Raw genomic sequence first — 57,671 nt, forward strand, 5'->3', positions numbered from 1 at the left:
TTTGGTTACGTATTATGAAAGAGCATGCTTTGTTTCTTGGTGAGGGATTTAACCGTAACGATAAAAATTTAATTCAGCAGGTAGAACAATTTTATAATCAGTTTGATAGGCAGCTGCAAAAAGCATTTACTATTCCACAAACTGTTCAAGCGGTAAGGCAATTAAATGAAGAAAGCATTCAGTTAGTGTATGCTTTTCGTAATTATAAAAGAAATTTACTTATTTTAATCATCAATTGTAAAGTGAAAGGGTTTAATTTCCCACTTTTAGTGGATCATGTTGCACGAGAAGCAGAATATTTTATGCGGACACTTCAAAAGTTTAACGAAGGGAAAATGGATCCTATTCAAGATGCGATTATTAGTGAGAATGTTTTCTGGCTGCGTATTATGATGGAACACTCACGTTTTATTGGATCATTACTGGATCAATCGGAAAGAAATCTTGTTCATACAGCGTTGAAATTCGGTGATGATTTCGAAATTCTGCTTAACCAAGCTAGAGATGTTGAATCAATGTTATATCAAAAAGAACCGACATATCCAATTATAGGGAAAATGAATAAAGATAGTGAAAACGCCACTGTTGAGTTAAGGAATTTCAAAAAAGCAGGATTAGAGTTAATTCAAACATGCCAAATTCGAAGTGTTATTAATCCATTGCTTGCTGATCATGTTACAAGAGAGGCAGAGCATTTCCTCTTCATGATTCATGTATTGGAGCAAAGGCTAAAGCAAAAGCAAGTGGAACAATCTCCGCAATAATAAATAAACAAGAAAAGCATGACAAACTAATGTCATGCTTTTCTTGTTTATCCCGCTATTTGTGGGCAGTAAAACTCCCACCTCAAAATTCGGCTGGAGCAAAGAAGTTAGGTGGGAGATAAACTGCCCGCCCGTAAACGCCAGATTGGTGAAGGCTAATAATCAGCGGGGGATGAACAAAACCCCCACTGATTAAAGTTTCACTTTATAAATTGTGATTTGATTGTTTCGGTTGTAATAAAAATGATGCTAATCCAATGAAAATAAGTAGAATTCCTATTCCTTGCTGTAAAGAAATTGTTTCATCTAAAATGAAATAGGCTAGCATACAAGTTCCAATTGTTTCTCCTAAAATACTCATCGAGATAACAGTAGCGCTCATCCATTTTAATAACCAATTGAAAATTGTTTGTCCTAAAATCGTTGCAATGAATGCCAGACCTATAAAGGACCACCATGTTTGTGCAGTGTAATTGAAGAAAGGTGACTGCTGTGTGTAAGCAAATATACCGAGAAAGAGTGAACTACTGCCATAACTAATTACCGAGTACGGTATTAGGGATAGGTCTTTACGAACATGTTGACTAATGAAAAAGTAAGCTGTTATGACGCCAGCAGCAATAAAAGCTAAAATATCGCCGTATAAAGCTTCTCCACTAATTTGAAAATCCTGCCACCCAATCACGATACTTCCTGAAATTGCAATAAGGCAGCCTATAATCGCACCTTTCGTAAACCGTTCCTTAAATAAAAAATAACCACCGACCATTGAAAATAAAGGTTGCAACGTTACGATAACTGTAGAACTTGCTACAGAAGTATACTGTAATGATTCAAACCATAGGACATAATGAGCTGCTAGAAATAATCCAGATAAGAGTCCAAATCCCCATTGCTTTTTTGATAATGAGCGAAGTTCGCTTCGATTGTTTGTATTAAATATTAGAAACGGTAAAAGAATTACCGTAGCAAACAATAATCGATAAAAAGCAGTGATTGCTGCAGGGGCATCTGCTATTTTTACGAAGATTGCTGAAGTTGATAAGGCGAACACGCCGAAAAATAAGATGAAATATGAAAGAATAGGTGATTTCAAAGTTTGTCCCTCCGTTTTGTTGTTTATTATAATGAACTGTATATAATATAATGTACAAAAGTTAGTATATAAGCCTAAGCTGAAATAAGGAAGGATTAATTGCCACTGTTTAGTATGTCAGCACAAAAGGGATGAAAGATGTATTATGATGGACGAAAGGAAGTTTTAAAAATGATTCATTATCGACTAGGTCAAACTGTTTTAAGTTATCGTAAGAAAAATAATATGACAATTCGTGAATTTGCTGATTATGCAGGAATCAGTACTTCACTTATTAGTCAAATTGAAAGAGGACATGCCAATCCTTCTTTAAATGTATTGGAATTAATAGCGAAAGCATTAAATGTACCGCTATTTACTCTTTTTATTAATGATATTGATACAGACTCGCTTATTTCTAAGAAGAAAGATCGGAAAAAAGTATATCGAGAAAATAATGATCATATTGTTTATGATGTATTAACACCAGATTTTATGAAAGCTCGTATTGAAATGTTAATGATGGATTTAAATGGATATGCAAATACAACAGAAAGTCACTATTCCCACGAAGATAAGGAAGAAATTGCAGTTGTAATGAAAGGGGAAGTGTATGTGGAATTGGAAGGGAATGAATATTTTTTAGAAGAAGGAGATGTTGTCCGTATTCCACCGAACGTGAAGCATAGATTTTTGAATAAGAGTGATGAGATGAATCATATCTTATTTGTGTTAACACCTTCCTTAAGCTAAGGTAGAAATGTTTCGAGAGTTTTTACCTGGCTTTTTGGCAACTTTGTAGATGCTAAAAAGCCATTTTTATTAGGATTTAGAGGGGATAATAGAGATGGAAAATATAAATGTATTAAAAGATGGGCTTTCAATTATATCTCAGTGTAAAAAAGAAACAAATGATATTTGGCATGCACATTTTGGAGCAGCTGCAATTGCTAGTTATTTTTTTACTAAAAACAATAACATTGATGAAAAAACTGCCTGTAACATTTATTCTCAAGCGAAAATGATGCTCCATAAGCAAAGGTTAGGCGAAACAATTGATAATAAACAAGGTGTCAATTATCAAAGTGCTGAAGAAACGATAATCAAATCTTTGGAACAAACGATTGATGAACTCCATTGGGTTGGTCATAATGTAATTTACGTTTCTTTAAGTTTACTAGCCATTAAGGAGTTAAGTCATTGGGGGAGTGAGCAAGATATTAATAATATAGCAAACCTTATATTATCGTTTCAAAAAACAATTCCCGGTAGGTCTTGGATTGGTTTTACAACTAAAGAAGTAAAGCAATTAAGTATAAGTAATGATGAGATTCAAAGTGAAATTAAAAACCCAAAGCAATTATCAAAATTTATTTTAAATGAGTTATCAAAATTTCATGTTATATATAAGGCGGAATCACATCACGATTTAATTGGCCATATGCTTACCTTTTCACATGCGATTAATGTATTATATGACTTAGGGCATATAGAATTATTTCAACGAGGAATAAAACCACTATTAAAGCTAGTTTATGTACTTAGAAAAAGTCGCAATTTAATGCCGAATGCCCAAATAATATTGAATTCTCCTGTAGATCGTTTACCGCTCACAAAAGCAAAACAAGTTGATACACTTCCGCTAGATAATGCATTCTGGCTTAAAGACTACAGTGAATTTAATTGGGATTTTGGGCACATATTTAAATTTTCATATAGTTATTTTGATCACTTAACAAGGGTTCCAGAATATAAAGATAAAACATTTGAGAAATTCTGTTGTATATTAATGAGTAAAAGTCTCTAACTAATAGTAATTGGCACGTATTCATAAGCTTAAGTAACATATTTATAAAAATACGAAAGTTTTTTGTAATAACTTATAATATTTTACGTGAGAGGATGTAGAATATGTTTATTTCTGTTACTAGAATGCGTCTAAAAGGAAAAAGGATGTTACCGTTCTTTTTTATATATACAACGAGAGCTGGATTACAGGCGAATAAAGCGAATGGCTTAATACATTCTTCATTTGCAAAAGAAGGATGGCATACGTTTTGGACGTTAACGGTTTGGGAGAATAAGGAATGTATGAAAGAGTATCGTAGTAATGGAAGCCATTTACAAGCCATGAAAATAGCAAGAAAGATAGCGAATGAATTAGAATTTACAAATTGGGAAAGTGATACGATTCCAAAGTGGGCTGATTGTAAGGACGTGTTACATAATAAATATGGTAGAAAATTATAATGATCTGTAATAAGGGACTTAGTTTAAGTCTCTTTTTTTGTTAGTAATATATTATTTTTTCAAATATGTAAGATTTTACATTAGTATGAGACTTTTACTTATTATGTAAGTAGGCTATACTAAAGTACATATATTTTAAAATTGGAGCGAATAAAGACGACATGGAGTTAGTAAAGTTAGAAAAAATAATTGAATTGAAAAAAGAAGAATTATTGAATCTAGTCTCAAATTATGGACTTCAACATGAAAAAGTAATAGCACTCAGCCAAGAAATTGACAAATTAATAAACTGGTTTATGTTTTTAAAATAGAAAGAACTATGACGTGAGTTGAATATGTTATAGTTCTTTTTTATTCATATATATTGTCTAATTTCTTACAGAATGCGCAAGCTGCTAGTCGAATATGAGGAATTTTGGGTATAATATAATAGGATTTATTAAATGTATCGGTTAGGAGCGCAGCAAATATGAAAACAGTCGTTGTCATCGGTGGAGGTATTACTGGACTTTCTACTATGTTTTACTTAGAAAAATTAAAGAAGGATTATAATATAGATTTAAATTTAATCCTTATTGAGAAAGAAGAGTATTTAGGTGGTAAAATCCACAGTGTGGAAGAAGATGATTTTATTATGGAATCTGGAGCGGATTCTATCGTAGCTCGTAATGAACATGTTTTGCCGCTTGTAAAAGATTTAAATTTAGAAAATGAAATGGTATATAACGAAACAGGCATTTCTTACATATACTCTGATAATATATTACAACCAATTCCTGCTGACACTATATTTGGGATTCCTATGAGTGTTGAATCATTATTTAGCAGTACGCTAGTCTCAAAAAAAGGGAAAATCGTTGCTTTAAAAGATTTTATTACGAAAAATAAAGAGTTTACAAAGGATACATCACTTGCTGTATTTTTAGAAAGCTTTTTAGGGAAAGAGTTAGTGGAAAGACAAATTGCGCCTGTGCTTTCAGGTGTATATTCCGGTAAATTGAATGAGCTTACAATGGCATCTACGTTACCATATTTACTTGAGTATAAAAATAAATACGGAAGTATTATTAAAGGTTTTGAAGAGAATAAAAAACAATTTCAATCAGCAGGAAATAAAAAATTTGTATCATTTAAAAGTGGACTATCTACGATTATTAATCGCTTAGAAGAAGTGCTGGCGGAGACTGTAATTAAAAAAGGTGCTGTAACAACATCGATAAGTAAAAAAGGGGATCGGTATGAGGTTTCTTTTGCAAATCATGAGACAATACAAGCTGACTATGTCGTTTTAGCAGCTCCACATGATATCGCACAAGCTTTATTACAGTCTAATGAGTTAAATGAGCAGTTTAATAAGTTTAAAAACTCATCTCTTATTAGTATTTACTTAGGTTTTGACATACTAGATGAACAACTACCGGCTGACGGCACAGGTTTTATCGTAACGGAAAACAGTGATTTACATTGTGATGCTTGCACATGGACAAGCAGGAAGTGGAAACATACATCGGGTAAACAAAAGTTATTAGTAAGAATGTTTTATAAGAGTACTAATCCAGTATATGAAACGATCAAAAGTTATAGTGAAGAGGAATTAGTACGAGTAGCTTTATATGATATTGAAAAGAGTCTTGGAATTCAAGGTGAACCAGAAGTAATTGAAGTTACAAATTGGAAAGATTTAATGCCGAAATATCATTTAGAACATAATCAAGCTGTTCAATCATTACAAGAAAAATTGGCCGCTCTTTATCCTAATGTATACTTAGCTGGAGCTTCATATTACGGTGTAGGAATTGGTGCTTGTATTGGAAACGGAAAGAATACTGCCAATGAAATAATTGCGACATTGAATGAACAGTCAAAATAATAATATTAAATACATATGTAAATAAAATGTCCCTCCATTATGTTGGAGGGACATTTTATTTGTAATTATTTCACATTAATTGCAATCTTTTTATGAGATGTTTTATTTTCTTTAATAGTTAATATTATTTTTCCAGATTCTTCAAAGGAATACGGTGAGAGTTGATAAAGTTCTTTAATATTATGTTCTTCTTGTAATTTATTTGTAGGTATTATTGTTATATTAGGCTTCCATGTTTTCTGTTTGCCTGAAGGGTAGTCTACTATTATTTCTGGATTATTTAATTGTATTGTTTCCCAAGAGACAAAATACAGTTCAACTTCTGTATCTTTTTTTAGTAATTCTTCTGAGAAATAACCAAACTCACCAACATTACCGAAAACAGTAAAATTTTGATTTTGTAATTTAATATCTAAATATCTAGGTTGATATGTTGCAGCGTGATACATTCCGTATGAAAGAGAGAGTGTGGCAGCGATTAATATACCAACTGAAAATGTCGTAAAGCTATTTCCTTTAAAACTAGTCATCATGAATGAGTTTGGTGTGAATTTTTTTGCGAATAAAAAAATGAGTAAAATGAGCAAGAGGGATAAGCCGATGAAAATATACATAGGAATTTTACACCTCCATAATAAAAAACTTATTTTCTATATTTTAACATGAATGTATGAATTAGGTTGTCGTTTTAGAAGGGAAAGGAGGATATGGTATCGAAATTATAAAATAGCTTAGTACGAGCGGAGTGATAGAAATGAAAAGAATAAAATATATTTTTAAGTGAAGATGAGAAAAGAGTAACAGGAGGGGTGTAATTGTTACAGCCCTTTCCGAACGAGAAAGCCCATTGCCTTTAGGCATGGGATGAAAGTGAGGTTGGATACGGAGTACCACTAAAAATCGCAAGGTTCGTGGTACTTTAAGTATCCAAAGTATAGGTAGTTTCTCTAGGTCTTTTTGTTGTGATTTTCTGAGAATAAAAGATATATTGTAACGAGAATAAATGATTATAGAAGAACGGTTCAAAGTGTTTGAGAGAAAAATCTTCTCGTCTCATGCAGTTGCAAAGTTTATGGACACGTTCTCATTTTGTTTCTATTGCAGAAATGTATTAAATGAATGATGTTGAAAATCAAAAAACAAGGGGATGAAACGTATGTCACAGACCCTAACAGTGAAAGTGAAATTGATTCCAACAAAAGAACAAATCCGTTTATTAGAACAAAGTAGTCACGAATATATCAAAGTTATAAATACACTTGTATCGGAAATGGTTAAAGCAAAGAAAAGTACGAAAAAAAGCACAAAAGATATTGAAGCAAATATCCCAAGTGCGGTGAAGAATCAAGCGATTAAAGACGCAAAAAGTTTGTTTGCTACAAAAGTAAAGAAAAGCCATTATAAAATCATTCCGATTCTAAAGAGACCTGTTTGTGTATGGAACAATCAGAATTATTCATTTGACTCTACTCATATTTCAATCCCGTTTAAGAGAAATGGAAAATCGACTCGTGTAAAAATCCGAGCTTTATTAAGCGATAAAAACAATCGCAATCTGAATCTGTTAAAACATAAATTAGGTACACTTCGCATCACAATGAAATCGAATAAGTGGATGGCCCAAATATCTGTCACGCTTCCTACAAATGAAAGGGTAGGAACGAAAATTTTAGGAGTAGACTTAGGTCTCAAGGTCCCCGCGGTAGCAATCACAGATGATGATAAGATTCGTTTTTTTGGAAATGGTAGGCAAAACAAATGTAAGAAGCGTAAGTTTCGGTGTATTCGTAAGAAATTAGGAAAAGCCAAAAAAGTGAATGCGATTCGGCGATTGGATGATAAAGAACAAAGATGGATGCAAGATAAAGATCATAAAATAAGTCGTGAAATCATTAATTTTGCGATTGCAAATCATATTTCTGTCATTCGATTAGAACAATTAACGAATATAAGACAGACGGCAAGAACAAGCCGTAAAAACGAAAAAAACCTACACACTTGGTCATTCTATCGTTTGTCAAAATTTATTGAATATAAAGCGATATTAGCTGATATTCAGGTTGAATATGTGAATCCAGCTTATACAAGTCAAAGCTGTCCGAAATGCGCTGAAAAGAACAGGGCACAAGACAGAAAGTACAAGTGTCAATGTGGGTTTGAGACACACCGTGATATCGTTGGGGCGATGAATATTCGCTACGCAACTGTGATTGATGGTAACAGTCAATCAGCCTAAGCACCTATATGGTCTGGTTTAGGAGGGGCAATGAGATGCCCTCATCTTGAAGGCTGTTCAAAACAGAAATGGACTGCGAACGCTTAGTCATTCAAGAATCCCACCCGTAATTCCGTAAGGATTCGGGCTTGCGACTTTAGTCGTGGGAGTCTCAAGTACTCTTGAAGCGAAAGAAATGATTCAATTAAATAAGAGGCAAAAGATTATTGATATTGGAATTGGAACGGGTGCATTTGCTTCATTAGTAAGTGAAAATGAGGAAAAGCGTCGCTAGAAATGTTTGATTTGTGGGACATTGAGGACTTTCCTAATTATAAATACTTTTTCTGCTATAATAAATTAGTAGAGAGAAAGGAGTGATCCTATGGTTATGGCATTTCCTATATTAGAAACGGAACGCTTGCGCTTAGTTGAAATAGAACAATCTTATTGTCAAAAAATATATGAAATATTCTCATTGGATGAGGTAACGTGTTATTACGGTATGAATTCTTTTACTGAGTTTGGACAAGCTTCACGTATGATTGAATCTTTTTCGAAAAATTACTTTGAGAAAAAGGCAATGCGTTGGGGGATTGTATTAAAAGACACAAATACTTTAGTAGGAACAATTGGATTAAATAATTTACAACTTTGGAGTAAACGCTCAGAGATTGGATATGATTTGCATCCTCGTTATTGGGGGAATGGTTATGCTTTTGAAGCTGCTCGAGAAATTATTACGTATGGATTTCGAGATTTAGGTTTATTTAGAATTGGAGCTATTACATATCCTGAAAATATAACTTCGTGTAATATGTTATCTAAATTAGGTTTTCAACAAGAAGGGCTGTTACGCGGATACATTCATCAAGGAAATAAACAACACGATGCATTAATGTATTCTATTGTACGAACAGATGTAGAGGATATTCATTATTAATAAAAAAGCCCCTCTTATTTAAAATAAGAGGGGCTTGTAAAAATTAACCTATTTTAGGTAATAAACGTTCTCCACTTTTCATACTACTTTTACATAAAGGGCATTTAGGCTCTTCTTCAAATGAAAAGTTCTTTCTCATCCATCCTAAACAATCCTCTGATTCACATTCCCAAACAGGGGTTTGTTCTGGTGGTACTTCTGCTACATCGTTCTTTCGATTGCGATACATGTAACCACTCCTTTTATGTAAAAATTTTTAGTTATATATTAAAAAGGTTGTTAACCGAGCTGGTAACAACCTTTTTATTGATTGAATTATAGCTTTACAACGTTTTTAGCTTGAGGTCCACGGTTACCGTCTTCAACTTCGAAGCTAACTTCTTGACCTTCGTCAAGAGATTTGAAGCCGTCGCCAGTGATAGCTGAGAAGTGAACGAACACGTCGCTACCGTCTGCAACTTCGATGAAACCGAAACCTTTTTCGCTGTTAAACCATTTTACTTTACCTGTTAATGTCATGGTAATGCCTCCTAAAATTTAAAAAGATTACAATATGATCGGCCTTATTCGATTGAAAATAAAAGTTCACATATTATCAAAAATCCATAAGGAGTACAAAACATTCCTGATTGATACTTGATAATATGCAAAGAAAGTATAATGTTAAATTGACCTTAATTACTATCTTACAACAAATGGTGGGAAATAGCAAGTGCTGGTAATACCAATAAGTAATATGAGGAGAAATTGGTAAAAGGCACAAAGACATCTCTTTTATTTATATATTATTCCAAATCTGGATTTATTCTAAACCAAGATCATTTATATTAAAAAATAAGTTTAAAGGAAAGGCTATATATATTTTAATAATACTGAGGAGTACAATAATTAGGAGGGGATAGAATATTGCAAAATAAACAATTTAAAATAATTGAAGCAGCAAAAGAAGGAAGAAGAAAAGTTCATCCTATTTTAGCTGTACTACTAGCTATTGTATTTTTAACTTTAGGTGAATTTTTTATGTTATTTATGCTGTTTTTACCGAAAGCAGATACATCATTTGTAAAGGCAATTTATAATAATATTGAGATGATATTAGCGTTTGGTGGGACTATATTTTTTGTTTTTTTATGGATTAGGTTTGTAGAGAAAAGGTTATTTTCATCCATTGGTTTTTGGAAAGTGCAATGGATAAGAAAGTATTTGAGAGGTGCGTTAATAGGATTTGTCTTTATTTCAATACCAGTAATTGTACTTGTGTTAACAGGGATTGTAAAACTACAAATGCAACAAATTACGGCAACCGCCATATTTGGTATTGTAGGATCTTTAATTGCTTTTTTAATACAAGGTGCAACGGAAGAAATTATTGTACGAGGCTGGTTATTTCCAGTTATTTCTGTTAGAAGTCGTATATGGGTTGGGATTATAGTGACGTCCTTTTTATTTGGTTTTCTGCATTTACTTAATCCTGGTATTACAATTCTTTCAATATCGAATATAATATTAGTTGGTGTATTTGCAGCATTTTATGTTTTAAAAGACAGTAGTCTTTGGGGGATATGCGCGTGGCATTCAATTTGGAATTGGGCGCAATATAACGTCTATGGTTTTGCGGTTAGTGGCATGACGATATATTCAACGCCGCTATTTAAACCTGTAACAAATGGGTCAGAAGTACTTCACGGAGGCACATTCGGAATTGAAGGTAGTATTATGACAACAATAATGCTTGCAATTGCTTCAATCGTTTTATGGAAACAGTTATGGGGGCGAAAAGCGAAACAAAGAATTATTAGCTAATGAAAGAGGGAGAAAATATGGGGATTATAGCGTTTGAGGGAGCGAGTGCTGTTGGTAAGAGTACAACATGCCGTGAACTAGAAAAAAATTACGGTGCATTTATTATTCCTGAAGTTAACTTTTTATTTGAAAGACCAAAAAAGGCACATAGAACATGGTATTTTGAAAAACAAGTAGAGCGCTGGAATATAGCAGTGCAGAAGTCGCAGCAATATGAGTTAGTAATACTTGATGGTGATATTTATCAGCCACTTAGTTATAATTGGTGTTTCCATTTTGATATATTTAATCAGCCGTTATCTTTAATAGAAAACTTTTATAAAGAAAAGATAATTAACGAAGAAATTGGTTTTCCAGATCAATATTTTTATTTATATACAAGTGAGGAAGAGCTTAGAAAACGGAAAGAGTCGGATGGGACGAGAAAAAGAAGAAACTTTGAAAAACATTTACATATAGCTAAACCGTTCCAACGTTATTATGAAAACTTAAATAATGTTACAAAAGGGTACTGCAAGTTAATTGGGGCGAAAAATGTAAAGACGAATGAAATGGAGATTATGAAAAGTTTAAAGGATTTGAAAGTGAATGAAGAAATACGGTTTGATGTTTCAAGGTTAGATGCTATAACGTGGTGGTTACAAGAGAATCGTGCATATTAAAAAGAAACGGGTGTCATATTGCAGTGACCCCTGTCAAGTAGACAGTATTTAAAAAGCGCAACTAAGCAACCTGAGTTCTATATTTATATGGACTCAGGTTATTTAATTTCTTTTGAAATCTTTGATGGTTATAAAAGTGCATATATTTACGCACGGCAAGTTTGACCTCATTCGCTTTATGGAAGGAGTGTAAATGAAAACACTCTGCCTTAAAGTGACTGAAGAAGTTTTCCATACAAGCATTATCCCAACAGTTGCCTCTTCGAGACATACTTGCCTTCATCTGATATTTTTTAAGTAATTGATTATATTGACGAGATGTATACTGGGACCCTTGATCACTATGTAAGAGGATTCCCTTCACATTTCGTTTTTTCTTTGCCTTTTTCAGTGTATCTAACACAAGTTTTAAGTCGTTTCTACGACTGGTTTCATAGGCAACAATTTCATTATTGTATAAATCCTTAATAGCGGATAAGTACAAGCGCTGTCCATTGAAAATCAAATAGGTAATATCGGTTACCCATTTCTCATTCGGTTTTGAAGCTTGAAACTCCCTATTTAGATGGTTCTCTGAAATCACATAAGCTTCTTTTTTTCCGTAATAAGGTCGTTTTTTCCTAATTACGGCTTTGATACCTAGTTCACTCATCAATCTTTGGATGCGCTTATGATTCAAATGAAGGTTATATGTGGCTTTCAGCCACACTTGTATTCTTCTATATCCATAAATTCCTCTTAATTTTTTATGACACGCCAATATCTTTTTCTTAATTTCGATATCCTCTGATTGTTTTTTTGAAGGCGTCGTATGCCGTTTTATCCAGTTGTAGTACCCACTTCTGGTTACACCAGCAATATCGCATAGAATGGTCACTGTATAACCTGTTTTTGTCATTTCATGGATGACTTCGAATTTTTTCGTTTTGGATACGACTTTCATTCCTCCTTTTACATCCCTAAGAGCTTTTTTAACATTTCATTTTCCGCTTCTAATCGTCTGATCTTAGCTTCTGGATCTTCGGGTCTAATCCTTGGTCTACCTAAACCTGGTCCTTTTGCTTTACCGCGTTTTTCTTCTAGTCCTTTGATTCCTTCAGCTTCAAAGTGTTTCATCCAACGACTTACAACCGAGTGATGAATACCTAATTCTTTCGCAATGGTTTTATAGCTCATGCCTTCTTTTAAGTATAAATCTATAGCTTTTTTCTTAAATTCTACATCGTAAGTGACTCTAATTTTCCCCATAAAAAAATCCCCTCCATAGTAAACAGGTTAATGTGCTTTCTTTTTCCTGTCTACTATAAGGGGATCATATCATATAAGGCGCTCGTTTTTTTATTTAAGTGCAATATTTTTTCATCTACTTTATAAGTGGAAATAGTATAAAGTTTCGTAGTTTTAAATGAAATACTTAGTATATGTATTAAAGATTAGAGAAGAAATTTTATAACGTGACAGAATAATCTTTTAATTTATCTGAAAAAGAAATACAATATAAGGAAATGTATGAAAAGTTTTGCTATATAGTTTAAGGAGGAATAGGTGCATCAAAAGTAATGAAAGTATTGATAAATTTATTAAAATAATTCTATTAATGTAAATAATGATAATTTATGAGAGGAGACTTAATTTAAGCATGAAGAAAGTTATTATTTCGGATCTAGATGGGACTCTATTAAGAAGTGATAAAACAATTTCAGAGAAATCTATTAATATTTTGAGGGAATGTAAAAATAAAGGGGATAAATTGATTTTTGCTACGGCAAGACCTCCAAGAGATATAAATCGGTATATTCCCAATGCGTTAAAGAATGACATTATCATTTGTTATAACGGAGCAATTGTTCTTAAAGGTAATGATATTTTATATAAAAAGGAGATTTCTAAGAATAATATTTTAGAAATCATAGAAAAAGCAAAAAAATATAACCTTAATCATATTTGTATTGAAATAAATGATAAGCTGTACTCAAATTTTGATGTTACTGATTACTTTGGTAATGTACATTGTGAAGTTATAGACGTAAAAGAGCTAGAATTCGAAAAAGCTTTTAAAGTGATCATTTGTAATAAGGGTTCAATAGATAAGAATTTAATTAAAGAACTTCCTGTCGAATGTAATGCAGTCATTACGGATGACGGAACATTGTGTCAAATTATGCATGCGGAAGTTTCAAAATGGAATAGTATTCAACATGTTCTTCAGCACATTAATTGTGACGTATCTGACGTAATTGCATTTGGAGATGACTATAATGATATGGAAATGATAGAGAAATGTGGCATTGGTGTTGCAATGAACAATGCTGTTGAGGAATTAAAATCCGTCGCTAAATTTATTGCCAAAAGTAATGATGAGGATGGAGTTGCTACATTTCTGGAAAGTAATAGTTATATTTATGTTAATTAGTATGAAAAAATGAATTGCAGTAAGTTGCGAAAAAAGAGAAGCTATATCTGTTTTTAATAGATAGAAATTATGAAAAGGGCTATGTGGGAGGAAATAGGCGAGATGAAAACATTATTTAAAATAATAGGAATTATAGCTGGTATGGCGGTAATCGGGGTAGGTGTAACGTATGGTATGCTGTATTATCTGAATAATAGTAAACCAGCTGCGAAAAGGGCATCACCAGCCGCTCCGGCAGTAGAAGTGCTAGCTGATAGTAATGTAAAAGCCGAAGATGCAAAGTTGTCGGAAAATGGAAATCATTCATTGCCGAATAGTGGTTTTAATAAAAATTTCAAATGGACAGATGAGAACATACAGACAGCATTACATGAAATGGCACATCAAAAAACGAAAGCTGATCAAAAATGGGGTTATATTTTTATTACACAAGAACGTATTGAAAGTTTACTTGAAATTATAAATAGTAATGATGTTGCACAAAAAAGTACATATGTGGATATTTTAGAACGATGGAAACAAGGAAAATATGAAAAGGTTGATGTGGACCACAACAAGATTTGGAAATTGCAAAGTGGGAATTTAGGAGAAGGAAAAGGAGTAATGTCAGAAAAGGAGCAAAAAGAATTAATTAATCAAGTTTTTATACAAAAAGGTACATATTCAGGTAGTAAATTAATTGCAGGTGAGGTACAAGCTAATAAATAATATACATATTGATTTTGAAACACCTTTACTGTTATGAACACAAATGTTTTAACAAAAATGAGTAACTGCTTTTTAGAGCAGTTACTCATTTTTGTTATTACTCGCTTACTTTTCTATTCTATTCTCTCTAATAATGTAAGAAACGATTGTAAAACTGGTGATATCCACCTAGATTTATGATAGATTACGTGGCTTTGAATGACGGCTGGAGTTTCGATGGGCTGAAAACAGAGTTGTTCTTTTTGATAACTTTCTTGTACAACGATGTAAGGGAGAATAGAAATTCCTAACTCACACATAACGGATTGTTTAATGACTTCAACATTGGAAGTCTCAAATGTTTTATTAGGATTTCTTCCGTTTTGACGTAAAAAACGATCTACCATTGGTCTATAGCCACAGCTTTGTTCTGTAAATATAAATTGAGTATCTTGTAATAAAAGGAGTGGATCAGTGTTTGAAGGGAAATGAGCAGGGAAAATCCATCCAAATGTTTCATTACATAAATTGCACGTAATAAAATCATTATGCTCTATACTTTCTCCAATTATGAAGATAACATCGGTTTCTCCTTCATGTAGTTTTTTCAATGCTTGCTCATTGGTATTTGTCTCAAGTACGATATTTACTTTCGAATTTTCCTGTTTGTAAGTACGTAATAATTGTGGTAACCGATACACTGCCAATGATTCATTAGATGTAATAGTCAATGTTCCTTCTAAATGGTCACTGTTTTGAGGGATTTCTTGCGCTTTATCATAAATAGTAAGTAATTCTAATGCGTACGGATGAAATTGATGACCTGCTTTTGTAAGAAGTATTTTTTTTCCTAATCGATCGAATAGAGGAATGTTTAAATCGTTCTCTAATGCTTTAATATGGGCTGTCACAGTAGATTGCGCATAACCTAATGCATGAGCAGCTTTAGAAAAGCTGCCATATTTAACAATGGCACAAAATGTTTTAACATGTCTCATTTCCATAAATGATACCTCTTTTATTATCATGATTTGTGAATGATTATATCATGTATTTCAATTTTTCAAATCATTAAATTTCTTTTAAAATTAAGTTGTGGAGAAATTCATTCAAGTGAAATTGGAGGAGAAAAAATGAGTGAAAAGAGCTATCATGTAGCTGTAGTTGGGGCTACAGGCGCAGTAGGGCAAAAAATCATTGCATTGTTAGAGAGAGTAACGAAATTTAATATAGAAGAAATTACATTACTCTCGTCAAAACGATCTGCTGGTAAGATAGTACAATTTAAAGGGCGAGAGATTAAAATACAAGAGGCAAAATCAACTAGTTTTGAAGGTGTAGACATTGCATTTTTTAGTGCTGGAGGAGAAGTTTCTAGACAATATGTAAATCATGCAGTTTCTAGTGGTGCAATCGTAATTGACAACACAAGTGAATACCGAATGGCACACGATGTACCACTCGTCGTTCCAGAAGTAAATGCACATACTTTAAGGGAACATAAAGGGATCATTGCAGTTCCGAATTGCTCAGCACTACAGATGGTAACAGCTCTTCAGCCAATTCGAAAATCATTTGGTTTAGAACGAATTATTGTTTCAACGTATCAAGCCGTATCAGGCTCAGGAATTCATGCGATTCATGAATTAAAAGAACAAGCTAAGTCAATGCTTACAGGTGAAGAAGTGAAGAGTACTATATTACCAGCGAAAAAAGATAAAAAACATTATCCAATTGCATTTAATGTATTGCCGCAAGTGGATATATTTACAGACAATGATTTCACATTCGAAGAAGTAAGGATGATTCAAGAGACGAAGAAAATTTTAGAAGATCCAAATCTAAAAATGGCAGCTACTTGCGTCAGAGTTCCAGTTGTATCGGGGCATTCTGAATCAGTTTATATTGAACTTGAAAAAGAAGCGACCGTTGCAGAAATTAAAGAAGTACTACTGAATGCACCAGGTGTTATTTTACAAGATAATCCTAGTGAACAAATTTATCCAACGCCATTATATGCAGAGGGTAAAAGAGATACATTTGTAGGTAGAATACGTAAAGATCCTGATACATCAAAAGGATTCCATCTTTGGATCGTTTCTGATAATTTATTAAAAGGTGCTGCTTGGAACTCAGTTCAAATCGCAGAGACATTGGTGGGAAATGGGATTATTTAGTATGAATTTATATAAATATTGAAAATAGAAGGATATTTGGGAAACCGTTAATTATAATGGTTTCCCAGTTCTTGCTTGATGAGTATTTTCCTAACTTCAATTAGAATTTAATTTAAGTTAGTTTTTATAATGTTTTTATAAATATCAATTTTATCTGCAGAGAATTTTAAAGCTCTAGGCTCTCCGTTAATTGTGAGATTAATATTAAGTGATAAAGGCATTTCAACCGTTTTCACTACATCTTCTATAGCAATATACTCATCTTCTTTTTCGTTATAAAAAACAATGGAACTAATTAATACCTCATTATTTTCAATATCGATACTACACATCATAGGGAATTTCTCATTATTATGTATTATTAATTCGCCCAGTACTATTGAACCGTTTAACTCTTCTGTAAAATTTATTGTTTCCACTGGTTTTACCCACGTTTCATCGCACTCTTCGTTTTCCTCTTCATCTATTGCCCATTCCCATATTGGGTTTTGTTTCAAGTCTTCAATAGTTAATTCGCCAACTGGTTTGCTTTTATTCATAAATACTTTCCTCTCTTATCATGATAAATGGATGATTAAAAAACTTATTCTTTAACTGTTCAATGCGGCTATTTGTAATCTTATAAATACAAGTTTGCTTATTTCAAAAAATAGTTGATAGCCAATAAGTAGTTTCAACGTAGAGTTTTATCCATTTGGAATTATTTAATATAGTTTTGAAATGTTATACGCACATTAACAACATTTCGAATGTATGTTCTTGAAGTGATTTTAACAAGGTTTTGAGTAGACATCAAATAATATTTAGTTTAGCCAGTTGAAAAGAAAAAAAGAATGTAATAAAAGGAATTAAATGGTAAAATAAAGGGGGTGGAAATAGACAGGAGGGATTGCCATTGCTACAAGCTATGTTACCAATTGTTCTAATCCTTTTTCTAGTCGCTTCGATGTATATAACTTATCAAAAAAGAAAAAAAGCGGGGATAAAAGGGTTAAAAAGTTCATTAACTTCTATTTGTTGCTTTTTAATTGCAATCTTAAATCTGTTTGCATATTGGCTTCATTTTGGCGGTATTTTTACTTGGCTAGTCTCAATTGTATTGTTGCTAGTAGGGGTGTATTTTACAAAATATATTCCAATCTCAAAAAAGGTGCACTAATATTATATGAGTTTTTATGTAATGTTTTATTTCAATGTGCTATAGATGCCTTTAAATCAATGCTTTTGAACATTTCGATATGTGTTTGCAAACACATATCAAAATATACTCTTCGCGAATGTTTTCACTGCATCTTCTTGCATATTGGGTAAGACATGAGAATATACCCTTAAAGTTAAAGAGATATCAAATGCTAATGACAGAATTCATGAAGTTTGTAAAGTGCGAGAACGAAGGTGTTTTTGACATCAAGCAGATGTACAGCGCGGAAAAAGCTTTCAAGAAAATGCAGAACCACCGAAATCTACATTTTGCTTACATGGGTATGCGAGTAAATGTAGCTGGCAAGTGGGGGACGATCGTTGGAAACTGGAAAACTAATTTGTTCGTTTTGTTCGATGGGGAAATAGAAGCGTACAACTGCCACCCTTATTGGGAAATTGCTTAATTCGATGAAGAGGGCAATGTGGTTCATAGCTGTCAAAAGGGAGAGTATGCGATATAAGTAAAAAAGGACGAGCAGTCGTACCTACTGTCCTTTATAGGAGAAAAATTATTCTGGACTAGAACTACGAATAACCAGAAAGCGCGCTTTTAACCAGTGTTGTCAAAGATGTAATAATCTATGCAACAAAAAAGCTTAGTCGGAATTCAAAACACTAAAATGGCTTGCATTGGTAAACAGGCTCAAAAGTAGTATATGCAAAATGAAAAATTCCATACAAAAAGCAGACAACAATTTTGGTTGTCTGCCAGTGAGTCGAATGAGTTAGCTAATTGTGATAAATTGCTTTCCCATTACAAGAAGAGTGAAGCTGCTAGTTCAAACAGCTTGTAGGTAGTCTTTTCGATATTAAAAAAAATATACAGAGAAAGCAGATAAGTGACGAATCTACCTGCTTCTGCTGTAACAAAAGAAAGAAGTATTAGCCGTGGATACGGCGGCTTGAAAATAGTATGTATTGGTTTTGAAAAAATATTCAAGGAGTGAAGGGAAATGGGATCGGGACAAATTTGAGGGCTATTCACTCGAACAGCTTCGTACCCGTCACAGTCGTTATCCTATTGTGACGGGTATCTGACTTATATTATTGAGGGAACGGGACGGAAGGATGCCACGGTATTGTTGCAGGAATCCAGACGAACCTGCGCGCTTACCCCAGCATTCGCGAGCTGCGTCACGGCATTCAAGATAGCAGATTTTCTGCCAGATTTGACGGCTACGTTATAGTTCACGACTAGGGGACGAACTGGGTCCTGAGGGGGAAATCGATTGAGAATCGCTTGATGATAGGTTGTTTTTAACGTGACGTTCGCTGTCAGCGTGATACCTTCTATAGTAATGCCAGTCAGCGTTGTCTCGTTAAATGAGGTGAGTTTGACTGTAAGCATGTAACGGTTTTGCATATTTATTTTTCCTTTATTATTAGACTTAATTTATTTTATGCTTGTCTAACAATTTAGTGTAGACACTTGCATCATAATAAGTAGAAAGATATATAAGATTATATTTTGATAAGGCGTGGAGATTAAAAAAAGGCAGTTGAACAAAAACGTTATTTGAATAAAAGCTAGTGGACTAGTTTTTAACACTCACTGAAAGTAATACTCATAATATACTTTGTAATAACTTATATGGAAGTGAGTTGAATACTAATGTTTTATTCATATTTTGATACCCGAGATAGAATGCGTCCGTATGGTACGGCGGGTATTACGTATAGCGGAGCACAAAGTACAATTCAAGCTGTTCAACAAGCGTTACAAGCACAGCAGCAAATGCAACAAATACAGCAAGGCACACAACCGTACTATTCATCTATGGAGTATTATTATCCAATGCATCATATTACACCATACGGAATTTCTGTTTCAACAATTCCATATGGAACTGTATACAACTTATAAAAATATGCGGGGAATAAATTTGAATATTTATATAACGGCGTAAGTACAGAGCGCCCTTATAAGAAATGATTTGTATCTGATGAATTAATATTCAATTAAATGTGTAATTAAGGTTAATATAAAAATTTTATTTTGTATGTATTTGAAACACGAAAAGAGCACTTAATAAAGTGCTCTCATGACGAGATCATTCACTCAAAAGAAAGGAATACACCATATCATACGAAAATCTTTTGAAATGCTCTTGGGTAAATTAATTATTATTTGTAAAAAAAGCAGTTAGCAAAAGCTGACTGCTCATCTCCAAGGGGAATTCGGAGTTTGGTATTTAAATGACGGAATTTTAGATTTTATTCAGAGGGGAAAATAAAAGCTAGGATTTCTCCTAGCACTCAAACATAAGTCGTAGGGAAGGGTTTAATGTAGAACGTATGTCGCACTTTTAATATATAACAACTTCGGGATATTTTGAACAACAACGCTAATTTAAACAAAAAAGAACACTGTTTAACAGTGTTCAGTTACTGATATAAATTGTTATATGATACGTGTAATCCATCTTACTCGCTCTGCCTTGTGGCAGGGCTTTTTTATATAATAATATAAATTAAGTAGTTAAAGAGGTGTGTTTAAATGAGCTGGGAAGAATCATATAGAAGAGAGCAACCATGTCCATGTGGTAAGGGAAAATATATTGAAATTATGAAGGTGTATGCAATAGAAGAAATATAAAAAAGTGCTAACACGTATGCGGAATAGACATAAAACATCGCTGATTTGCCATTCATAAAAATAGACTTTTCTTAGCAGAAATCACTAATTATAAATACTTATAAAATTAGCTCTGATATAGCAGATATTGAAGCGAAGAAAAATAAAGATGGGAGTGCATATTGGAAATACGAAGATGACCAAACAAAGTTATGGAATATACGACTATAAAGCTAGAAAATGATGACATAAATCTAGATGTTATTGTTTAAATTTATATTTTATAATTTCCATTTATCCCGCATTAACTGCCCGGAAACGCCAGATTGGTTCAACTAATAAGCAGTGGGAAATGAACAAAACCCCTACTGATTAAAGTTTCACTTTATGAAAATATAGTAAAAACAACCTAAAAATAGGCATATGAACAAGGTACATCATCTAGTGATAGGTCATATTTTGTTGGTGTACGTATTGAACTTAGTTTATCCCGCTATTTGCGGGCAGTAAAACTCCCACCTCAAAATTCGACTGGAGCAAAGAAGTTAGGTGGGAGCCCTGCTGCCCGTAGACGCCCGATTGGTTCAACTAATAATCAGTGGGGGATGAACAAAACCCCTACGGATTAAAGTTTCACTTTATAGCGCTATTTCTACTTAGATTTAACGAACAGAAATATAGGAAAGTATCGATGGGGTTGTAGTTTATAAACGGAGGTCATGAAGATGAATAATTTTCAACAAGAACTACAAGCGTTAAGCCTTAATGATTATCAGCCTGGAAATATTGTGTATTGGGACCAGCAAAACCAATATCCATATTACTATATTGAAGATGCTGCTCGTCGCTGTGGTGGTTGTGGTCGCTGTGGTGGTTGTGGTCGCTGTGGTGGTTGTGGCGGTGGTGGTCGTTGTGGTGGATTCCGTTGTTTTGGTTGCTTCGGTTGCTTTAGTTGTTTTGGTTGTGGTGGTTGCTCTAATTGCTCTAATTGTTTTGATGGTTTTAATGGTACTACTGTAACATTTGAATATTGATAAGAGACAAAAGGAATCCATTTTGAAAAAAGATTGATCAAAACGGATTCCTACTTTGTGAAGCATTATACAATTTTTATAAAAAAGTGCTAACAAGTTTTCAAACGAACTTGCTAACACCTATACGAAATAGATATAAAATATCGCTGATATGTCGCTTGATAAAACGATAATAATTAAGCACTTATAATGAATACTAGGTTTTTAGAAAAGAAACCACAAAATGTAATGTTTTATTTCATTATGAAAAGAAATTATTCTAATAGGTCGTTGTGCATCGGCTTCATAGGATAATCTCTTTTATGCTTATTTTTGTAGAGAATGTACTGTTAACTTTAGTTGTTCAATAAATTCTCGGGTAGCAGCGCACATGTATTTATCTTTTCTATAAATAAGTCCTATATCTATTGTTGGAGTGGGGTTTTCAATTTTAATAGATTGAATGTGTTCGCTTTGCAAAAAGTCTATATAAGGTTTTGGTAATACTGTAATTCCCATACCTTTTGAGACCATTTGAATTAAAGATTCCATTGTACTAATTTCTAAAATTGGCTTTGGTTTAAAGTTAAAGTTTTGGCAATGAGATGTAATTAGTTCTGTTAAATAGAAATTTTTAGGCAGAAGAATTAAAGGATAGTCCTGTAATTCTTCAATAGATACATACTTACGTTCAGTTAAAGAATGGCTGGTTGGTACAACTAATGTAAGTTCACTTTTATATAGTGGGATAGAAACAATCTCTTTATCTTGCACTGGGAGAAATGTAATGCCAATATCTAATTCGTTTTGTAATAATTTTTCACGAATTTCTCCTGTACGAAGACCTAATACAGAAAGCTCAATATTAGGATATAAATTATTGAAATTTAAAATGGCTGGTGGTAGTAAATAATTTACGACGGTTAACAATGAGCCGATTGTTAAGGATCCATGCTGTAATCCGTTTAAATCTTGAATGGCAGAACGGGCTTGTTCGACTTCATGAAAGATTGTTTTACTGTGCGATAATAAAACTCTTCCTGCTTCAGTTAAAGATATTTTTTTACCAATTCGATCGAAAAGTGGCATGCCTACTTCATGTTCTAATGCACGTATTTGTTGACTTAGTGAAGGTTGTGAAATGTTTAATTTCTCAGCTGCTTTTGTAAAATGTAACTCTTTTGAAACAGCTAAAAAGTATTCTAGTTGTCGTAATTCGATTGGAATCACCTCAAATTTAATCATAGGATATACCTATCATTATTATATAAATAATTGAATTGAACAATGGTTTTATGAGATTTATAATCACTTTATCAGAAATGGATTGATTATAAAAATTAGATGAGGTGAAGCAGAATTGTTGAAATCGAACGTATTACCAGGAAATTATTCACAAGTACTTCAAAAAAGGTATGAGGCGGCTGTACCGACAGGAATATATCATTTAACGCCTTTATATGTAAAAGAAGCAAGAGGAGCGATAATTACAGATGTAGATGGAAATCAGTTTATTGATTTTGCTGGTGGAATTGGAATGCAAAATGTTGGTCATTGTCATCCGAAAGTTGTAAGAGCGGTACAAAAACAAGCGGAATCATTTATTCACCCATGTTTTCATGTAACTCCATATGAAAATTACATTACTTTAGCAGAGAAAATTAATGAAAAAGTGCCAGGAACAAGTGAGAAAAAAACGATGTTTGCAAATAGTGGTGCGGAAGCGATTGAAAATGCTGTGAAGATCGCACGTAAAGTCACAGGGAGAAGTAAAGTAATCTCGTTTGAACGAGGATTTCATGGGAGAACATTAATGACGATGTCTTTATCGACCAAAGAAAATCCATATAAAGCAGGATTTGGTCCGTTCGTTTCAGACATGCATATATTGCCGTATCCGTACTACTACAGAGCTGAAGAAGGGGCTTCTCCTGAAGAAGTGGATTCTCAAGTCATCTATCAGTTTGAAAAGTTTTTAGAAGAAGTATCACCTGAAAAAGTAGCGGCAATCGTAATGGAACCAGTACAAGGAGAAGCTGGATTTATTGTTCCTTCTATTTTATTTGTAAAACGAATCCGGGAGATTTGTGATCAATATGGTATTTTAATGATAATGGATGAGGTGCAAACTGGATTTGGTCGAACTGGGAAATGGTTTGCAACGGAACATTTTCAAATAGAGCCTGACATTATTACATTATCAAAATCAATAGCTGGAGGCTTACCATTAAGTGCAATTGTTGGCCGTGCGGAGTTGATGGATATTCCTGGGAGAGGGAAAATCGGTGGGACCTTTGCGGGAAGTCCATTATCATGTGCAGCCGGTCTTGCTGTATTTGAAATTATGGAAGAAGAAAATCTAGTTGAAAGAGCTCAGCAAGTTGGAAATAGAATAATATCACATTTACATGAAATGCAATTGAAATACGAGGTCATAGGTGATGTTCGCGGAATTGGTGCAATGATTGCAATGGAACTTGTAACGGATCGTATAACAAAAGAACCAGCAAAAGAACTAACATTAAAATTAATTGATGAATTCTGGAAGAATGGGCTTATAAGTATTGGAGCGGGGATATTTGATAATGTACTACGCTTTTTACCACCTCTAGTTATCTCAAACGAAGAAATAGATAGAGGGTTTGAAATAATAAATGAGTCTTTTGAAAAGTTGTGCCGCAAGTAAGAGGAGGGATTTGAATGACTAAAGTATATGAAATCCTATCTTTAAATATAGGATTGCCAAAAGAGGTTATGTATGGTGGGAAGTTAATTCAAACAGGGATAAATAAAAAGCAAGTAAAGGAACCTGTTTTTTTATCATTTTTAAAGTTTAATGGAGATGGACAGGCGGATTTAGTTCATCATGGAGGGGTAGATAAAGCGGTTTGTGTTTATACTGGTGACCACTATCCGTACTGGGAAAAAGAATTGAATCAGGAACTTGTATATGGGGCTTTCGGTGAAAATATAACAGTAAGCGGAATGCGTGAAGAAGATGTTTGTATTGGTGACACGTTTCAACTCGGAGAAGCGATTGTACAAGTAACGCAGCCAAGACAACCTTGTTTTAAATTAGCGAAGAAATATAATATTCCAAAGCTACCATTATATTTTCAAGATACAGGATACACAGGTTTTTATTTTCGAGTATTAAAAGAAGGGTGGATATTACCGGTAGATACTTTGAAATTGTTGAGGCCTGATCCAAAAGGTGTGTCAATTTCGTTTGCGAATCGCATAATGCATAAAGAAAAACAAAACTCTGAAGGATTAAAAAGGATTTTAGAAGTAAATGCACTGTCTACTAGTTGGAGAAAGACGTTTGAAAAGCGTATTAGGGGTGAAGAAATAAGTACGAAGGAGCGACTTGAAGGAACAAAATAATAAGTGAATAATATTTTTATAAATGGTGCATTTCTATTAGTAATAAGTTAATTAGAAAGCACCATTTGTATATAATAAACTTATTAATATTCAAAAATCTTTATATGAGTTTATTTGACTTATTTTTAAATAGTCAAAACAAAAAATAAATTAGACTATTTTTTTATGTTTTATGATAATATATTGATTTGAAAGGCCTATTATTCTAGGAGTAGGTCATATAAGTATATCTAATTTAATGGAATCGACGTATGGAGGGACAATATGGGGAATGTTGATAATTTTGCGAATATTCTATTAGAAGAACCGAAAAGAGAGCAGTTATTTCCTTTATTTGAAGAAGTGTTTGGGATTACAAGTCAAACATTGCATGATTTTTCAGCGAAAGGATATTGGGATTATACATATAAAGCATTATCATTTTTACAAGATGATAAAGCGATTGCAAATGTTGCGGCATTTTCACTTCCGCTTTTAATTAATGGTGAAAAAATAAATGCAGCGGGTATTCAATCAGTAATGACACATCCGAATTATCGTAGACGAGGATTAATGAAACAATTGTTTAGTAAGATGATAGAGGAAATTGATGAGCAATGCGAGTGTGCGGTCTTGTTTACTGAAAATCCGGAACTATATAAACCATTTGGTTTTCAAATTGTGCAAGAATATTTGATGACAGTATCATACGAAAATAAGAGTGATAAAGATTCTCAACTTAAAAAGTTAGATTTTTATAATGAAGAGGATAGACAATTAATACATGAGATTATTGAAAATGGCCAAAGGCTTTCTAATAAATTTTCAACGTTAAATTACCGCTCTTCGTTTTATTTAAATATGTATGATTCAACATGGAATGAAAACCTTTATTATTCAGAGAAATTAGATGCGCTGATTGTTTTTACAGTAGAAAATCAAAAACTAAAATTATTTGGAGTATTTGCGCCGGTAATTCCGATTTTAGATGAATTATGTGAGGAAATCTCTGGGGAATTTACGGAGATTGAATTTTATTTCTACCCAGATCAATTAGGAATTGATGATGTACAATATACAGAATTACAGACTAGTAAGTATTTAATGGTTCGAAGTAATAAAGAATTAGATTTTAAAGGACATAAATTCCCAGTTTTAACGGAGTTTTAAATATTAATTTAAATGCTTTTTTATGGAGGAATTATGAAAACATCATATATACCAAATCATATTGAGCAACTTACTGTAATGAACGCACCTAAATTTTACAAACTTGAAGACAATGATACATTCATTGTCCATTCGAAAGAAGAAACAGATTTTTGGCTGAAAACCCATTATGGTTTTGAAGTAATGAATGGCCATGTATTTTATGATGAGATAATGACAGATTTTCAGGCTGAAGTTCAATTGCGCATGAATCCAAATGCGACATACGATCAAGCGGGTTTATTTGTTATGATTTCTGAGAAGTGTTGGTTAAAAACATCTTTAGAATATATTCCTGAGGGCCCATCACATTTAGGTGCTGTCGTAACGAATAATGGCTATTCTGATTGGTCAACGCAAGACTATCCAAATGAGTTTGCTAAGCAACAATTAAGTTTTCGAATTATTCGAAAACTTGGCGATTATACAATATATGTGAAAACGAGTCAGCGATGGGAACAAATAAGAATCGCTCATTTGATGGAGGACATAGGTAATGAGCCTGTTAAAATTGGTTTTTATACGTGTAGTCCTTCTGAAAATAATGGATTCGAGACCGAGGTTTTCGATTTTAAAATTGAACAAATATAGATGGGAAAACCGCATTCTTACTAAATGAGAATGCGGTTTTTATTAAGTTAAAGAGTATTCACATCAACTGGCAGTGAAAATGCCTGGTAGATTAAAGTTCCATTTTATTGACTAAAAATGATTTAAAACTTATCATTTAATAATGTTAAATATTAATTTACATAATATAATAGGACTAATGAAGAAATTACAGACTATATCGTTTAAATAAGGAGGAATATGAATTATTCAATGGTAATTTCATGAAAAAAGGAGATTATGTATGAAATCATTTCGCAAGTTGTTACAGTATTTAAAACCATACATGTTCTTCGCTATTATTGGGCCGTTATTTATGGTACTTGAGGTTGCGATGGACTTAATTCAACCGACAATAATGCAACATATTATTGATGTTGGAATTGCAAACCGGGATTTGAATTATGTAATAAAAATGGGGCTTCTTATGATAGGGGCAGCAGCAATCGGTTTAGTTGGAGGACTTGGTTGTATGATGTATTCTACAAAAGCTGCTGTTAATTTCGCTACAGACATACGAAAAGATGTGTTTGCGAAAATAGAAACATTTTCCAGTAAAAATCGTGATTCATTTGGAACAGGTAAATTATTAACAATCGTGACAAATGATATTACATCTATTCAAGCGGCAATGACGATGACGTTACGTGTACTTGTCCGTGGACCGTTATTATTTATTGGAAGTATCATTATAGTCTTTGTAACAGCGAGAGAACTATTTCCAATTTTACTTGTTGTGGTACCCGTTTTATTAGTTGCAATTGTATGGATTGCAGGTCAAGCGAGCGGTTCATTTAAACGAGTACAAGAAGCATTAGATAAAGTAAACACAAAGCTACAAGAAAATTTATCCGGTGTACGTGTTATAAAAGCATATGTAAGACAAAAATATGAAATCTCACAGTTTGAGAAAGTTAATACAAGTTTAACTGAAATAAATATTCGTGCTATACAAATTATTTCATTGATGATGCCAATTATTATGCTAGTTGTAAATGGCGGGATTGTAGCAACTTTATGGATTGGTGGCGAGAAAGTTTTTAACGGTACACTCCAAGTAGGGGCCATTTTAGCTTTTATTAACTATTTAAATATCATTTTAATGTCACTTATGTCTATTAGTATGGTATTTATTCAAATTGCCCGTGCTTTTCCATCAGCTGATCGTGTACAACAAGTCTTACATACTGAAGTTGATATTACAACTGAAGGCGAAGTATATGAACCAAAACAAGTGAATGGTAATGTAGAATTTAAAAATGTTAGCTATAGTTATACGAAAAATAATGAATATGTTTTAAAAAATATTTCATTTACCGTACGTAAAGGTGAAAAAATAGGGATTATTGGATCCACTGGAAGTGGTAAATCTACATTGGCGAAACTATTGCCACGACTTTACGATGTTGATCAAGGTGAAATATGTATAGATGATGTTAATGTGAAAGCATACGATTTGCAAAAACTTCGTGCTTCCATTGGCTTCGTTCCACAAAAGGCACTTCTCTTTTCAGGAAGTATAGAAGAGAATTTACGTTATGGCAAAGAAGATGCCACTTATGATGAATTGGAATTAGCATCTTCATCTGCTTGTGCGACTGAGTTTATCAATAAGCTGGAAGACTCTTATCGATATAACTTAACACAAGGTGCAACCAATCTATCTGGCGGTCAAAAACAACGTATATCTATTGCAAGAGCCTTAGTGAGAAAGCCATCTATTCTTGTATTAGACGATTCTACATCGGCAGTTGATGCGAAGTCAGAAGCTGTAATACAAGAAGCGTTAAGGTCAAGATATAGTGGCACAACGACATTTTTAATTGCATCAAAAATATCTTCTATTATAGATGCTGATAAAATCCTCGTTTTGAATAACGGTGAATTAGTTGGAAATGGTACGCATGAGGCTTTATTGGCAACTTGTGAAGTGTATCAGGAAATTTATCTTTCCCAAGGTGGTAGCCTGCAGCAAGAAGGAGGGGAAGAGCATGCGTAATTTTCAAGGACAATTTGGAAATAAAGGTGGACGTAACAATCCGAAAACGGGAAAAACAAAGAATACTAAAGGAACTATAATGCGAGTATGGAACTACATGGGGTATCAAAAAGCATCTCTTATGTTCGTTATTATTCTTGTATTTATCACGACATTACTAGGTTTACTTGGCCCATATTATATGGGGGTCATCATTGATGAATACATTGTACCGAAGGATTTAAGCGGGACAGCGAGAATGTGCATGCTGCTCATTGCAATATATGGGATAACCGTATTGTTAACATGGTTACAAACATTTGTAATGATTAATGTTGCATTAAAGACTATACAAAAAATAAGACAAGATATTTTTGAGAAAATCCAAACACTTTCTCTGCGATTCTTTGATGTACGTTCTCAAGGTGATTTAATGAGCCGTGTGACAAATGATATTGATAACTTAAATCAAGCTTTGACACAAAGTGTTGTACAAATTATTTCCTCAGCTTTAACATTTATAGGTGTAACAATTGCGATGTTTTCATTAGATTGGATTTTAGCGATTGTAACTTTAATTACAGTACCTATTATGTTTTTCGTTACAAAAAAACTAGTTGCTTATAGTGGTAAAAACTTTGCGAAGCGTCAAAAAGATTTAGGGGAATTAAATGGATTTATCGAGGAAGCTATTACAGGTGCAGACGTAACTACGTTATATGGAAAAGAAAAAGAAACCATACATAACTTTAATGAAATTAACGAACAGCTAAGAATTTCAGCAACGAAGGCTGAAACGTTTTCAGCATTTATTTTTCCAAGTATGAACTTTATTAATAACTTAGGAATGGGGCTTGTAATTGGAACTGGATCGGTAATGGTATTAAACGGAATGACAACGGTAGGTGTCATTGCAGCTTTTATTAATTATTCTCGACAATTTTCGAGACCACTTAGTCAATTTGCAACTTTAATGAATACGATTCAAGCGGCAGTTGCTGGAGGAGAACGTGTTTTTGAAATTATGGATGAAGTACCAGAAATTCAAAATAAAAAAGATGCAGTACTTGTACAAAATTTACAAGGACATGTTAGGCTTGAGAAAGTTTCATTTGGATACGCACAGGACAACATGATTTTAAAAGATGTGAGTCTTGAGGCGAATCCTGGGGAGACAATCGCTTTAGTCGGTCCAACTGGATCAGGAAAAACAACAATTATTAATTTGTTAACTCGCTTTTATGACATTCAAAAAGGGAAAATTAGCATTGATGAAAAAGATATAAAGGATTATGATATTAATTCTTTGCGGAGTAAAATAGGGGTTGTTTTACAGGATACGTATTTATTTGCTGGGACGATTATGGATAATATTCGTTATGGGCGTTTGGATGCAAGTGACGAAGAAGTAATGGCCGCTTCTAAAGCTGCATCAGCACATTCTTTTATTAAGCATTTACCGAATCAATATGAAACAGAAATCGCTTCAGAAGGTTCGAATTTAAGTCAGGGACAAAAACAACTTCTTGCGATTGCACGAGCGATCTTAGCAGATGCAGATATATTAATTCTCGACGAAGCCACATCTAATATTGATACGAGAACAGAATTACAAATTCAAGCCGGATTAAATAATTTAATGAGAGGGCGAACGAGCTTTGTAATTGCTCATCGGCTGAAAACGATTGAAAAAGCAGATCAAATACTTGTAATAAAAGATGGAAGTGTTTTAGAGAGAGGAAATCATGAAACTCTCATGGAAGATGGAGGGTTTTACTTTGATCTGTATACGAGTCAGTTTAAAATTTAACGGAAATATTGATGTGATACGGTTTCTCGTGGGAAGAGAAACCGTATTTTTTGTATTTGCAAATATTGCTATCCGAATAGTCTCTCACTAAATGTTTTAACAGCATTCTCTTGCAATCCTGGTAAAACATGCGAATAGCGATTTAAAGTTATGAAAACGTCTTTATGACCCAATCGTTCGCTTACAATCTTTGGATGTACTCCTTGTTTTAAAAGAAGCGTTGCATGTGTATGGCGTAAATCATGAAATCTAATGTTGTTTAATTCTGATTTTTTTCAAATAGGCTTTAAATGTATCATGAAAGCCACTTTTGTCCTCTTTTTCCGGTCTCTGGATCAGCTCCGATATCGACAATAATACACCACTTTGTTCCTCTTTTTCGAATATGTCCTTTCACTTAAAACATTCCTTCATTGATTTTTGAATCATGTTGTATAAGTCTAGTTGTAATTTTGCTTCTATGAAAATTACATGTTTGGACATATTAGCGATGGATATATTTTACCATATATAAATTAAATCATTTTGGAGTCGTCTATTTAGTAAATAAATTAAAATTATAAGAAATATGATTTTTAGTATATTTTTATCTGTTGGTGTATATATATTGTTTTTATTCTTTTTGGATTTCAAATGAAATTTCTTTAGCTGCTTCTAAAGCAATTTTTTTAGCTTCTGTTTTAAAATAGGATGCTGCTAAAACGTATCCACATCGATGTCCCATTGATGTAGGTGGTTTTAAGACCGTTCCTTTTTTAGGTCTTATATAGACTTTCTCTACACCAGGATATTTAGAACTGCGGTTTTTTCCTGTAACTCGAATTAGTTTTCCTTTAAATTTAACTGTTAGGTAATGAGCGTACACATATTTATAATGTTTTTTATTTAGTGAAGGTTTATTTCCTAACATTAACTGAATAGTCTCTTGCACTAAGTTGATTCCATGTCCAATTTCAATTATGTCATTCATTGCTCCACCTGATATTCTGGGGTTTATCTCAATTAATTTCCAAACATCATTTATTCTCCGGAGTTCTAGATGACAAGCTCCATTTTTCATATTAAAAGCCTGAATAACAGAATTAACTGCATTGAAAAGACTATTATATAGTCCTTTGTCTACCTGTCCTAATAAAGAATAACCAGTAACAATAAAGCGTTCAAAAAGTGTAATTTCTTGTTCAATTATTGCTATAATATGAACTTTTCCATTTTGAACCAAAACTTCGACTAAGTACTGAGGTCCATCTATATATTCTTCAAGTAGAATTTCTTCATTGGGTAGTTTTTTTAAAAGACTTTTCATAGATAAAATTAATTGATCTTTATCTTTTACTAATAATACATCTTTTGAACCTGTGGATTTAGGAGATTTTACAATAAGAGGAAAATTCATATTTTTAGTTTTTTTAAGGAAAGATGATAATAATTCTGTTGGTTTATAAGTTAAATATTTGAGTGAGATTGGTAAATCTTTAAGTACATTACGAGTTAATATTTTGTTCTCCATACGATAGATTGTTTTAGTAGATACAATATTTGAACAAAATTTTTCTGATAAACGTGCAGCTACATAAACAAAAGGATCAATAAAACTAAAGATTCCTTTTATGTTTTTTCCTGATTTTATTATTTTTTCGATTATTGTAATTATATTATCATAGTCGTTTATATCAGTAAGAATCATTTGATGTACATCAGGGAATATATTTCGTTCTTCAATAAATTTTGTTTTGTTAGTTAACAAAACAGTAAAGAAATTAAGTTTTTCGGCTGCTTTGATTGCTTCTCTACTTGATCCAGATTTATTTGTTTCAATAAAAACAATAGTATCCATCCTTGGTCACCTTAACCTTAATCATTTTATAAAACCTCAAAATTATTATTTATATAGGTAGAATATTAAAATGAGGTAAAGCTTGTTCTTATTTTTTGAAAATTGGTTAAAATGAGGAGGAACATGAATATATATATAATAAATTTGATATTTATTTTGAAAAAGATTTTTTGAAAGAGGGGAAGGGGAACCAATATGACTATAATTGGTATGCTTCACCATCGGGAAGATCCGAATATAGTAAAAAAAGCATATGCTTATGCTGCTGTAGCTAAAGCTGAAGGTGTGAACTTTTTTTATTTTACTTTAGGGAAAGTAAATATAGAAACTAAGAAGATTTTAGGTAAAACTTATGAAAATGGTAAGTGGATTGAAAAAGAATTTTCTTTTCCTGATGTTATTTACAATGCAAGTGTTCATGTTAGTGATAAAAATCAGCAAATCTATGATTATCTATATGAAAAAGTTCCGTTTACAAGTCATTCAATTGGAGATAAATTAAGTGTTTATAACAGAATAAATAGAGCAAAAAAATTTAAGCAATATCTTATTCCTTTTTATGAATTAAAAGATGTTAATAAGTTTTTTGACATGATTAATCGTTATGAAAAACTTATTATTAAACCAATTTCTGGACATCGAGGTAGTGGTATTATTTTCATTGAAAAAAATGGGATAAATTACAGTATGAATGAGTCAGAACAAATTTCATCTATTAATAAAAATCAATTACGGAGCTTTATATCTGATAAGATTCAAGAGAAAGGTTACATAGTTCAACAGTTTATTTCATGTCAAATGAAATCTGGTCATGTTTATGATTTTCGATTGCATGTTCAAAGAAATGGAGAAGGAAAGTGGGTTATTACTTCTATATTCCCGAGAATAGGTCCATTAGGAAGTATTGTATCAAATATGGCTAGGGGTGGTTATAGTACTTATTTAGATGTTTTTTTAAAAGCGGAGTTTGATAACGATTGGTATAATATTCAAAGGTATTTAGAACGATTTGCAGTAACTTTTTCTAACCATTTTAATTCTTTATATAAGGATGTATTATTTGATGAGTTAGGAATTGATGTTGGGATTGATAAGGATCAAAAATTGTGGTTATTTGAGGTGAATTGGAGACCAGGTGTACCTAATATATTTAATCTTGAATTAGATGTAGCTAGAAATTTAGTTCACTATGCTAGATATTTGGCTGATAAATATAAATAAGAAAAGGAAAATAGAAAAATATAGTGAGACCTAGAAACCTTTATATACCAATATTTCTACTAATCTCTCTTTCTATATCTCCTATAAGGCTTTTCTCCATGCATTCCGAAATTCGGCGGATGCTGGACTGTCGCCGAGCCGACGTACCTAAAACGAGGAAAATACCGGAACCTGGTAATACACCCTTCATTGTGGGCGGGGGCACCTATTTATAAAAAAATACCCTTGTCCAATCCATTATCATTCTCCAGTCATTTAATACTACAAATGGGGGAGAACACGGAAAACAATGAAAAAATCACGTTTCGATTTGTGAAAAAAGATGGAGAAGAAATTAATTTGGGAAATCTTGCTGATAAACGAAAAATTGTCATTGTCATTAATAATTAGATTACATTTGCACCGAATACAACACAAATTGCCAGTGGAGCCGGACAAAACAGTGCAGCAGGAAGTAATGCAGCAATCGATTCATCGAATACCAGACAGCAACAAACGGTGGGTGCTGGAGGCGAAGCGATAAATAAAGGAATTAGTGGGGACCAGATTGAGCCGCATAAAATGAAAAAAGAAATTTCGGATGAAGAGGAAGAATTTGTACTTATCATCAATAATCAAATTAATGAAACCAGTAAGGAACAGGCTAGCGCTACTCAAGTGGCAAGTGGTGGTGGAGATGACAGTGCAGCAGGAACCAACGCTGCCATCGAAAGTTCTAGTACTAAACAGCAACATGCAGTGGGAGGCGGAACGGATAGTTCGGCAGAAAATGCAGGTGAAGAAGGCGACCAAATAGAAAAATGCGATTAAAGAAAAGAGGCTGTAATTATTTCGTAGCCTCTTTTTCTTATTATGGATTAATTGGTCTATTACTTACCCAACCAAATTTGGAATATATTAAATGTCTTGATGCATCATATACTGTCCATAATCCTATCCATTGAGAAGCATTTGGATTTTTATATACTGCGATTGATCCATAAGATCTTCTATGACTAGCTAAAGTATTGTCAAATTGATCTGATGCGGTTTCTCATAGAAAGGGAAATCGCTTTTTTGTATTTGCAAACATTGCTATCCGAACTGTCTTTCGCCACAGAAGCATGTGTTTTTGTTTTGAAGAGCTATTAGTATTTGTACGGTTTCTAGTAATAAGTTTTGGATTATACATTCAAAAATAGAAAAATATATCCAGCCTAATTTAGCAATGAAGCTTAGTAAGAAGCGTGTGGATGTAAAAATCGTTATTGAATAAAAATCAAAAGAGCACGCCTATAAACGTACTCTTAGAAAGGTAAGAATCTTATGAGTGGAGGGGATCTCCATATAATAACATATGCTTGTCTAGTTTAAATGTGTAAAATTTATAAAAAAAAATGCTATTTTATTAAGAAACGAGAAATGATAGATAAGTAAATACATAAATTATCGGATGTTAGTAGTTTTAATGAAAAAGAAACCTTTTTATAAAGGTTTCTTTTTCATTAAAACTAACAATCAAAATCATTGTCGTATTCATGGTAACATTCATCGCAAGGGTTGTTCTGGTCATCGCAGCAAATACAAAATGTTTTATTGATAAATATATCAATAAAATCAAATGTATCGGAATTATTTGTGAGTGTAAGGTTTTGGAAATCCTCTACTTGAAAAATCCTTGTTTCATTAGGAACTAAAGTTGCATTAATTGGTATGTTAGAGCTTCTTGTTTGAATTGTTACTACAATGGGGCCGGAATCGTTAGGAACAGATACTTGAAGTAATGTTTTGTTGTGATTAATAGTAAGATCTTCAAATACGGTTCTTGAGATATTAGGGGGTACGATAATATTTAGAGGTACATTTCCAGCTAAGGTAGTTCCCGAACCAGCAATCGTATGAGTTTCGACAGAACAGTTACTATCTTCGTTAAGAGAATATGAATGCTCTTTATAATAATCATTTTGTTCATTGCAGCAGATGCAAAACGTTTTTTGGATAAAAACACCAATGTTGCTACTTGTATTATTATTATTTGTGAGAGTGAGGCTTTCAAAATTTTCCACTTGAAGAATTCTTGTTTCACCTGAAGCTATTGTAGCGGTAATCGGTCTACGAGAATTTCTTGTACGAATAGTTACAACAATTGGTGCAGAAGTACCAGGAACATGAAACTGCAGTAATGTTTTATTGTGATTATTAGTAGCATCTTCAAAAACTATTCTTGAAGTGTTAGCTGGTACAATAATATCTAATGGTATATTTGAGCCAGCAATCGTATGCGTTTTAGTGAAACAGTTCTCTTTTTTATTGTGAGAATATGAATAGTTTTTATAGTACTTTTTACCATGTTTATAAAAATAATCAGCCATTCCTTAATCTCCTATCTTTTATTTGTCTATATATTTTATTTAATGAGGGTAAGAAATGTTTGTACAAGGTAGAAAAAAGTTCTATTTAGGAGAATAAGAGAAAAAGCTTAAGATGTACGTTCAGTAGCGTTTGGTTCAGTTAAACAAAATATAAGAATTGGATAGTTAATCTTATTTCCAGAAGACTTCCACCTCGAAATCCTGTTGAAGCGAAGAAGGTAGCTGGGGGATTAACTGTCCATAAAAGCCCGTTTGGTGAAATCTAAAATTAAGAATTAGAATGAGTATAGAACTAGTTAATAATAATTGAAATGGCGCTAAACACTAATAAAACTGCCATAATAATGTTAAATATTCGGTTGTGTTTTAATAAAAGTTTTTGAAACATCGATCCGAATAGACACCAACTAAACGTACTCATTAAACCGACTATGCCTAAAAACAATGAAAAGAAAAGGTAACTAGAATATGAATGGTAGTAAGGGAGAATAAAAGTTGATACTACAGTCAGTCCGAATAAAATTCCCTTCGGGTTAACAAATTGAAGCATAATTCCTACTAAAAATAAGTTTTTATTACTTTTTTCATTTGTATCTGTATCGCCTTTACTAGTGAGTATTTTAAAAGCTAAATACAGCATATAAGCTACACCTAAAATTTTTAAAGGGAATTCAATTAATGGCAGAATATTTATAAGTACAATATTAAAGAAACTACATAATGAAGTGATAATAAAAAAACCGAAAGCCACACCTAGGCAAAATGTAATGCTTCTTTTTAATCCATATTGCTTGGCGTATGTCATAGCTAAAAAATTGTTAGGGCCTGGTGTGAAGCTACTAACAAAGACAAATAATAAAAAAGAAAATATAGGCATTTCAAAAACCCCCTCTTATTCGTGTGTTATAATGACCGAAAAGAACAATATAACGTGTGCTTTTTATTATACATAATGATCGTTATATTGTATAGGAGTGTTTTTTATGGAGGAAATTCAAATTATCCTTGCAAAAAATTTAAAAGCTATTCGTAAGAAAGAAAAACTGAGTTTGGAAAAGGTTTCACAATTAACAGGTGTGAGTAAAACAATGATTGGACAAATTGAAAGAGGGGAATCTAGTCCTACGATTACAACAATTTGGAAAATCGCTAATGGACTAAAGGTTTCCTTTACTTCTTTAATAAATAATCCACAACCAGATACGACTATAGTTTTACGGAATGATATCCAAATATTGTCTGAGGATAATGGGAGGTATAGAGTATTTCCTTCATTTTCGTTCCAAGAAAATAGACAGTTTGAAATTTATATGATTGAAATTGAAGAAAAGGGAAGTTTGAGTGCGGAAGCTCATAAAGAAGGAACGGAAGAATTTATAACAGTGTTTGATGGAGAATTAACAATTGAAGTAAATGGGTGTAAATATAATTTAAAAAGTGGTGATTCCATTAGATTTAAGGCGGATAGACCACATGTTTATTACAATTTAGGAGAAACATTAACAAGAGTGAGTATGACAATTTATTATCCTGTTTCTTAATATATTATGAAAAAACTATCTATTATTAGGTAGTTTTTTTGTATTAAAAAACTCATTTGAGTATCAAAGCAGTATTTGCTTTGATATGTTAATTTAACATCGTAAAGATTCATATTGTAATTAAAAGTAATAAACCATCTGTAAATTTAGATAAACATAAATGATCTATACAGTAGTTGATAATAAGCTTTACTGGATATTTAACATAGATAGTCTTTTCTATTCGTCCATTTACAGTACTTTTAAGTATGTATATATTTTTAAACTTTAAAAAATATATACATTTAATAGTTATTAAGAAGTTTGAGCATTTACTTATGAGAGATGCGGCTTTGCACCTATATAGTGAATATGATTTTTTTTGTAAATATTGTACTGCTTATAAATGGATTTATTTCAAGACTATTGAGGTGTATTTACTAGTAAACGTGGAAATGTAAAATGTGCTTCTGTATTTAGTTATATAATCTAATCACAAAATTACTAAGGACATATAATTAATATGTGAGTTGCGAATGTAATTAAATGGTTGTTATAGAGTTTAATTATTAGTAGCGTTTTCATTTCTGAGAGTATAATTCAATTTACTTTATGTGAAAATGATGACTCTTAGGATAGAAATGAACTCAAAAATTAAATCAGTAAGGAGGAAAAACATGAAACATAATGATTGTTCTAACGACAATCACTGTAATCCAATTGTTTTTACAGCTGATTGTTGTAAGAATCCACAGACAATTTGTATTACTAATCAACAATTAGCTAAATTGATTAGTTTATTAGATGGTTTAAAAGCGGCTATCCCAGCGTGTTTTGCGAATCCAAGTAATACCAATAGACTGGCGCTAATCAATTTGTTTGATCAATTCTTATTGTTCCTAAATTCATTACTACCTTCTTCAGAAGGGGATTATTTAAAAGAATTAATTCAAAGTATTTTAAATGTATTACATCTTCCTAATCCGAGCTTGGAGCAATTGTTTGTACTATTACAACAATTTTATAGTGCACTTGCAGAATTCTTCTTCGCTTTAACGTGTATTGCTCCATCAACTTTACGACTTTTATTAAATCTATTAACACAAATAATTAGTTTTACTCCAATTCCGCCAGGTCCAACAGGAGTGACAGGAGCAACAGGAGCAACAGGAGCAACGGGAACAGCAGGAACAGCAGGAGCAACAGGAGCAACAGGAGCAACAGGACCGTCAGGAGGTCCGCCAGGTCCAACAGGAGCAACAGGAGCAACAGGAGCAACAGGAGCAACAGGAGCAACAGGAGCAACAGGAGCAACAGGAGCAACAGGAGCAACAGGAGCAACAGGAGCAACAGGAGCAACAGGAGCAACAGGAGCAACAGGAGCAACAGGAGCAACAGGAGCAACAGGAGCAACAGGAGCAACAGGAGCAACAGGAGCAACAGGAGCAACAGGAGCAACGGGAGCGACAGGAGCAACAGGAGCAACAGGAGCAACAGGTTCAACAGGAGTGACAGGTTCAAGTGCTATCATTCCGTTTGCATCAGGAACTACACCAGCAACTTTAATATCAGCTAATATTTTGACTGGGGCCTTAGCTACAGGAGCACTAATTGGATTCGGATTCGGATTATCAGGTATAAGTTTAACTCTTGCAGGAGATATCGTTTTAGCAGCAGGGCTAGGAGACTATGCTTTTGTAGCACCACGCGCAGGTACAATTACGTCATTAGCAGGTTTCTTTAGTACGGTAGCTGACGTAGGCATAGGAGGTTCAAATGTTCAATTGCAAATATTTATTGCAAGTGCGTTGAGTAATACCTTTTCACCACAAGGACCACCTCTAACATTAGCACCAGCATTGCCTGCGATTGGTATTGGTTCAACAGCAGCAGGAATAGAGCCTCTAAATATTTCAGTGAGTGCTGGAGACAAAATATTAGTGTATGTTACTCTTCAGACAAGTTTATTTGGTACTGCGATTGGATTCGTAAGTGCAGGTATGTCAATCAATTAATTCATATTAAAGATGTAGTTTGACTTACTTTATATACAGCTTTTCCCTATGCAGGGAAAAGCTGTATATTTTTGTGTATTTTCTTAATTTCAAGTTTCGAATAGTTTTATAGGGTCAATAATAAATGAAGCAAAAAAGCCCATAATTTAATGGGCTTTTTAATAAAGGTTACTATAACTGAAGTGTAATAAGATTATAGTGGGAAGTGAATTGTAATAATTAAGATTTATTCTTATTACAATTACAACTACAACCTTTTTTCTTTACATAGCCTTGTTGAGCTAAATCTTTTTGCGACTGAGAATTGGAAGATTGAGAAGAAGTTGAAGAACTACTATTTTTGTTATTAGAATTGTTTTTTCGATAGTTGCTATAATTACTCATAGTATCATCACCTCCAATTAAATATATAAATAGTATATGTTTGTACTCTATTAATTGTTACGTTTGAGAATATGTAATGGGGATATACAATACAAAAATCTCCAAGGAGTTTTCCAAGGAGATGAATTATAGTTTTCTAATAGAAATGAATTAAATCAGTAGCCCCAATATGGAGGGAAATAGTATGAATCTTGGTAATATAAATTTTGTTGTTGAGGTGGGGATTGAGTTGATTGATTCATTGTTCCGCGGTTTTGATTACAGTTTGCTGGTGGACCAATTACTGTAGTAGATTGAATTGGAGAAATGGCTTGTTTCCATTGTTGTTCATCGAGACAGTAAGTATGGGCCATAATGTTTGATGGAGTTAATCTTAAAATATCAGATCCAAAAATAACTTCAGGAGTTGGGGCATCAAAAATGGCTAATAAATGTGTATTATCTGTTGTGGCGATTTCATAATGCCACCAAGCTTGTGGGATATTAGCAACTTGCCCTGGTTTAATCGGTAAGTTTAATATTTGGTTCGTAAATGGATTAAGTAAAGAAACAACAGCAGATCCTGAAATACAGTAAACGAGTTCAGCTGCATTTTGATGGATGTGTGGTTCTACAACATTACCTGTGCTTAAATATATATCTAATAAAGAAGTGTTTTCTAATGTGTTTAATTGTTTGATGCCAAGTACGTTTATATAATTTTGAGCATCTTTCTTAAAAAAATTACTTTTATTTAAATCATGGGTGAAATTGGTTGAGGGGGATGTGTAGTCAACATTGGAAGTCAATTGTATTACCTGCCTCTCTTATGTTGTATTGCAATCTGAAATTAGGGTATGAGTCTAGTTATTGAAATGTGAAGGGGCTGATGATTTTAGTTTGTTAAAAAATAAAAACGTTAGTATGTATGCAGTATGATTGGATTACGATGAAATAGTATAAAATTAGTTTGGTAGCATTTATATGATGGTTAATCCTGAAAAACTTATGCATTTAAATGTAAAAATATAAAATAAAGACGCATTTCAACAGAAATGCGTCTTTATTTTATTACTTTTCTAACATTTCAAGAGGTACATCTTTTTCACCAGCTACCTCGAATTTAATTTCCCCGTCTTCTTCATAAATACGTTTAATAATCGGTATAGTAATCATTAATTTTTTATGCTGTTTTCGCTTTCTAGCAGCATCTAAGCTAATCACGTTCATTTGTAAGCATCCTTTCTTCTAGAAATATATAAGCAAAAGAAAATGCGTCCGAAAAGGGCACTTAATTGAATTTGAAATACCGATTCATTTAAATGGGGTTTATATTATTTTATAATTGAAAACTGATTGTAAAATAATGTGAATGGAATAATTGCACGTAGAAATTAACTTTACCAAAAAACGAAACAATATGCTATAAAAAAATTTAAAACTTTGTCATATAACGAGAAAAAGGTTTTCGTTTCGCATATAATGAAAAGTAGACAGGCAGCAAGAGCTTTTTCATCATATTGCTTTGGAAAGGCGATGAAAAGAATGGATACGTTAGATTCATTATTATCTCAACTTGAACAATATGGAGAAGAGCATGATCGACATAAAAAAACGCGGGAAGAAAAGTTACGGAATATTTCTCGTGAGATGGGACAATTTTTATCAATTTTAGTAAAAGGGTGTAATGTAAAAAAAATTTTAGAAATTGGAACTTCAAATGGTTATTCTACATTGTGGCTAGCAAATGCGGTAGAAGAAACAAATGGAAAGGTTACAACGGTAGAACTTTCTTCAGAACGGGTGGGAGAGGCACTTAGGAATTTTCGGAAGGTGAATTTTACACAGCGAATCGATATCCACAATCAAGAAGCTGGGGCATTTTTAGATTCGCAATTAGATCATTCATTTGATTTTATTTTCCTAGATTCAGAACGTACGCAATACATGTGGTGGTGGGAACATATAAAACGTATTTTAGAGCCAAACGGTTTTCTTGTTATTGATAATGCAACTTCTCATGCGGAGGAATTAGCAGAATTTATAAAGATGATTGAAGAAGATGATACGTTTGAAACGGTGTTATTAGCTTTTCAAAAGGGAGCCTTTGTTGCTCGAAAGAATAATTAGAAGCGAGCTTTAATATCATTATCACATTGAAAGATAACAAATGTCAAAAGATTGAGTGCTGTATGATTTGAAGGAGATTGACAAATTGAATTTAAAATTAGCATGCAGGGGGTAATAAATAAGGTGATTCGTAAAGAATCCGCCTTCAGCATGTTACTCTCTAGGTCTTAAGTCTGAGGAAAATAATGACGAGAACAAGTATACTTATACTATGAAACAGGGAATGACTGCATAAGCAGGTATTTCTTGAAAAATCGATTTCAAGCAAGCAAAATGTATATGAAATACGATATATTAGATGAAATATAGTGCACATAAATTCGCACATATAAATAAAGGAGCGATTTTGTTGACTGAACTCGAGAAAAAAGAACCTGTATCGATTGTGAAAGATAATAATGTAGAAGTAGTAGTTGATACAGTAATAAAAGATGCAGAACTTGAAGAACTGAATAAAGAAGCAGATCTTTATGTACAAAAGTTAAATAGCGAGCAAAATACAGATTTATCAAAAGTATTGTCGCAGCTTGGAGACTTAGGGGATAAAGAGCAGCAAGCGGCAGGACAAACGCTATCAGCTTTAAAACGTCCTGTGACAGCGATGATGAATGGAAAGAATGAAGAAATTCCAAATACATTGTTAGAATTACGAAAAGTGGTATCAGAACTTGATCCAAACTCATTAAAAGCAACTGGTATGAAGAAACTTATGTTTAAAGTGTTTAAGAAAAATCCGCTTGAAAATTACGTGCATAAATATCAATCTATAGATAAGCAAATCGAGGAGATTATAAGATCACTTCTCATTGGCCGTGATAACTTGCAAGAGGATACGGTTGGTCTTGAAATGTTAAAAGAGCAATCACACGATAAAATTCACGCTCTTGATAAACAAGTATACTTAGGAAGAAAACTTGCTGGTATGCTGGAAGCTGAGAAACAAAATCCAGAACGTCAAAGGGATATTCCGTTAATAAATGATGCATTAGAAAAGATACTTGTACGTACTCGTAATATGCAACAAGCAAAAAGTGTATTATTACAATCTATCGCGTCTGTAGATATTATTAAGAAAAATAATGAAAAGCTAGCAGAAGCAATTCGCAATGCAATTACGATGACACAAAACGTTGTAACGGTTTCAGCTGCAATTCAGCTCGCATTAACAAATCAACGTAAAACAATTGATGCAGTTAATGCGACAAATGAAGCGATTGAATCAATGGTATTAAGCAATTCTCAAGCATTAAAACAAAATACAGAAGAAACAACAAAACTCCTAGAAAATCCTGCAATTAGCATGGATAAATTACGTGAATCATTCCAAAATGTATTCGCTGCTATTGAAGCATCTGAGAAATCGTCAGAGCGTATTATTGAGTCTAGTAAGAAGTTTGTAATTGAACTTGACACATTTAATGATGAGATGAAGCAGAAACTCATTCAGCGTCCAAGGAAATAACAGATCATTTGAGGAGGTGAAAAAATGAGTTTCATTCAAGGAGTATTATTACTATTAGGGTCATTACTTTTACTCGCATTTACTGTCGTTGTTTTAGTTGTATACTTCGGACGTAAACTTTATTTTTCATGGACGAAACCATATAAGAGAGCGCAAGATTCCATTGAAAAATTATCGAACAAATCAACACCGTTTTTACAAGAATTTACGCAGCACCCACTCTTTTATCGCTGGATTCGTACAGAAGGGAAAAAAGAACAAAATGCATTAAATACTCTTTTCTGTACATCAGGCCAACGTACGAGAGAGCAAGTTTTCTCAATGTTACCGAAAGAAAAGCAGAAAAAAGTGCATGTGATGGCAAAAACAACAAAAAAGCTTACGAATGAAGATATTGATATCGCAACAATGAAAGTGAAAGATTTCTTGAGACAAGAATCACAGCAAACTGTAAAACCGACAGACTTATCGTTTTATAAATTGTATTTCTATGATCGATATCCAGATGCATTAAATACAATTCAAGCATATAAACGCTCGATTAATCCTTCACTACAAAGAACGGTTGATGACATTACAATTTCAGTATTAAATGCACTTCCGTACTATCAAGAACAACGCATGTTTGAACAACAACATAAACTTGAAACGTTCTTAATGAAAGATTTAACAGCGATGCTATCATTAGTGGTACAATTACCACCATCACAACGTCCTGAAAAAGAAGAAGAACTAAAAATATACTTGCAAAATTTCCAAAAAGAAATGGAAGTAGTAGAGCGAGACATTCGTGATTCCATTGATCACGATTTGAATGTGAAGATGAGAGCAGCGACTGAGAAGTTTAAGAATAAATAGAAAAAACCGCCTTAAAAGTTGAATGTTTCGGCTTTTAGGCGGTTTTTTGTGAATTTGAGGAAGTTGATAATTTTAAAAATTGTATGGGAGAAGTTACATTTGTATCACAATCAGAAATGGCAGCGAAAAGAACATATTATTTGATGAAGGAAATATACATTAAAGTACAAATAGCTGAATGAGATTTTTTGTATGATTTGTAAAAATATGATGTTAAAATATATAAAGGGATGTAGAGTCAGAAAAGTACAATGTGCATAATAATTGAATAGTGTATAAGTATTCCCATGTAGAAAGTGAATGATTACATGATTAATAGTATGCAATTGTTGTATGTAGTGGCTTCTTATTTATTTGGAAACATATTGACCGCTTATATAGTAACAAAATGGAGACATAACGTTGATATTCGTGATGAAGGAAGCGGAAATCCTGGTGCAAGAAATATGGGGCGAGTATATGGAAAAGGGTATTTTGTCGCTACATTTATAGGTGATGCGATCAAAGGTGCAATTGTAGTTTATATAGCAAAATACCTTTTTGAAGATGCTACATTCGTAATGCTGGCATTATTGGCCGTTATCATTGGACATATTTATCCAATGTTGTTTAAAGGTAAGGGTGGAAAAGGAATTTCAACATTTATTGGAGGGTTAATAGCATTTGATTATTTGATAGCGCTTACTCTAATAGGCATTTTTATTGTATTTTATTTAATATTTAAAGGATTTACTAAGCCAGGGTTAATTACAATCGCTTGTTTACCAATTTGCATGATTTTTTATTCTTACTCTATTGGTACGACTATTTTAAGTGCATTTATTATTGTGCTTATTTTATATGTAAATCGAGAATAAAGTGAATCTTTTATAAGTGGGGGAATCTCCACTTATAATTTTTATTAATTTGATAGTGAGTGGTAAGTAGAGATAAAGGAGGTAAGAAATGGGGTTAATTTATAAGGTTGCTGATCAAGCTTGGGAATTTGAAAGTATACATAAATTGAACTATAAAACATTTGTAGAAGAGATTCCGCAGCATGAGGAAACGAAAGAACGTTTTCGTATAGATCGATTTCATGAAGCAAATACATATTTAATTTGTTTAGATGGTGAGAAATTAGTAGGCATGGTCGCGGTGCGGGGAAAACGACCATTCTCGTTAGATTATAAAATTTCAAATTTAGATTTTTATTTACAAGAGCATGGAGAAAAAGTATATGAAATTCGTTTACTCTCAGTAGAAAGTGAATATCGAAATGGAAGAGCACTGTTAGGGTTAATTCGCTTTTTACATCGTTATTTACTTCTAAATGGATATGAATTAGCACTCATTTCAGCCACAACACGTGAGCTTCCTTTATATGAGCAAATGGGGTTTAAACCTTTCCATACGCTAGTTGGAACAGAAGAAGCAGCTTTCCAGCCAATGTATGTTACACCCACTAAGTTTGAAGAGTCGAGTGTTGGGGGGATTATGACGAAAGAATATACGTTTTTACCTGGCCCAGTAGACATCGAAGAGAATGTCCAAAAGGCATTTTCTACTAAGCCTATTTCCCATCGCTCCAAGTCATTTCAAGTGACGATGGGAAATGTAAAAAAACGATTACTTCAAATAACGAAAGCAAAACGTGTACAAGTTATGTTAGGAACAGGGACGTTAGCGAATGATGCAATTGCTTTACAGTTACGTTCATTAAAAGGTAAAGGACTAGTTTTAGCGAACGGGGAGTTCGGTAATAGATTAATTGAGCAGGCAAAACGTGCACATTTAAATTTTGATACGTATAAAAAAGAAATGGCAGAGCCGTTTATTTATACAGAATTAGAAAAAATAATGGAAATTGGAAATTATGAATGGCTTTGGTTTGTTCACCATGAAACATCAACTGGAATGTTAAATAATTTAGAAGAACTAAACATTCTTTGTAAAGGGTATCAAATGAAACTATGTGTAGATTGTATAAGCTCAATTGGAGCAATACGAATAAATTTGAAGGATGTATATTTTGCAAGTGGTGTAAGCGGAAAAGCGATTAAATCATTTACAGGATTATCTTTCGTTTTTCATAATCACATTGTAGAGAAAAACGAAGCAATACCTGTGTATATGGATATTGGCATGTATGAAATGAATGATAGTATTCCATACTCCCATTCATGGAATTTAATTTATGCATTGCAAGAAGCATTGAAGCGATTTGAAGATGAAGAGGCATTTGAAAAAATAAAAGAGGCGTATGCTTATATTGAACAAGCTATTACTACTATGGGTTTAAAGCTTGTTTCACCTAAAGATCATGCCGCTCAAATTGTTCTTACCATTCAATTAAACGAAGGGCAGTCTTCTAAGGCAGTAGGTGATGCATTAGCATTACAAGGATATATTGTTCATTATGAATCAGCATATTTACAAAAGAATAACTGGATTCAAATAGCATGTCTGAATCACTATAAAGAACGTGATATGAAGAGGATGTTAAATTGTTTGCAGATGTGTGTCTTAAAGAAGGGCGTACAGGTATGACAAATGTTTTCTTAACATAGTTGGTTGCGTATAAAGGAGTTATTATTTACGAAAACTGAGGAATGACAATAGAGTAGATCATAAATCATTGGAAGAGGTGTTAGTATGATAACTAGTAAACTACCATTACATATAGCAGACATTAAAAAGGCTCAAAAAATTCTTGATAGAAACGTTCGTAAAACACCATTAGTAAAATCTTTTTATTTGACTAGTAAAACTGGTGGAGAAATTCATTTGAAGTTAGAAAATATGCAATTAACGGGTTCTTTTAAATTCCGTGGTGCATTTAATAAAATGTCGCAGCTTACAGAGCAAGAAAAAGAGAAAGGCGTTATTGCATGTTCGGCAGGTAATCATGCACAAGGTGTTGCTTTATCTGCTCATTTACTTGGTATTAAGAGTAAAATCGTAATGCCAATTTCTGCACCTCTAGCGAAAGTCGAGGCTACCAGAGGATATGGATCAGAAGTTGTTTTATACGGTGAAACTTTTGATGATGCGAAGGCAAAATGTGAGGAGATTATAAGAGAAACAGGTGAAACATACTTACATCCATATGACGATGTAGAGGTAATGGCTGGTCAAGGCACAATTGGCTTAGATATTCTTGATGATATGTGGGATGTTGATACGGTTATTGTGCCAATTGGCGGAGGCGGAATTATTTCTGGTATTGCTGTTGCATTAAAATCTTTTAATCCATCAATCAATATAATTGGTGTACAAGCAGAAAATGTTCATGGGATGAAGGTATCTTATGATAAAGGGACAATCGTAGAACATTACGAGGCACCTACTATAGCAGATGGTTGCGCAGTTAAAATACCAGGGAATTTAACGTTTGAAGTTGTAAAAGAATTAGTAGATGATATTGTAACAGTATCAGAAGGTGAATTAGAGGTAGCAATGAAAGACTTATTACAACGTGGAAAGGCTGTAGTAGAAGGTGCGGGTGCACTAGCTACTGCTGCTCTGCTTGCAGGGAAAGTTGATCAATATATTAAAGGGAAAAAAGTAGTAGCGGTTATATCTGGTGGAAACGTAGATTTGCAACGTATTTCAAGTGTATGTGAGCACTTTTTTGTAGCTAATGAAGTAAAATAATATTTATAATAAAGTGAAAATACCTCATTGATTATTAATTGTATCAATCGGTATTTTAAGAGGTAAATTAGTTTTATGAAAGAAGAGCTAAGGGGAATCATCTTAGCTCCTTTTTTATCCCGCATTAACGGGCAGTAAAACTCCCACCTCAAAATTCAGCTGGAGCAAAGAAGTTAGGTGGGAGATCAACTGCCTGTAAACGCCCGATTGGTGAAGGCTAATAATCAGTGGGGGATGAACAAAACCCCCACTGATTAAAGTTTCACTTTATTATGCTTGCGCTGAAGTAAATAATGACTCCATTTTTATTTTACTCTTTTCTCTAATTTCAGCATCCGCATGTCGCATAACATATTTATGCGCTACAGCGATTGCTAAAACATCATCTAATAAGCCAATCCCGATAATAGCAGCTATATCTGGAATGAAATCGATTGTTAATACGTAGTAGGATAAAGCGGCTAATATAATGAGTTTCGCTTTAGTAGGTAACTCTTTCTTTTTCATTGTGTAGAATAAAATAATACTTTCATATACGCTGGATTTTCCGAGGTTTACTGAGCTTTTTTTGAATTTTTTCCAAAGTGTCTGTTTCTCCATATAAACACTCCTTTTACAAAAACATAGATTTTTTAAAAGGATGGACAAAGAAGCGAAAGAATAATCAATTTTATTATTTTTTCTTATTGTATATTTCCATAAGAAATAGGAAAGTACCTGTTCGAAAAAATAAAATGTGTCCTTTTTAATTCATAGATTCGGCGATTTGAATCAAATCCTTAGCATTGTATTTTCCTTTTATATGTAGTTTGTTACCAATTGCGATTTTATATTGAAAATCTTCTTTTTGAAATATAACCCTCATATGCTAAATCAAAATGAGGGTTATATAATGCTTTCATATTATTTTTTAAATTATAGAACTTCGTTCTCTTGTGTACATATTGGTCTAATTTATTGTGAACTGGTGAAACAGTGATTTTTAAAATCCCACTAATATTTTCATTATAGTAACGTAGTTCCAAATTATCGTTATAGATGTAACCGTGAAATTGCTGAATTTCGAATGGGAATTTTGTAGGTGTAAGTATGTGTTGTTTAAACTTCATTTCATATTCTTTTACAATAGTAGCTTCTTTCATAAACGGATTAGTTCCATCATAAATTTGATTAATGTGAGATATTATATTGTTTTTTGTTACTATTTCTAAAATGAAACCAATAGTACATACATCACTAGTGTCTTTGAAATAAGCGATAAGAATTGTAGTATCCTCTTTAGGAGACGGTACTTCTATAATGTCATGAAGATGTTTTTCTTTTAGGAAAGTAGGTATTTTAATCCCTGCTGTTATATATGACTGCATTAATTTCTCGTCATTTTTGAGTAAAGCATGTTTAAATTTACTTATTACATCAGTTTGAGCTTTGACCATAATTATTGAGGTGGGCTGGAAGTACAGTAAGAAAATTATACAGAAAATCTTTATTAATTTAGTGTTCAATTTTATCACCCTATAACTATATTTCCGTAAAATTGATATATATATGTATAAGAGCTTATATACTTTAAAAGAAGTTATAGGAGGGAAGAATTTGGGCTCATTATTTGATGTAATAGCAGATATAATTTTATTTTATCCTCGAAATGATGTGAAATTAAAACATCATATTGCGAAGTTAAGTGAGTTTGAGTGGTTTCGAAGGTTACACGAAGATACGAAGTATACAAGTTTAATTTGGAGTAATAGAAAAATTAAGAAGTACATTTTTTCTTCCGAAAATATGGAAGTATTATTAAAATCTGGAAGAAAACAAACCGAATTCGTCCAACTTGTATATAGTGAATATAAAAAGAGAAGGTAAGAATTTTTTTATTTTTCATATTTGGCGAAACAAATGGTACAATGAAAGCTAATGTGAAAAATAAGGAAAAGAAGTGGTCAATATGAAAAATTTTTTAGAATTAGGAATTAGTGAAACTTTTAATCATACATTACGTGAAAATGGAATCACAGAAGCAACACCAATTCAAGAGAAAGCAATTCCTGTTATTATGTCAGGAAAAGATATTATTGGACAGGCGAAAACAGGAACGGGTAAAACGTTAGCGTTCGTTTTACCTATTTTAGAAAAAATCAATCCAGAGTCTAGTGATGTTCAGGCTTTAATTGTTGCGCCAACAAGGGAACTGGCACTACAAATTACAGCTGAAATTAAAAAGATGCTTGTTCATAGAGAAGATATTAATGTGCTTGCGATTTATGGCGGGCAAGATGTTGCACAGCAATTGAGAAAACTAAAAGGTAATACACATATTGTTGTAGCAACACCAGGGCGTTTACTTGATCATATACGACGTGAAACAATTGATTTAAGTAATCTTTCTATGCTTGTACTAGATGAAGCGGATCAAATGCTTTATTTCGGTTTCTTATATGATATTGAAGATATTTTAGATGAGACACCTGACAGTAAACAAACGATGTTATTCTCAGCAACGATGCCAAAAGATATTAAAAAATTGGCGAAGCGTTATATGGAAGAGCCGCAAATGATTCAAGTACAAAGTGAAGAAGTAACGGTAGATACAATTGAGCAGCGTGTCATTGAGACGACAGATCGTGCAAAGCCAGATGCACTTCGTTTTGTTATGGATCGTGATCAGCCATTTTTAGCAGTTATTTTCTGTCGTACAAAGGTTAGAGCAAGTAAGCTTTATGATGATTTAAAGGGATTTGGTTATAATTGTGCTGAACTTCATGGTGATATACCTCAGGCGAAACGTGAAAGAGTCATGAAGAGTTTCCGCGAAGCTAAAATTCAGTACTTAATTGCGACTGATGTAGCAGCTCGTGGACTGGATGTAGATGGTGTCACTCACGTATTTAACTATGATATTCCTGAAGATGTAGAAAGCTATATTCACCGTATTGGCCGAACAGGACGTGCAGGTGGATCAGGTCTTGCAATTACGTTTGTTGCAGCGAAAGATGAAAGATATTTAGAAGAAATTGAAAAAACGCTTGGTGCACCACTGCAAAGAGAAATAATTGAACAACCGAAGATAAAACATGTAGATGAAAATGGAAAACCGGTACAAAAGCCGGCTCCAAAGAAATCAGGTCAATATCGTCAAAGAGATAGCCGTGAAGGTTCAAGAAGTGGTTCAAAAGGTGGACCAAGAAACGATTCAAGAAATAGTTCGAGAAATGATAACAATCGATCATTTAATAAGCCAAGTAATAAGAAAAGTGGCCAGCAAAGACGTGGCCGTTAAATAGTTATTATTCAAAAAGAGTCGCAAAGTGTTGCGGCTCTTTTTTGTTTTTATACAACGAAGTCGATATAAGTACAAGGGTGATTGCATAGAAACAACCTTTAAAATTTCATTTACCGTATTAAATAATTTAAAATTCATAAAGGAAATATAAAGTAGGTTGTTGTATATATACGATAACAGGAAACTTTTTACATACTAAACATATACTTTAAATAAACCGACAGTCGGTCCGTAGGAAGGAGTACATGAATGAGGATCGTAAAAGAATATGGGGAGCGTAGAAATGAAATTTTAGAAACTGCTGAACGTTTGTTTGTTACAAAAGGGTATACGAAAACTACAGTAAATGACATTTTAAAAGAGATTGGTATAGCAAAGGGGACGTTTTATCATTATTTTAAGTCGAAAGAAGAAGTAATGGATGAAATTATTATGAGGATTATTAAAGCAGATGTTGCTAAAGCGAAGGCAATTGTCTCTAATCCTAATATCCCAGTTTTAGATAAGTTATTTCGAGTTTTAATGGAACAATCACCAAAATCAGGAGATGTAAAAGATAAAATGATTGAACAATTTCATCAGCCAAATAATGCGGAAATGCATCAAAAAAGTATAGTACAATCAATTATTCATTTATCTCCTGTTTTAGCAGAGATTTTAGAACAAGGAATCGCTGAAGGCATATTTTCTACTCCATACCCACAAGAAACGATTGAATTATTACTCTCTTCAGCACAGGTCATATTTGATGAGGGTTTATTCCAGTGGAAGCCGGAAGAAATGATGAGGAGAGCTAAAGCTTATATCAAAATGATGGAAGCATCTGTTGGAGCGAAAGAGGGAGCCTTTGATTACATGGTGGAGGTTTTAATCAAACAGAAATAGTAATTTTCTGTTTGGATATTATCGACCGACAGTCGGTCTGAATCGAATGAAAGGTGTGATAAGGATGTCAGCTAGTATAAGGTCTTCGATGAAAGATTTTCACTTAATGGTGAGTGGACAAATTATTACTATTTTAGGTTCAACACTTTTACGTTTTGCCCTGTCATTATATGTGCTAGATATAACAGGGCGTGCTGATATATTCGCAGGGTTATATGCGGTAACGAGTATTCCGTTTTTGCTAGCCCCTCTTGGCGGAGCGATAGCAGATCGTTTCAATCGCCGTAATTTAATGGTTATTTTTGACTTTATCAACGCTGCGATTGTATTAAGCTTTATAGTTTTGTTATTTACTGGACCTGTATCTATTATATTGATTGGAACAATTATGTTTTTACTAGCAGTCGTTAGTGCAATGTATTCACCTGTTGTAATGGCGAGTATTCCGCAATTAGTTCCAGAGAATAAGTTAGAGCAAGCGAACGGTATCGTAAATGGTGTGCAAGCATTGTCAAATATAGTTGCTCCTGTATTAGGAGGAATATTGTACGGCATAATTGGTTTGAAAATGCTCGTAATAATAAGTTGTCTTACTTTCTTTTTATCTGCGATTTTAGAAATATTTATTAAAATACCTTTTATAAAAAGAGCACGAGAAAGCCATATAATACCGACAATTGTAAAGGATATGAAAGAAGGATTTATATATGTTTTAAAACAACCATTTATTTTGAAATCTATGCTTTTAGCTGCATTACTAAATTTAATACTGACACCGCTATTTGTTGTTGGTGCTCCAATTATTATACGAGTAACAATGGAAAGTAGCGACACATTATACGGAATTGGAATGGGATTGATCGATTTTGCTACTATTTTAGGTGCATTATTAATAGGTTTTTTTGCGAAAAAGCTACAGATGAAAACATTGTATTACTGGATGCTTTTAATAGCTTTATTAGTAATACCAATGGCACTTTCAGTTATGCCGGTTATTCTTAATTTAGGATACTATCCACCATTTATCCTCTTTATACTTTCTTCTATTCTAATTGCAATGATCATGACAATTGTATCCATCTATGTGATTACTGTAGTCCAAAAGAAAACACCAAATGAAAACCTAGGGAAAGTAATGGCAATTATAACAGCGGTATCTCAATGTATGGCACCAATTGGGCAAGTCATTTATGGTTTTATGTTTGAAGGATTCAGTATGAAAATTTATTTACCTATATTAGTTATTAGTTTCATAATGATAATAATAGCTATAGTGACGAAGAAAATATTATGGAATGAAGGGAACTAGCTCCATATGATTAGGAGAATGTTAAAAAGAGATTTCTCTCAAAATAAAATGATAATTACCATTCTATTTATGTTTATCATGTTATCCAGTCTTTTAATGGCAAGTGCTTCAAGTAACGTTATAAATCTATTGAACTCAATGGATCAATTGTTTAAAGTATCAAACGCACCGCACTTCGTACAAATGCATGCCGGAGAAATAAACCAAAAGTCAATTGATTCATTTGTAGCGCAAACTCCTTTTGTAAAAAAACAACAAACAGCAGAGATGGTTCAAATAGGCGGATCTAACATTTTTATAAAGAAGAAAAATCAAGCGGAACATAATAGTGTAATGGACATTAGCTTCGTTAAGCAAAATACTATTTTTGACTTTTTATTAGATTTAAATAATGAAGTGATCGATGTTAGGAAAGGGGAAATAGGTGTACCAATTTATTATATGCAAAAATATAATTTGCGTATTGGAAATAAAATATGGGTTGTGAAAAATAATAATGAGCTAGAATTTACTATTTCGGCATTTGTTCGTGATGTTCAAATGAACCCATCACTTGTTAGTTCAAAACGATTTGTAATAAGCGATGAAGACTTCGAAAGAATAAAGGGGAATTTTGGAGAAAGTGAATATCTTATTGAATTCCAGCTAACAGATTTAGATAAAATAAATGAATTTGAAACTTTATACCAGTCATCAAACTTACCTCAAAAAGGTCCCTCTATTACGTATTCACTCTTTAAAACACTCAATTCATTAACAGATGGAATAATAGCTGTAGTACTTATCATAATAAGTGCATTATTAATGCTAATCGCGATTTTATGTATTAGATTTACGATTATGACTTCAATGGAAGAAGAGTATCGGGAAATTGGTGTTATGAAAGCTATCGGCATTCAAAGTAAAGATATTCAAAAACTATATGTAACAAAATATGTTGTTATTTCCGCTATCGGATGTATATGTGGATATATCCTTTCGTTATTTGTTACAAAAATATTTATCTCTAACATCGCACTTTATATGGGGACAGCTAATAAAAGTATTTTATATTATGTTGTGCCATTGATAGTCACAACATTGTTATTTCTAGCCGTTATCCTTTTTTGCCGCATCATTTTGCGGAATTTCAGGAGAATTACAGCAATAGACGCTTTACGATCAAGAGATAAACTAGGAAAAAGAAAGATTAGAAGATTTTTTTCTCTCTCTCAAACTAAAATTACAAATGTAAATATATTTATTGGTATACAAGATGTAGTAAAACGCTTTAAGTTATATCGCGTATTAAGTATCGTTTTAATCATAGCCGTGTTCATGATTGTTGTACCTGTTAACTTTTTGTATACGATTCAGTCACCGAAGTTTGTAAATTACATGGGAACAGGAAAAAGTGATATTCGAATAGATTTACAGCAATCTGAAAATATAGAGAAACGATTTAAGGACGTAATTTCATATATACGAAATGATGAAGAAGTAGAAAAATATGCAGCATTTGTAACGAGTACATTTAAAATGGTGAAAGCTGATGGTACACATGAAAACTTAAATGTAGAAGTAGGAGATTTCACTCAATTTCCAATAGAATATGTTAAAGGTATGGCACCAAAAAATGAAAATGAGATCGCTCTCTCTTATATGAACGCAAATGAATTAAAAAAGAATGTAAGGGATGAGATCGTTTTATTTGTAGAAGGAAAAGAGAAAGTGCTAATTATTACTGGTATATATCAAGATGTAACAAATGGTGGCAAAACAGCTAAAGCGAGCTTTTCTTATAATAAAGAAAATATATTATGGTACGTAGTAAATGTAGATATGAAACCCAAAATGAATCTGCAAGAAAAAGTGAAGGAGTATAAACAAAATTTTAATTCTGCAAAAATAACAGATACGGATAATTATTTATCTCAAACTTTAGGAGAGACAATTAAACAATTAAGACGCGTGACACAAGTGGCAATTTTGATTGCTATATTGATATCGGTTTTAATAACTGCGATGTTTTTTAAAATGTTATTAGTAAAAGATTCTTCGCAAATATTAATTATGAAAAGTATCGGCTTTTCCTACAAAGATATTCGTATACAATATGTTACTCGTTCTATTGCTATAGTATTAGTAGGTATTTTAACAGGGACATTTATAGCTGCTACGTTTGGAGAAACACTAATAAGCTGGTTAGGTTCATTTATGGGAGCAGCTCACATAAAGTTTGTTGTTAATCCGATCATTTCTTATGTAATATGTCCAGCTATTTTATTTATATCTGTGACCGTAGCAACACTTTTCAGTAGCTTTACAGTAAAACAAACAAATGATTTAAAGCTAAATGGGGAGTAGGAGGTGTGTAATTTGAAAAAAATTTTAGAAGTAAAACAATTAAATAAAAAATACGCAATGGATGGAAATAAAACTTACCATATGTTAAAAAATATAAATTTAGAGATTTATGGGGGAGAGTTTATATCGGTCATGGGACCTTCTGGTTCAGGGAAATCGACGTTACTATATAATATTAGCGGAATGGATCAAATGTCATCAGGAAGTGTGAAAGTTGATAGTAAAGAAATAACATGTATGAAAGAAGAGGTGTTAGCAAAATTACGACTCAGCGAAATGGGATTTATTTTTCAACAGAGCAATCTTCTTAGAAATTTGAATCTTTTTGATAATATAGTTTTGCCTGCGTATTTAGCAAAAGTTGAGAGCAGGAAAATAATAAATAAACGTGCACTTGAATTGATGAAGAAAACGGGAATTAGTCAAATTGCAACTAATAATATAACTGAAGCATCAGGAGGAGAATTACAAAGGGTATCTATTTGTAGAGCACTCATAAATAAACCTAATATTATTTTTGCTGACGAACCAACGGGTGCTTTGAATTTAAAAGCGACAGAAGAGGTAATGGATATTTTAGCAAATATAAACCGTATGGGAACTACAATTATGCTAGTTACTCATGACGTAAAGGTAGCAGCTAAAACAGAAAGAGTTCTTTTTATGGTGGACGGAGAAATTGTTAGCGAAATACAGATGGGTAAGTATAGAAACGATGATTTGAAAGTGCGAGAAGAGAAGTTGTTAAAATGGTTAACCGTACTTGGATTTTAAAGAGATAATATTTTTGACTCCTATTGAATATAGGAGTTTTTTCTTTGTTTGAAAGTTCAAAAAGAGATATAATAATTTTCTGACTATTGATTATGGAGGGGTATAAATGAAAAATGAAACGCTACGTACACAAGAAGATATATTAAAAATGCTTGATTCATTATTAAGATCTGCAGTACCATTTTGGAATGAATTTTACACGAATAGAGAAAAGGATGTTCCTTTTTTTGCAAATGTTCCAGATGAGAATTTAGTTTCATATATACAAAAAGAATGGATTTCAAAAGGGAAAGTGTTAGAGCTTGGATGTGGTCCAGGAAGAAATGCAATTTATTTAGCGAAACAAGGGTTTGATGTAACAGCCGTAGATTTGTCTATAGAAGGAATTAATTGGGCCAAAGAGAGGGCGTTAGAAAACGGAATAGAAATACAATTTGTTTGTGAATCGATTTTTAATTTGGATTTTCAAGATGAATATGATTTTGTATATGATTCCGGTTGCTTGCATCACATTCCACCACATAGAAGAATGAATTATGTTGATCTAGTTAAAAACTCATTAAAATCGGGTGGTTATTTCGGATTAACATGTTTTGCAGCAGGTGATTTGAATGAGCGAAATGGATCGGAAATAACGGACTGGGATGTGTATAGAGGATGGAGTTTGCAAGGTGGTCTTGCATATTCAGAAGAAAAGTTAAGAGAGATATTTAAAGAATTTGAAGTAATTGAAATTAGAAAAATGAAGCAAATTGAACAACCAAATAATATGTTTGGAGAATCATTTCTTTGGACAGCATTATTTAAGAAGAAATAAAACATAGATAATTGACAAACTCATCGTTTTTATAGACAATACACTTATAAGAATATACGTTCGGTTTTATTGTCCGATGTATGTTTTGCATAAATACATAACAAGGGGATGTCTCTAAATGAGTAACACAAATCAAAAAATCACTACGTTTTTAATGTTTGAGGGAAAAGCTGAAGAAGCGATGAATTTTTACACGTCGCTATTTGATCAATCAGAAATTGTAAACATCTCTCGTTACGATG

Annotated in this window: 57 protein-coding genes and 4 pseudogenes (2 of these 61 running past the window's edge); 42 read left to right on the plus strand and 19 right to left on the minus strand. The window is 32.8% G+C overall.

Annotated features, from left to right (window positions below; translation table 11 throughout):
* Positions 1-764 carry the 3' portion of a DUF2935 domain-containing protein gene (locus tag MHI07_RS11240; protein WP_002109881.1) on the plus strand. The gene continues 142 nt to the left of window position 1, outside the view, so only the last 764 of its 906 coding nucleotides appear in the window; the start codon falls outside the window, past its left edge; it ends in the stop codon at positions 762-764.
* Between the two features lie 205 nt (positions 765-969).
* Here the strand turns inward: MHI07_RS11240 and MHI07_RS11245 are convergent, their stop codons facing one another.
* Positions 970-1,860, minus strand: coding sequence for a DMT family transporter (locus MHI07_RS11245; RefSeq protein ID WP_340823736.1), 891 nt, complete (start codon positions 1,858-1,860; stop codon positions 970-972).
* A 138-nt stretch (positions 1,861-1,998) separates the two neighbouring features.
* Here MHI07_RS11245 and MHI07_RS11250 point away from each other — a divergent pair, with 138 nt between their 5' ends.
* From MHI07_RS11250 to MHI07_RS11270, 5 genes are all read left to right on the plus strand, one after another.
* On the plus strand, positions 1,999-2,592 hold the full coding sequence (locus tag MHI07_RS11250; protein WP_080013718.1) for an XRE family transcriptional regulator: 594 nt from the start codon (positions 1,999-2,001) through the stop codon (positions 2,590-2,592).
* A gap of 94 nt (positions 2,593-2,686) precedes the next feature.
* Entirely contained in the window at positions 2,687-3,646 is a 960-nt protein-coding gene (locus tag MHI07_RS11255) for a hypothetical protein (RefSeq protein WP_340823743.1), read from the plus strand.
* A 104-nt stretch (positions 3,647-3,750) separates the two neighbouring features.
* Positions 3,751-4,089 carry a hypothetical protein gene (locus MHI07_RS11260; protein ID WP_002109886.1) on the plus strand — a complete coding sequence of 113 codons (339 nt, stop codon included), beginning with the start codon at positions 3,751-3,753 and terminating at the stop codon, positions 4,087-4,089.
* 161 nt (positions 4,090-4,250) lie between these two features.
* Entirely contained in the window at positions 4,251-4,400 is a 150-nt protein-coding gene (locus tag MHI07_RS11265) for an aspartyl-phosphate phosphatase Spo0E family protein (RefSeq protein ID WP_002012842.1), read from the plus strand.
* A gap of 158 nt (positions 4,401-4,558) precedes the next feature.
* Entirely contained in the window at positions 4,559-5,959 is a 1,401-nt protein-coding gene (locus MHI07_RS11270; RefSeq protein ID WP_340823746.1) for a protoporphyrinogen oxidase, read from the plus strand.
* A 65-nt stretch (positions 5,960-6,024) separates the two neighbouring features.
* Here the strand turns inward: MHI07_RS11270 and MHI07_RS11275 are convergent, their stop codons facing one another.
* Positions 6,025-6,573 (minus strand): hypothetical protein, encoded by a 549-nt coding sequence (locus MHI07_RS11275; protein ID WP_002157857.1) that lies wholly within the window; start codon positions 6,571-6,573, stop codon positions 6,025-6,027.
* A 542-nt stretch (positions 6,574-7,115) separates the two neighbouring features.
* Between MHI07_RS11275 and MHI07_RS11280 the strand changes: the two genes are divergently transcribed.
* The 3 genes from MHI07_RS11280 (at position 7,116) to MHI07_RS11290 (ending at position 9,117) form a co-directional block, all read left to right on the plus strand.
* Positions 7,116-8,195, plus strand: coding sequence for an RNA-guided endonuclease InsQ/TnpB family protein (locus MHI07_RS11280; RefSeq protein WP_340823749.1), 1,080 nt, complete (start codon positions 7,116-7,118; stop codon positions 8,193-8,195).
* 142 nt (positions 8,196-8,337) lie between these two features.
* Complete coding sequence (locus MHI07_RS11285; RefSeq protein ID WP_265340942.1) at positions 8,338-8,469, plus strand: hypothetical protein; 132 nt, start codon at positions 8,338-8,340, stop codon at positions 8,467-8,469.
* Between the two features lie 96 nt (positions 8,470-8,565).
* Positions 8,566-9,117 (plus strand): GNAT family N-acetyltransferase, encoded by a 552-nt coding sequence (locus MHI07_RS11290; protein ID WP_340826896.1) that lies wholly within the window; start codon positions 8,566-8,568, stop codon positions 9,115-9,117.
* A gap of 43 nt (positions 9,118-9,160) precedes the next feature.
* Here MHI07_RS11290 and MHI07_RS11295 read toward each other — a convergent pair whose 3' ends face one another.
* Entirely contained in the window at positions 9,161-9,346 is a 186-nt protein-coding gene (locus tag MHI07_RS11295) for a cold-shock protein (protein WP_000286202.1), read from the minus strand.
* A gap of 86 nt (positions 9,347-9,432) precedes the next feature.
* Positions 9,433-9,636: a cold-shock protein CspD gene (cspD, locus tag MHI07_RS11300; protein ID WP_002012849.1), complete on the minus strand. Its 204-nt coding sequence runs from the start codon at positions 9,634-9,636 to the stop codon at positions 9,433-9,435.
* A gap of 387 nt (positions 9,637-10,023) precedes the next feature.
* On the opposite strand from cspD, the gene MHI07_RS11305 reads away from it, so the two are divergent.
* The gene (locus MHI07_RS11305; protein WP_340823754.1) at positions 10,024-10,920 is read left to right on the plus strand and encodes a CPBP family intramembrane glutamic endopeptidase; all 897 of its coding nucleotides are present in this window, start codon (positions 10,024-10,026) and stop codon (positions 10,918-10,920) included.
* Positions 10,920-11,582: an AAA family ATPase gene (locus MHI07_RS11310; protein WP_215558459.1), complete on the plus strand. Its 663-nt coding sequence runs from the start codon at positions 10,920-10,922 to the stop codon at positions 11,580-11,582. Before MHI07_RS11305 ends, MHI07_RS11310 begins: the two co-directional genes overlap by 1 nt.
* Before the next feature lie 61 nt (positions 11,583-11,643).
* On the opposite strand, the gene MHI07_RS11315 is transcribed toward MHI07_RS11310, so the two are convergent.
* Together MHI07_RS11315 and MHI07_RS11320 are read right to left on the minus strand one after the other, a co-directional pair.
* A complete protein-coding gene (locus MHI07_RS11315) occupies positions 11,644-12,525 on the minus strand; it encodes an IS3 family transposase (RefSeq protein WP_215582334.1) in 882 nt (293 codons plus the stop codon).
* Between the two features lie 8 nt (positions 12,526-12,533).
* Positions 12,534-12,830 (minus strand): transposase, encoded by a 297-nt coding sequence (locus MHI07_RS11320; RefSeq protein ID WP_215578889.1) that lies wholly within the window; start codon positions 12,828-12,830, stop codon positions 12,534-12,536.
* 391 nt (positions 12,831-13,221) lie between these two features.
* On the opposite strand from MHI07_RS11320, the gene MHI07_RS11325 reads away from it, so the two are divergent.
* Positions 13,222-13,995, plus strand: a complete 774-nt coding sequence (locus MHI07_RS11325; RefSeq protein ID WP_340823759.1) for an HAD family hydrolase — start codon at positions 13,222-13,224, stop codon at positions 13,993-13,995.
* Between the two features lie 102 nt (positions 13,996-14,097).
* Positions 14,098-14,703: a PRK06770 family protein gene (locus MHI07_RS11330; protein ID WP_340823762.1), complete on the plus strand. Its 606-nt coding sequence runs from the start codon at positions 14,098-14,100 to the stop codon at positions 14,701-14,703.
* A 113-nt stretch (positions 14,704-14,816) separates the two neighbouring features.
* On the opposite strand, the gene MHI07_RS11335 is transcribed toward MHI07_RS11330, so the two are convergent.
* Complete coding sequence (locus MHI07_RS11335; RefSeq protein ID WP_340823764.1) at positions 14,817-15,686, minus strand: LysR family transcriptional regulator; 870 nt, start codon at positions 15,684-15,686, stop codon at positions 14,817-14,819.
* A 129-nt stretch (positions 15,687-15,815) separates the two neighbouring features.
* Here MHI07_RS11335 and MHI07_RS11340 point away from each other — a divergent pair, with 129 nt between their 5' ends.
* Complete coding sequence (locus tag MHI07_RS11340) at positions 15,816-16,859, plus strand: aspartate-semialdehyde dehydrogenase (RefSeq protein WP_340823766.1); 1,044 nt, start codon at positions 15,816-15,818, stop codon at positions 16,857-16,859.
* A 107-nt stretch (positions 16,860-16,966) separates the two neighbouring features.
* Here MHI07_RS11340 and MHI07_RS11345 read toward each other — a convergent pair whose 3' ends face one another.
* Complete coding sequence (locus MHI07_RS11345; RefSeq protein ID WP_340823768.1) at positions 16,967-17,398, minus strand: hypothetical protein; 432 nt, start codon at positions 17,396-17,398, stop codon at positions 16,967-16,969.
* A 356-nt stretch (positions 17,399-17,754) separates the two neighbouring features.
* On the opposite strand from MHI07_RS11345, the gene MHI07_RS11350 reads away from it, so the two are divergent.
* Positions 17,755-18,018 (plus strand): hypothetical protein, encoded by a 264-nt coding sequence (locus tag MHI07_RS11350; RefSeq protein WP_002200505.1) that lies wholly within the window; start codon positions 17,755-17,757, stop codon positions 18,016-18,018.
* Between the two features lie 98 nt (positions 18,019-18,116).
* Here MHI07_RS11350 and MHI07_RS29375 read toward each other — a convergent pair.
* Positions 18,117-18,206, minus strand: a pseudogene (locus MHI07_RS29375) (tyrosine-type recombinase/integrase); the annotation flags it as partial.
* Positions 18,207-18,226: 20 nt separating this feature from the next.
* Here MHI07_RS29375 and MHI07_RS11360 point away from each other — a divergent pair.
* Positions 18,227-18,466, plus strand: coding sequence for a hypothetical protein (locus MHI07_RS11360; protein ID WP_340823773.1), 240 nt, complete (start codon positions 18,227-18,229; stop codon positions 18,464-18,466).
* Positions 18,467-19,101: 635 nt separating this feature from the next.
* On the opposite strand, the gene MHI07_RS11365 is transcribed toward MHI07_RS11360, so the two are convergent.
* Positions 19,102-19,425: a hypothetical protein gene (locus MHI07_RS11365; RefSeq protein WP_340823775.1), complete on the minus strand. Its 324-nt coding sequence runs from the start codon at positions 19,423-19,425 to the stop codon at positions 19,102-19,104.
* A gap of 249 nt (positions 19,426-19,674) precedes the next feature.
* On the opposite strand from MHI07_RS11365, the gene MHI07_RS11370 reads away from it, so the two are divergent.
* Both MHI07_RS11370 and MHI07_RS11375 read left to right on the plus strand, forming a co-directional pair.
* A complete protein-coding gene (locus MHI07_RS11370; protein WP_340823778.1) occupies positions 19,675-19,926 on the plus strand; it encodes a DUF3947 family protein in 252 nt (83 codons plus the stop codon).
* 1,436 nt (positions 19,927-21,362) lie between these two features.
* Positions 21,363-21,671: a heterocycloanthracin/sonorensin family bacteriocin gene (locus MHI07_RS11375; protein WP_098988598.1), complete on the plus strand. Its 309-nt coding sequence runs from the start codon at positions 21,363-21,365 to the stop codon at positions 21,669-21,671.
* Between the two features lie 306 nt (positions 21,672-21,977).
* Here MHI07_RS11375 and MHI07_RS11380 read toward each other — a convergent pair whose 3' ends face one another.
* Positions 21,978-22,880 carry a LysR family transcriptional regulator gene (locus MHI07_RS11380; RefSeq protein WP_087947322.1) on the minus strand — a complete coding sequence of 301 codons (903 nt, stop codon included), beginning with the start codon at positions 22,878-22,880 and terminating at the stop codon, positions 21,978-21,980.
* A 130-nt stretch (positions 22,881-23,010) separates the two neighbouring features.
* On the opposite strand from MHI07_RS11380, the gene gabT reads away from it, so the two are divergent.
* The 6 genes from gabT to MHI07_RS11410 all read left to right on the plus strand — a co-directional run bounded on the left by gabT (position 23,011) and on the right by MHI07_RS11410 (position 30,622).
* Complete coding sequence (gene gabT / locus MHI07_RS11385; protein WP_340823782.1) at positions 23,011-24,336, plus strand: 4-aminobutyrate--2-oxoglutarate transaminase; 1,326 nt, start codon at positions 23,011-23,013, stop codon at positions 24,334-24,336.
* 14 nt (positions 24,337-24,350) lie between these two features.
* Entirely contained in the window at positions 24,351-25,037 is a 687-nt protein-coding gene (locus MHI07_RS11390; RefSeq protein ID WP_002157844.1) for an MOSC domain-containing protein, read from the plus strand.
* 264 nt (positions 25,038-25,301) lie between these two features.
* Positions 25,302-26,186 carry a GNAT family N-acetyltransferase gene (locus tag MHI07_RS11395; protein WP_340823785.1) on the plus strand — a complete coding sequence of 295 codons (885 nt, stop codon included), beginning with the start codon at positions 25,302-25,304 and terminating at the stop codon, positions 26,184-26,186.
* Between the two features lie 33 nt (positions 26,187-26,219).
* Entirely contained in the window at positions 26,220-26,816 is a 597-nt protein-coding gene (locus tag MHI07_RS11400) for a DUF1349 domain-containing protein (protein ID WP_002085622.1), read from the plus strand.
* A gap of 262 nt (positions 26,817-27,078) precedes the next feature.
* Positions 27,079-28,833, plus strand: coding sequence for an ABC transporter ATP-binding protein (locus MHI07_RS11405; protein ID WP_340823788.1), 1,755 nt, complete (start codon positions 27,079-27,081; stop codon positions 28,831-28,833).
* Entirely contained in the window at positions 28,826-30,622 is a 1,797-nt protein-coding gene (locus MHI07_RS11410; protein WP_340823791.1) for an ABC transporter ATP-binding protein, read from the plus strand. Before MHI07_RS11405 ends, MHI07_RS11410 begins: the two co-directional genes overlap by 8 nt.
* 68 nt (positions 30,623-30,690) lie before the next feature.
* Here MHI07_RS11410 and MHI07_RS11415 read toward each other — a convergent pair.
* A pseudogene (locus MHI07_RS11415) lies at positions 30,691-30,894 on the minus strand (tyrosine-type recombinase/integrase); the annotation flags it as partial.
* Positions 30,895-31,235: 341 nt separating this feature from the next.
* The gene (locus MHI07_RS11420; RefSeq protein ID WP_340823793.1) at positions 31,236-32,459 is read right to left on the minus strand and encodes an ATP-grasp domain-containing protein; all 1,224 of its coding nucleotides are present in this window, start codon (positions 32,457-32,459) and stop codon (positions 31,236-31,238) included.
* Positions 32,460-32,654: 195 nt separating this feature from the next.
* On the opposite strand from MHI07_RS11420, the gene MHI07_RS11425 reads away from it, so the two are divergent.
* Together MHI07_RS11425 and MHI07_RS11430 are read left to right on the plus strand one after the other, a co-directional pair.
* Positions 32,655-33,680, plus strand: a complete 1,026-nt coding sequence (locus MHI07_RS11425; RefSeq protein WP_340823796.1) for a YheC/YheD family endospore coat-associated protein — start codon at positions 32,655-32,657, stop codon at positions 33,678-33,680.
* A 267-nt stretch (positions 33,681-33,947) separates the two neighbouring features.
* A pseudogene (locus MHI07_RS11430) lies at positions 33,948-34,490 on the plus strand (hypothetical protein).
* 680 nt (positions 34,491-35,170) lie between these two features.
* Here MHI07_RS11430 and MHI07_RS11435 read toward each other — a convergent pair.
* Together MHI07_RS11435 and MHI07_RS11440 are read right to left on the minus strand one after the other, a co-directional pair.
* Positions 35,171-36,031 carry an exosporium protein D gene (locus tag MHI07_RS11435; protein ID WP_340823799.1) on the minus strand — a complete coding sequence of 287 codons (861 nt, stop codon included), beginning with the start codon at positions 36,029-36,031 and terminating at the stop codon, positions 35,171-35,173.
* 292 nt (positions 36,032-36,323) lie between these two features.
* Positions 36,324-36,908 (minus strand): LysE family translocator, encoded by a 585-nt coding sequence (locus MHI07_RS11440; RefSeq protein ID WP_340823801.1) that lies wholly within the window; start codon positions 36,906-36,908, stop codon positions 36,324-36,326.
* Between the two features lie 106 nt (positions 36,909-37,014).
* On the opposite strand from MHI07_RS11440, the gene MHI07_RS11445 reads away from it, so the two are divergent.
* Positions 37,015-37,572: a helix-turn-helix domain-containing protein gene (locus MHI07_RS11445; protein WP_002109916.1), complete on the plus strand. Its 558-nt coding sequence runs from the start codon at positions 37,015-37,017 to the stop codon at positions 37,570-37,572.
* 656 nt (positions 37,573-38,228) lie between these two features.
* Positions 38,229-39,566, plus strand: coding sequence for an exosporium glycoprotein BclB-related protein (locus tag MHI07_RS11450; RefSeq protein WP_340823804.1), 1,338 nt, complete (start codon positions 38,229-38,231; stop codon positions 39,564-39,566).
* A 539-nt stretch (positions 39,567-40,105) separates the two neighbouring features.
* Here MHI07_RS11450 and MHI07_RS11455 read toward each other — a convergent pair.
* Positions 40,106-40,738 carry a cupin domain-containing protein gene (locus tag MHI07_RS11455; RefSeq protein ID WP_340823806.1) on the minus strand — a complete coding sequence of 211 codons (633 nt, stop codon included), beginning with the start codon at positions 40,736-40,738 and terminating at the stop codon, positions 40,106-40,108.
* A 262-nt stretch (positions 40,739-41,000) separates the two neighbouring features.
* Entirely contained in the window at positions 41,001-41,159 is a 159-nt protein-coding gene (locus tag MHI07_RS11460; RefSeq protein WP_002157830.1) for a hypothetical protein, read from the minus strand.
* A 306-nt stretch (positions 41,160-41,465) separates the two neighbouring features.
* Here MHI07_RS11460 and MHI07_RS11465 point away from each other — a divergent pair, with 306 nt between their 5' ends.
* From MHI07_RS11465 to tdcB, 6 genes are all read left to right on the plus strand, one after another.
* Positions 41,466-42,059, plus strand: a complete 594-nt coding sequence (locus MHI07_RS11465; RefSeq protein WP_340826897.1) for an O-methyltransferase — start codon at positions 41,466-41,468, stop codon at positions 42,057-42,059.
* A gap of 349 nt (positions 42,060-42,408) precedes the next feature.
* Positions 42,409-43,521 carry a toxic anion resistance protein gene (locus tag MHI07_RS11470; RefSeq protein ID WP_002109928.1) on the plus strand — a complete coding sequence of 371 codons (1,113 nt, stop codon included), beginning with the start codon at positions 42,409-42,411 and terminating at the stop codon, positions 43,519-43,521.
* Positions 43,522-43,545: 24 nt separating this feature from the next.
* Positions 43,546-44,379 carry a DUF3974 domain-containing protein gene (locus MHI07_RS11475; protein ID WP_002200488.1) on the plus strand — a complete coding sequence of 278 codons (834 nt, stop codon included), beginning with the start codon at positions 43,546-43,548 and terminating at the stop codon, positions 44,377-44,379.
* Between the two features lie 308 nt (positions 44,380-44,687).
* Positions 44,688-45,236 (plus strand): glycerol-3-phosphate 1-O-acyltransferase PlsY, encoded by a 549-nt coding sequence (gene plsY, locus MHI07_RS11480; protein ID WP_340823808.1) that lies wholly within the window; start codon positions 44,688-44,690, stop codon positions 45,234-45,236.
* Between the two features lie 88 nt (positions 45,237-45,324).
* Entirely contained in the window at positions 45,325-46,908 is a 1,584-nt protein-coding gene (locus MHI07_RS11485) for an aminotransferase class V-fold PLP-dependent enzyme (protein ID WP_340823810.1), read from the plus strand.
* Positions 46,909-47,013: 105 nt separating this feature from the next.
* On the plus strand, positions 47,014-48,015 hold the full coding sequence (tdcB, locus tag MHI07_RS11490; protein ID WP_340823812.1) for a bifunctional threonine ammonia-lyase/L-serine ammonia-lyase TdcB: 1,002 nt from the start codon (positions 47,014-47,016) through the stop codon (positions 48,013-48,015).
* A gap of 270 nt (positions 48,016-48,285) precedes the next feature.
* Here tdcB and MHI07_RS11495 read toward each other — a convergent pair whose 3' ends face one another.
* A complete protein-coding gene (locus MHI07_RS11495) occupies positions 48,286-48,615 on the minus strand; it encodes a YkvA family protein (protein ID WP_002109937.1) in 330 nt (109 codons plus the stop codon).
* A 145-nt stretch (positions 48,616-48,760) separates the two neighbouring features.
* Positions 48,761-49,451: pseudogene (locus MHI07_RS11500) on the minus strand (hypothetical protein).
* 160 nt (positions 49,452-49,611) lie between these two features.
* Here MHI07_RS11500 and MHI07_RS11505 point away from each other — a divergent pair.
* The 8 genes from MHI07_RS11505 to MHI07_RS11540 all read left to right on the plus strand — a co-directional run.
* Positions 49,612-49,881, plus strand: a complete 270-nt coding sequence (locus MHI07_RS11505; RefSeq protein WP_340823815.1) for a hypothetical protein — start codon at positions 49,612-49,614, stop codon at positions 49,879-49,881.
* Between the two features lie 73 nt (positions 49,882-49,954).
* Positions 49,955-51,295, plus strand: coding sequence for a DEAD/DEAH box helicase (locus MHI07_RS11510; RefSeq protein WP_340823816.1), 1,341 nt, complete (start codon positions 49,955-49,957; stop codon positions 51,293-51,295).
* 252 nt (positions 51,296-51,547) lie between these two features.
* A complete protein-coding gene (locus MHI07_RS11515) occupies positions 51,548-52,183 on the plus strand; it encodes a TetR/AcrR family transcriptional regulator (protein WP_002069302.1) in 636 nt (211 codons plus the stop codon).
* Between the two features lie 46 nt (positions 52,184-52,229).
* Positions 52,230-53,492 carry an MFS transporter gene (locus tag MHI07_RS11520; RefSeq protein WP_340823819.1) on the plus strand — a complete coding sequence of 421 codons (1,263 nt, stop codon included), beginning with the start codon at positions 52,230-52,232 and terminating at the stop codon, positions 53,490-53,492.
* A 6-nt stretch (positions 53,493-53,498) separates the two neighbouring features.
* Positions 53,499-55,838, plus strand: coding sequence for an ABC transporter permease (locus MHI07_RS11525; protein WP_340823821.1), 2,340 nt, complete (start codon positions 53,499-53,501; stop codon positions 55,836-55,838).
* A 12-nt stretch (positions 55,839-55,850) separates the two neighbouring features.
* Positions 55,851-56,612, plus strand: coding sequence for an ABC transporter ATP-binding protein (locus MHI07_RS11530; RefSeq protein ID WP_002161793.1), 762 nt, complete (start codon positions 55,851-55,853; stop codon positions 56,610-56,612).
* Between the two features lie 106 nt (positions 56,613-56,718).
* Entirely contained in the window at positions 56,719-57,429 is a 711-nt protein-coding gene (locus MHI07_RS11535; RefSeq protein ID WP_340823827.1) for a class I SAM-dependent methyltransferase, read from the plus strand.
* A gap of 118 nt (positions 57,430-57,547) precedes the next feature.
* Positions 57,548-57,671, plus strand: the start of a protein-coding gene (locus MHI07_RS11540) for a VOC family protein (RefSeq protein WP_016104868.1). The gene runs 290 nt beyond the window's last position; 124 of the gene's 414 nt are visible here — the first part of the coding sequence; its start codon is at positions 57,548-57,550; its stop codon lies off the right edge, out of view.

It is taken from the genome of Bacillus sp. FSL H8-0545 (genome assembly GCF_038006105.1).
In the GTDB taxonomy this organism is placed as follows: Bacteria; Bacillota; Bacilli; order Bacillales; family Bacillaceae_G; genus Bacillus_A; species Bacillus_A cereus_U.

What these genes read in the sequence shown, in the direction of transcription:
- MHI07_RS11360 (WP_340823773.1), top strand. Translation starts at nt 18,227, where the DNA reads ATGAAGTTTGTAAAGTGCGAGAACGAAGGTGTTTTTGACATCAAGCAG.
- MHI07_RS11535 (WP_340823827.1), top strand. Translation starts at nt 56,719, where the DNA reads ATGAAAAATGAAACGCTACGTACACAAGAAGATATATTAAAAATGCTT.
- MHI07_RS11270 (WP_340823746.1), top strand. Translation starts at nt 4,559, where the DNA reads ATGAAAACAGTCGTTGTCATCGGTGGAGGTATTACTGGACTTTCTACT.
- MHI07_RS11465 (WP_340826897.1), top strand. Translation starts at nt 41,466, where the DNA reads ATGAAAAGAATGGATACGTTAGATTCATTATTATCTCAACTTGAACAA.
- MHI07_RS11370 (WP_340823778.1), top strand. Translation starts at nt 19,675, where the DNA reads ATGTTTTATTCATATTTTGATACCCGAGATAGAATGCGTCCGTATGGT.
- cspD (WP_002012849.1), bottom strand. Translation starts at nt 9,636, where the DNA reads ATGACATTAACAGGTAAAGTAAAATGGTTTAACAGCGAAAAAGGTTTC.
- MHI07_RS11375 (WP_098988598.1), top strand. Translation starts at nt 21,363, where the DNA reads ATGAATAATTTTCAACAAGAACTACAAGCGTTAAGCCTTAATGATTAT.
- MHI07_RS11395 (WP_340823785.1), top strand. Translation starts at nt 25,302, where the DNA reads ATGGGGAATGTTGATAATTTTGCGAATATTCTATTAGAAGAACCGAAA.
- MHI07_RS11475 (WP_002200488.1), top strand. Translation starts at nt 43,546, where the DNA reads ATGAGTTTCATTCAAGGAGTATTATTACTATTAGGGTCATTACTTTTA.
- MHI07_RS11255 (WP_340823743.1), top strand. Translation starts at nt 2,687, where the DNA reads ATGGAAAATATAAATGTATTAAAAGATGGGCTTTCAATTATATCTCAG.
- MHI07_RS11295 (WP_000286202.1), bottom strand. Translation starts at nt 9,346, where the DNA reads ATGTATCGCAATCGAAAGAACGATGTAGCAGAAGTACCACCAGAACAA.
- MHI07_RS11425 (WP_340823796.1), top strand. Translation starts at nt 32,655, where the DNA reads ATGACTATAATTGGTATGCTTCACCATCGGGAAGATCCGAATATAGTA.
- MHI07_RS11445 (WP_002109916.1), top strand. Translation starts at nt 37,015, where the DNA reads ATGGAGGAAATTCAAATTATCCTTGCAAAAAATTTAAAAGCTATTCGT.
- MHI07_RS11440 (WP_340823801.1), bottom strand. Translation starts at nt 36,908, where the DNA reads ATGCCTATATTTTCTTTTTTATTATTTGTCTTTGTTAGTAGCTTCACA.
- MHI07_RS11525 (WP_340823821.1), top strand. Translation starts at nt 53,499, where the DNA reads ATGATTAGGAGAATGTTAAAAAGAGATTTCTCTCAAAATAAAATGATA.
- MHI07_RS11290 (WP_340826896.1), top strand. Translation starts at nt 8,566, where the DNA reads ATGGCATTTCCTATATTAGAAACGGAACGCTTGCGCTTAGTTGAAATA.
- MHI07_RS11485 (WP_340823810.1), top strand. Translation starts at nt 45,325, where the DNA reads ATGGGGTTAATTTATAAGGTTGCTGATCAAGCTTGGGAATTTGAAAGT.
- MHI07_RS11365 (WP_340823775.1), bottom strand. Translation starts at nt 19,425, where the DNA reads ATGCAAAACCGTTACATGCTTACAGTCAAACTCACCTCATTTAACGAG.
- MHI07_RS11520 (WP_340823819.1), top strand. Translation starts at nt 52,230, where the DNA reads ATGAAAGGTGTGATAAGGATGTCAGCTAGTATAAGGTCTTCGATGAAA.
- MHI07_RS11405 (WP_340823788.1), top strand. Translation starts at nt 27,079, where the DNA reads ATGAAATCATTTCGCAAGTTGTTACAGTATTTAAAACCATACATGTTC.
- MHI07_RS11320 (WP_215578889.1), bottom strand. Translation starts at nt 12,830, where the DNA reads ATGGGGAAAATTAGAGTCACTTACGATGTAGAATTTAAGAAAAAAGCT.
- MHI07_RS11275 (WP_002157857.1), bottom strand. Translation starts at nt 6,573, where the DNA reads ATGTATATTTTCATCGGCTTATCCCTCTTGCTCATTTTACTCATTTTT.
- MHI07_RS11340 (WP_340823766.1), top strand. Translation starts at nt 15,816, where the DNA reads ATGAGTGAAAAGAGCTATCATGTAGCTGTAGTTGGGGCTACAGGCGCA.
- MHI07_RS11265 (WP_002012842.1), top strand. Translation starts at nt 4,251, where the DNA reads ATGGAGTTAGTAAAGTTAGAAAAAATAATTGAATTGAAAAAAGAAGAA.
- MHI07_RS11250 (WP_080013718.1), top strand. Translation starts at nt 1,999, where the DNA reads ATGTATTATGATGGACGAAAGGAAGTTTTAAAAATGATTCATTATCGA.
- MHI07_RS11335 (WP_340823764.1), bottom strand. Translation starts at nt 15,686, where the DNA reads ATGGAAATGAGACATGTTAAAACATTTTGTGCCATTGTTAAATATGGC.
- MHI07_RS11325 (WP_340823759.1), top strand. Translation starts at nt 13,222, where the DNA reads ATGAAGAAAGTTATTATTTCGGATCTAGATGGGACTCTATTAAGAAGT.
- MHI07_RS11280 (WP_340823749.1), top strand. Translation starts at nt 7,116, where the DNA reads ATGTCACAGACCCTAACAGTGAAAGTGAAATTGATTCCAACAAAAGAA.
- MHI07_RS11495 (WP_002109937.1), bottom strand. Translation starts at nt 48,615, where the DNA reads ATGGAGAAACAGACACTTTGGAAAAAATTCAAAAAAAGCTCAGTAAAC.
- MHI07_RS11410 (WP_340823791.1), top strand. Translation starts at nt 28,826, where the DNA reads ATGCGTAATTTTCAAGGACAATTTGGAAATAAAGGTGGACGTAACAAT.
- MHI07_RS11345 (WP_340823768.1), bottom strand. Translation starts at nt 17,398, where the DNA reads ATGAATAAAAGCAAACCAGTTGGCGAATTAACTATTGAAGACTTGAAA.
- MHI07_RS11515 (WP_002069302.1), top strand. Translation starts at nt 51,548, where the DNA reads ATGAGGATCGTAAAAGAATATGGGGAGCGTAGAAATGAAATTTTAGAA.
- tdcB (WP_340823812.1), top strand. Translation starts at nt 47,014, where the DNA reads ATGATAACTAGTAAACTACCATTACATATAGCAGACATTAAAAAGGCT.
- MHI07_RS11420 (WP_340823793.1), bottom strand. Translation starts at nt 32,459, where the DNA reads ATGGATACTATTGTTTTTATTGAAACAAATAAATCTGGATCAAGTAGA.
- MHI07_RS11310 (WP_215558459.1), top strand. Translation starts at nt 10,920, where the DNA reads ATGAAAGAGGGAGAAAATATGGGGATTATAGCGTTTGAGGGAGCGAGT.
- MHI07_RS11260 (WP_002109886.1), top strand. Translation starts at nt 3,751, where the DNA reads ATGTTTATTTCTGTTACTAGAATGCGTCTAAAAGGAAAAAGGATGTTA.
- plsY (WP_340823808.1), top strand. Translation starts at nt 44,688, where the DNA reads ATGATTAATAGTATGCAATTGTTGTATGTAGTGGCTTCTTATTTATTT.
- MHI07_RS11315 (WP_215582334.1), bottom strand. Translation starts at nt 12,525, where the DNA reads ATGAAAGTCGTATCCAAAACGAAAAAATTCGAAGTCATCCATGAAATG.
- MHI07_RS11460 (WP_002157830.1), bottom strand. Translation starts at nt 41,159, where the DNA reads ATGAACGTGATTAGCTTAGATGCTGCTAGAAAGCGAAAACAGCATAAA.
- MHI07_RS11330 (WP_340823762.1), top strand. Translation starts at nt 14,098, where the DNA reads ATGAAAACATTATTTAAAATAATAGGAATTATAGCTGGTATGGCGGTA.
- MHI07_RS11390 (WP_002157844.1), top strand. Translation starts at nt 24,351, where the DNA reads ATGACTAAAGTATATGAAATCCTATCTTTAAATATAGGATTGCCAAAA.
- MHI07_RS11450 (WP_340823804.1), top strand. Translation starts at nt 38,229, where the DNA reads ATGAAACATAATGATTGTTCTAACGACAATCACTGTAATCCAATTGTT.
- MHI07_RS11400 (WP_002085622.1), top strand. Translation starts at nt 26,220, where the DNA reads ATGAAAACATCATATATACCAAATCATATTGAGCAACTTACTGTAATG.
- MHI07_RS11435 (WP_340823799.1), bottom strand. Translation starts at nt 36,031, where the DNA reads ATGGCTGATTATTTTTATAAACATGGTAAAAAGTACTATAAAAACTAT.